The organism is Nocardiopsis sp. KDC1DS13DA1 (assembly GCF_055632325.1).
Genome location: NZ_JBVMUY010000033.1, coordinates 57,551 through 113,960, shown reverse-complemented (window position 1 = coordinate 113,960; position 56,410 = coordinate 57,551). Strand labels below are relative to the sequence as shown.

The window sequence follows — 56,410 nt, the reverse complement described above, 5'->3', positions numbered from 1 at the left end:
GCGGACAGGGCGGCGTTCTTGCCGGGCAGCCACTCCAGTGAACCGTGCTTGCCGAGGTGGACGACGGCGTGGGCGCCGAAGCCGTGCTCCAGCCAGCGGTAGGCGGCCAGGTAGTGGTGGCTCGGCGGCAGGTCGGGGTCGTGGTAGATGGCGATCGGGTTCTCGCCGAACCCGCGCGGCGGCTGGACCAGGACGACGACGTTTCCGGCCCGCAGCGCGGCGAGGACGAGTTCTCCCTCGTCGTTGACGTACAGGCGGCCGGGCGCGGGCCCCCAGGCCTCGGTCATCGCCTCCCGCAGGGCGGCGGGCAGGCCCTCGGTCCAGGCGGCGTACTCCTCGGGGGTGATCCGCACCTGGGCGTCGGTCAGCTGGACGGAGGTCAGCCAGTCCTCGTCCTGGCCGCCCGCCTCGATCAGGGCGTGGATCAGCGCGTCGCCCGCCTCGGTGTCGTCGGGCAGGTCCAGTCCGGGCAGGGCTCCGGGCTCGCCCAGGTCGTAGCCCTCCTCGCGCAGGCGGCGCAGGAGGCGGACCAGGGACCGGGGGGTGTCGAGCCCGACGGCGTTGCCGATGCGGGAGTGCTTGGTCGGGTAGGCGGACAGGACGACCGCGATCCGCTTCTCAGCGGGGGGTACGTGCCGCAGCCGGGCGTGGGCGGCGGCGATCCCGGCCAGACGGGCGCAGCGCTCGGGGTCGGCGACGTAGCGGGGCAGCCCGTCGCGGTCGATCTCCTTGAAGGAGAAGGGCACGGTGATGATCCGGCCGTCGAACTCCGGGATGGCGATCTGGCTCGCCGAGTCGAGCGGGGTGACGCCGTCGTCGGAGGCCTCCCAGTCGGCGCGGGAGCTGGTCAGGCACAGCCCCTGGAGGACGGGGACGTCCAGGGCGGCCATCCGTTCCACGTCCCACGCCTCGTCGTCCCCGCCGGCGCTCGCGGACGCGGGGACGCTGCCGCCGGCCGCGAGGACGGTGACGACCAGTGCGTCGAAGCCGCCGAGCGCCTCGTACAGCTCGTCGGGCGCCGAGCGCAGCGACCCCGCGAACACGGGGACGCCCACGGCCCTGCCGGTCGCGTCGACGGCGTCGGCCAGGGCGTGCGCGAACCCGGTGTTGCCCCCCGCCTCGTGGGCCCGGTAGTAGAGGATGCCCACGCGTGGGAGGGCGGGGTCCCGGGGCACGTCGCGCGCGGCCGGGCCCCACAGCGGGACGGGGGCGGGCGGGTCGAAGCCCTCACCGGTCAGCAGCACGGTGTCCGACAGGAAGGCGTGCAGGCGCCCGAGGTTGTCGGGGCCGCCCTCGGCGAGGTAGCGGTGGGCCTCCGCGGCCAGGCCGATCGGGACGGTGGAGTGCTCCATCAGCTCGGCGCTGGGCTGCTGTTCGCCGCTGAGGACGACCAGCGGCGTGCCCCGCTCACGGACGGCGGCGAGTCCGGGCCACAGGTCGTGCGGGGAGCCGAGCAGGCGCACCACCACCAGGTCGGCGCCCTCGACGGCCGCGGTGAGTTCGGTGTCCAGGGCGCGGGACGGGTTCGCCCACGCGTACGCGGCGCCGCTGGCCCGCGCGGAGAGCAGATCGGTGTCGGACGTGGACAGCAGAGCGATCCGTGCCGTCATGGTCGGATTCCTCCCTCGGGGTTCTCGCCCCATCGGCGGTCGGAGCGCCCGAGGCCAGTATCTGGCTGACCCCCGCGCGGCGGGGGTGTGACAGTGGCGGAACCGCCCCGGACTTGCACCGGGTTCCTGCGCCACGGGCGAAGGATTCACACCCTAACGGGCCGCGTACGGTCCCGTACCGGCGGGGAGCTCAGGAGCCGCCGGCAGGGGACCGCGGATCGGGACCGCGGCGCAGGAAGCGGATCACCGGACGGCCGCGGTCGGAGGTGACCTGGGCCCGGACACCGTAGACCTCCCCGATGAGGGCGGGGGTCAGCACCTGGCCGGGTGTACCCGCCGTGACGGCGTGTCCGTCCCGCAGCACGAGCAGGCGGTCGCAGTACATCGCGGCCAGGTTGAGGTCGTGCAGGGCGACCACGGTGGTGACCGGCAGATCCGTGACCAGTTCCAGCAGGTCGAGCTGGTACTGGATGTCGAGGTGGTTGGTCGGTTCGTCGAGCAGGAGCTCGCTCGGTTCCTGGGCGAGGGCGCGGGCGATCTGGGCACGCTGGCGCTCGCCCCCGGACAGCGTGTGCCAGAACCGGTCGGCCCGGTCGGTGAGGCCGGTGCGGTCCAGGGCCGCCGCCACCGCGCGGGCGTCGGTGGCGGACGGGGGCGACCAGGGGCGGCGGTGCGGGATCCGGCCCAGGGCCACGACGTCGCGGACGGTCAGCTCGGTCTGGGTGTGCGCGTTCTGCTGGACGGTGGCCACGCGCCGCGCCACGGCGCGGCGGCCGACCCGGGGCAGCGGCAGGCCGTCCAGGGTGACCACCCCGGCGGAGGGGGCCAGGACACCGGCGAGCAGTCTCAGCAGTGTGGACTTGCCGGAGCCGTTGGGGCCGAGCAGGCCGACGGTCTCGCCGGAGCGCGGCGTGAGGGTGACGCCGTCGAGGACGAACCCGCCGTCGGCCCGGCGGCTCACCCGGTCGGCGCGCAGACCGGGCGGTTCCAGGGCGCTCTCCTTCGCCGGTGCGTCGGCGCGGCCGGGGGCCGCGGCACGGTCGGCGTCGTTCATGTCCGCCTCCTGGCCCGGTACAGCACGGCGACGAAGGCGGGCACGCCGATGAGGGAGGTCACCACTCCCACGGGGATCTCCTGCGGGGCCAGCGCGGTGCGGGCGACCGTGTCCACCCACACCAGGAAGACGGCCCCGGCCAGCGCGGTGACGGGGAGGAGCCGGGCGTGGCCGGAGCCGGTGAGCGCGCGGGCCGCGTGCGGCAGGACCAGCCCCACGAACCCGATCGCCCCGGCGGCGCTGACGAGCGCCGCGGTGAGCAGGGCGGTGGCGCACAGGAGCACCAGGCGGGCGCGGGCCACCCGGACGCCCAGGTTCGCGGCGGCCTCCTCACCGAAGGCGAACGCGTCCAGGGTGGTGGTGTGGGCGAGGCAGACGGCGAGCACGCCGAGCAGCACCAGTGCGCACAGCGCCACGTCGGCCCAGCCCGCGCCGCTGAGGGACCCCAGCAGCCAGAACAGCACCCCCCGCGTGGTCTCCGCGTCCGCCGAGGTCAGCACGGTGAACGAGGTCAGCGCCGAGAACAGCTGCATGGCCGCCACCCCCGACAGCACGACGCGGTCCATGGTCGCGCCGAGGCTGTGGCTGAGCAGGATCACCATGGCGAAGGAGAGCAGGGCGCCGACGAAGGCACCGGCCGACAGGGACACGACCCCGGCGCCCCATCCGAGGACGATCACGGCGACCGCGCCGGTGGAGGCGCCGGAGGACACCCCGAGCACGAAGGGGTCCGCCAGCGGGTTGCGGAGCAGGGACTGCATGACCGCGCCGCACAGGGCCAGTCCCGCCCCGCACACCGCGGCGAGCAGGGTGCGGGGCATCCGGAGGTTCCACACGATGCCGTCCCGCAGCGGGTTCAGGGCGGTGTCGCCCACCCCCAGGTGGGAGGAGACCGAGCGCCAGACGTCGACCGTGGTGATGTCGGCGGGGCCGACGGTCACCGCGACCGCGACCGACGCGGCCAGCACCACCGTTCCACCGGAGACGAGCAGCGCGAGACGGGCGCCGCTCACCGGTCGAGCCCGAGGTCCCGCAGCCCCGCGGCGACCTGCTCGACCCCTTCGACCGTGCGGATCGTGGGGTTCATCGCCTGGCCGCTGAGCAGGATGTACCGCTCCTCGGCGACCGCGGTGAGGTTGCGGGTGGCGGGGTTGCCCTCCAGGAAGTCGATCTTGGCCTCGGCGCTCTCGGCCGTCTGGGCCTGGCGGGTCAGGTCGCCGAGCACGATGACGTCGGGGTCGCGGTCGGCGACGGTCTCCCAGTTGATCTGGGGCCACTCGTCGTGGGTGTCGGCGAAGGCGTTCCGCGCGCCGACGGCGCGGGTGATGGCGCCGGGGGCGCCGCAGCACCCGGCGAGGTAGGGCGCCTGGGAGTCGGAGAACCAGTACATGAGGGTCACGTCCGAGGCGTCCAGGTCGGCGGTGGCGGTGTCCACCCGGCCCCGCAGCTCCGCCACGAGCTGCTCCCCGCGCTCGGCCACGCCGAAGACCGCCGCCAGGTCGCGGACCTCGCCGTAGACGGTGTCCAGGGTGAGCGGCTCGCTGCGGGTGCCGTCGCCCCCGGTCGTGTTGTCCTTGCCCGCGGCGCAGTCGGACGGGGAGACGTACGTAGGCACCCCCAGCTCCTCGAACTGCTCCCGGGTGGCGACGAGGCCGCTGGGGCCGAGCGTGGAGACGAAGGAGGCGGCCACGAAGTCCGGTTCGGCGTCCAGGACCACCTCCAAGGACGGCCAGTCGTCGGCCAGCCGGGGCACGTCCGCGCTGGCCTCCTCCAGTCCCGCCATGACGGGGTCGGTCCAGGTGGCGGTGCCGACGATACGGTCCGCCAGACCGAGGGAGAGGAGGATCTCGGTGGTGCCCTGGTTGAGCGAGACGACCCGCTCGGGCGCGGCGTCGAGGGGGACCGCGTGTCCGCAGTTGTCGATGCTGTCGGCGGGGTCGGCGGCGGAACCCGCACCGTCGTTCCCCCCTCCCGGGGGCTGGCCGCAGGCGGTGAGCAGCAGGGAGGAGGCGGCCAGCAGGCCGAGGGGGCGGAGGGCGTGACTGAGCATGGGGATGCCTCGGGATGTCGGGGCTCGATCGCGGAGCCTGGCATGGTTCTCCCCCGCGCACTGGACGCGGAGGGGCCAGCAGGTCTTCGGACTCGGGTTCACCCGGACGGGGTGCCTTCCCGGGTCCGGGCCGCGCCGACGCTCCGGTCGGCACCGCCCCGCCCCAGTGGCGTGCGTACCCCGCCCGTCCCCCTCACCGCTGCGCGTCAGTTCCGGATTCGCACCGGATTCCCTGACCACGGACGTGGTACGACTGGCCCGGGCAGGATACCGCCGCCGGTGCGCCGCCCGACGGGCAGGTCCGGCCCGGGGGCCGACGCCGGGGCGCGCGGTCACCGGCTTCCGGGACACCCCGACGGCCGACGGGCCGGGGCCCGCTCCCCCCGGCCGAACGACCTCCTCCGGTCCCCGACCACCCGTGTCGCACACGCTCGGCGAGGATTCCACCACGGAGGATGGCAGCGTCGCCGACGCGCGTCGACCATCCCGGACGGCCGACCCGGCGGCGTCCCACCAGACCCGTCGCTGTACAACGGAGACACCCATGCCGGTCGTCAGGACCCTGCTCGCCGCCACGCTCCTGTCAGCGGTACTGTCGGCCGCCGTCGCGACCGCCCCCGCGGGCGCCGACACCGCCGCCCCGCCCACCCGCCTGTACAACACCTTCGAGCGCCCGGTCGCGGGCACCCCCTACCCGCTGGCGGAGTGGGCCAAGGACGGATGGCACGCGACCCGCGGCAGGGGGATGGACGAGCGCACCCTCATCGACGACACGGTCCCCGCCCACACCGGCGGGCAGTCCCTGCGCGTGTCCTACCCCGGGGGGAGGATCGGCCCGCGGGAGTCCGGTGCGCTGGCGCCGTTCGCGCTCACCCCGGCGCGTGAGTACTACCTGTCCTTCTGGACGCGCTTCGGCGAGGACTTCAGCTGGGGGACCAGCTCGTTCGGCGGGAAGCTGGGGCTGGGGCTGGCCGGGGGGCGGGGGTGCTCGGGCGGGCAGGTGTGCGACGGGGAGAACGGCTTCACCGCGCGGATGATCTGGCGCCGCGACGGCCGGGCGGCCGTGTACTACTACCACATGGACAAGAAGGGCACGTACGGCGACCAGGAGTTCCTGCGCGTCGACGGCACCGACGTCCACTACCCCAGGGGCGAGTGGGTGAGCATCGTCCAGCGGCTCAGGGTCAACACCGTGACCGGGGGCCGGGCCAACCCCGACGGGGAGATCGAGGTCTTCTACAACGGCGCGTCCGCCGCACGGGTCACCGGTCTGCGCCTGGTGGGCAACGGCGACCTGGTGGACAAGGCCTACTTCTCGTCGTTCTTCGGAGGCTCCACCGAGGGGTTCGCCCCGGTCCGCGACAGCCACGTCTGGTACGACGACCTGAAGGTGTCCCCCTTGCCCGCGGACATCTGCGAGATCGGCGGCTGCCTCTGACCGCCCGGAACCCTCAGCGCCTCCCACCGCCGTACAGGGACACCCGCTCGTCCGCCTCGGCGGCGGGGTGGGTCCGCGTCCACTCCGGGAGCCGGACGCGGTAACCGACCCACACGGTCCAGTCGGTGTACCACCACGGCGACTCGTGCGAGAGGCTGGTGAACCGGTGGTTCACGCGGTGCACACCGGTCTGCCCCGGCTCCAGGGTGAACAGCATCCGGGGCCGGCGTTGGGGGAAGGCGGCGAGAGGGGTCGGCGCGCGGTGCACGACCAGGCGGCCGTCGTGTTCGGTCCAACGCAGCCCCCAGCCGGGCGGCCGCCCGCCCCGGAACGGTCCGACCGGTTCGCGGACCGGCCGGTAGCCGTCCCGGGCGCGCATCGCCACGTCGTGCAGCCAGGGGTCGGCGTCTTGGTCGGAGGGGAGCGGAAAGGAGTCGGGGAGCCGGGAGCGCGCGTCGGCGTCCCGTGCGCCCCGGTCCGTCTGCGGCCACCAGACGCCGACCCGCTGGGCGACGATCGAGGTCATGCCCCAAGGATCCCACGGGGCGGCGCCTGCCCGGAGCGGAGGAGCCCCAAACGCCCGCACCGGCCAGACCCCGGGGCCGCCCCGCCTAGGCCCTCCCGAGCACCGCGCGCAGCCGCGGCTCGAAGGCCTCGGCCTCCTCGACGAACCCGGTGTGGTCGCCGGGGAACAGCACGGGCTCGGTACCGAGCGCGGTGGCCAGCGCCCTGGAGGTCCGGTCGCACAGCTGCCCGGCCGAGTCCTCGCCGATTGCGACCACCACGCGCGTCCGGGCGGTACGCAGCGCGTCGAGATCGGGGCGCCAGTGGGTGGTCGGGCGCAGGTCGTGCTCGAAGAAGCGGCGCTCGTCGGCGACCCGCCGCGGATCCCGGTCACCGCCGAACATCTGCTGGAGCGCCTCGTCCGGGATCGCGATGTCGGAGACGGACATGAACAGGCGCCAGGCCCCGATCACGTCGCCGGACCGGTAGAGGGCGATCATCTTCTCGGTCTGGGCGTGGAGCTCGTCGCGGTCCGCCAGGAGCGTCTCCAACGGCGGCTCGTGGGCGACCACGGTGTCCACCAGGTCCGGGCGGCTCTGCGCCAGGGCCAGCGCGGTGACGGCGCCGCCGCTGGAGCCCAGGACCGTGGCCGGACCGGCGTCCAGGTGGGCGATGAGCCGGGCGAGGTCGTCGGCGCGCAGGGCGGGTTCGGAGTCCTGCCCGGGGTCGTCGAGCGGGCTGCGGCCGATCCCGCGCGGGTCGGTGGTGAGCACGGTGTGGTCCGCGGCGAGCAGGGCGGCCAGCGGCTCGAAGGGCTCGGCGCTCATGGGGGAGCCGACGAGCACCATGAGCGGCCCCTGCCCGCGCACCTCGTGGTACAGGCGCGCGCCGGGGACGCGGAGGGTGTCGGACGTGTCGGGGGTGGTCGGAACGCGGTCCACCGGGAACCTCCTGGAACGGATGCCGAAGATTCACCGAGCCTAGGACGGGGGTCGGACACACGGGTGGTCACACCGCACCGGACCTCCTCCTGATCCGCTCCGCCAGTGCTCTCAGGGGGCGGCTCCGGGTCAGGGCGCGCCAGCGGTCGGCACTCCGCTCCCGCAGCGTGCGGGGCGGCGCGGGATCGGGCTCCCCCTCGTCCCCGATCCGGGCGGCGCGTTCCCGCAGGCGCTCCCTGACCTGGTCGGGCGTGTACGCGCGACGTCTGCGTTCGGCTCGGGCGATCACGGCTCCGGTGGCGGCCACACCGACGAAGGCCGCCACGCCGAGGGCTCTCCTCCATCGCATGCGCCTAGGCTAGGCGCTGTGGCGGAAGCGAGCATGTCCCTCGACCAGGCACTGGCGATCACCCGGACCGGAGACGCGTGGGTGTTCCGCGGCACGAGCGCGGCCGACCGGGCCATCCAGATCGGCACGAACAGCCCCGTCAACCACGTCGGCATGACCCTCACCATCGAGGATCTGCCACCGCTGATGTGGCACGCCGAGCTGGGGCGTTCGCTCGTCGACATGTGGACGGGCACCCACCAGCGCGGCGCCCAGCTGCACGACCTGCGCGACGCCGTCCTGGTGTGGGGCCGCCGCTACGGCCAGGAGTGCTGGCTGCGGCAGCTCGACCCGGTGGCCACACCCGCGATGGAGGACGCCGCCCTGCGCATGGTGGCCCGCCTGGACGGGACGCCCTTCCCGTCCTCGGCGGCGATGGTCACCCGCTGGCTGCGGGGACGGATCCCGCTGGGCCGCCGCGCCCGCGAACGCGACCTGGAGACCACGTACTGCGCGGAGGTCATGGGTCTGACCTACGAGGCGATGGGGCTGCTGCCGCGCGGGCACCGCCCCGGGTACTACGCCCCGGGGCGGTTCTGGAGCGGCGCCACCCTCCGGTTGACGGACGGCGCGACCCTGGGCGGCGAGATCCGTGTCGTGCTGCCCCGATCGTGACCCGGCCGGCGGAAGACGGACACCGCGCCAGCGCCCCGGCCCCACGGCTCTGAGCTGGACCGCGTCACGCTCCCCGCACGGATGCCGACAGGACACCGGCGCGCCCGCCCACGATCCCCACACACCGCGAGGTTTTCGACACGGACCGGCGGGGCACCGCCCGAGGTGACACCTGGTGTGTGAGGGGGAACATGCACGAGTGGACCATCGGCCCCGACGAGGTCGCCGAGTCGGAGCTGGCGACCCACCGGGGCGCGTTCCGCGCTCTGGCCTTCCGCGACCCCGCCGACGGGCAGGAGCACCTGGCACTGACCCACGGTTCCCTGGGCGGCGGCGAGGAGGTGCTGGTCAGGCTGCACTCGGAGTGCGTCACCGGCGACGCCCTCGGCGCGCTGCGGTGCGAGTGCGGCGACCAGTTGAACGCGGCCCTGGACGCGATCGCGGAACGGGGCCGGGGTGTGCTCGTCTACCTGCGCGGTCACGAGGGCCGGGGGATCGGCCTGCTGGAGAAGGTGCGCACGCTCGCCCTCCAGGACGAACGCGGGCTGGACACGGTCGACTCGGCCACCGCGCTCGGCCTTCCGGTCGACACCCGCTCCTACGGCCCGGCGGCGCGCGTCCTGCGCCACCTGGAGGTGCGGTCGGTGCGGCTGCTGTCGAACAACCCCGCCAAGGGCAGGGCCCTGGAGGACCACGGGATCAAGGTGGTCACGCGCGTGCCGCTGCTCGTTCCCGCGCGCCCGGAGAACATCGCCTACCTGACCGCCAAACGCGACCGTCTGGGACACGACCTTCCGCACCTGGACGGGGCCGGCCCGGAGACCGGCCGTGCGTGAACCCGTGCACCGCCAGGTGGCGGGAGCGGTCCTCGCCCAGCTGGTGCTGCTCGGCGGACTGTCGGTCACCGTGGGGCTGGGCCCGCGGGGCTGGTGTGCGGGAGGGGCGTACGCGGTGGCGGGGGCGGCCGTGCTGCTGTGGGCGGCACGGCGGGCCGGGCACCGCTCGCTGGGGGCGGCCGACCGCGTCACGCTGGTGCGGGCACTGCTGACCGGGGGCGTACTGGCGCTGGCGGTCGGCGGCGGGCCGGTGTGGACGCTGACCGGGCTGGCCTCGCTGGCTCTGGTGCTCGACCTGGTCGACGGCGCGGTCGCCCGCGGCAGCGGGACGGAGTCGGGTTTCGGCGCGTCCTTCGACATGGAGACGGACGCTCTGCTGATCATGGTGCTGAGCGTGTTCGTGTCCCTGTCCCTGGGTCCGTGGGTGCTGGCCATCGGACTGATGCGGTACGCGTTCGGCGCGGCGGCGCTGGCCGCCCCCTGGCTGCGCGCTCCGCTGCCGCCGAGCCGGGCCCGGAAGGTGGTGGCGGCGTTCCAGGGGGTGGCCCTGGTGGTCGCGGCGTCGGGGGTGCTCCCGTCCGCCGTCTCGACCGTGCTGGTGGCGGCGGCGCTGGTGACCCTGGTGTGGTCGTTCGGGCGCGACGTGCTGGGCCTGTGGGGTGTCAGGCCCCGCCGGGTGCGGGTGTCGGCCCCGGAGCGGACGTGACGAGGAGGGGCATGAGCGATCGGGCGCGTGCGTTCTGGGTGGCCGCCCCCGGCCGGGGTGAGGTGCGCGAGGTCCCCCTGGTGCCGCCGGGCGACGGGGAGGTCCTGGTGCGCACCCTGTTCTCGGGGGTGAGCCGCGGCACCGAGGCGCTGGTGTTCCGGGGCGGGGTGCCGCCCGGCCAGCGTGAGGTGATGCGCGCCCCCTTCCAGGAGGGGGACTTCCCCGGCCCGGTCAAGTACGGGTACCTGAACGTCGGCGTGGTCGAGGAGGGCCCGGCCGACCTGGTGCGGCGCACGGTCTTCAGCCTGTACCCGCACCAGACGCGGTTCGTGGTCCCGGCCTCGGCCGTCCGGCCGGTCCCCGACGGGGTGCCGCCCGGGCGCGCGGTCCTGGCCGGGACGGTGGAGACCGCGGTCAACGCCCTGTGGGACGCGCCCCCGCTGGTGGGCGACCGCGTGGCCGTGGTCGGCGCGGGGATGGTGGGGTGCTGCCTGGCCCGACTGCTGCACGGGATCCCCGGGACGCGTGTGCAGCTGGTGGACACCGACCCCGCGCGTGTGGCGACCGCCGACCGGCTCGGTGTCGGGTTCGCCGGGCCCGAATCGGCGTTCGACGGTTGTGACCTGGTCTTCCACACCAGCGCCAGCGCCGCCGGGCTGGCCCGGGCACTGGAGCTGGTCGCGACCGAGGGCGAGGTGATCGAGCTGAGCTGGTACGGCGACCAGGAGGTGCGCGTGCCCCTGGGCGGGGACTTCCACTCCCGGCGGCTGAGCGTGCGCGCCAGCCAGGTCGGGGCCGTCTCCCCCGCCCGACGCGGACGGCAGGGCCACGGCGACCGGCTCGACCTGGCCCTGCGACTGCTCGCCGACCCCGCCTTCGACGCCGTGGTCACCGGGGAGAGCGCGTTCGAGACGCTGCCGTCGATCCTGCCGCGGCTGGCCGACGGTTCGCTCCCCGCCCTGTGCCACCGCGTGGTCTACACCTGAGCCGGTTCCGCCGACCCGGTCTCGTCCCGCCCCCGGATCCGAGAGGACGCCCCTTGTTCAGTGTCACCGTCCGCGACCACCTGATGGTCGCGCACAGCTTCCGAGGCGGCGTGTTCGGCCCCGCCCAGCGCCTGCACGGAGCCACGTTCGTCGTGGACGCGACCCTGCGCCGCCCCGACCTCGACGACGACGGCATCGTCGTGGACATCGGCCTGGTGACACGGGAGCTGGGCGCCGTCGTCGCGGAGCTGAACTACCGCAACCTGGACGAGGAGCCCGCGTTCGCCGGGGTGAACACCTCCACCGAGTTCCTGGCGAAGGTCGTCGCCGACCGGCTGGTCGAGCGGATCGACGCGCGCGGGCGCGGTCTGACGGGGGTCGCGGTCACGCTGCACGAGTCCCACGTGGCCTGGGCGACCTACGAGCGCGACCTGTGACCGTCGCGTTCGTCGTCCCCCCGGCCGACGTGCCCAGCGGCGGGAACACCTACGACGCGCGGATCGCGGCGGAGCTCGGTGCGCTGGGACGACCGGTGCGCCTGATCGAGGTACCGGGGTCCTGGCCCCGGCCGGGACCCGCCGACCGGGAGCGGCTGGGCCGGGAGCTGGCGGGCCTTGCCGACGGCACGGGTGTGCTGGTGGACGGTCTGGTCGCCTGCGGGGTGCCCGAGGTCCTCGGCCCGCACGCCGCCCGGCTGCGGATCGTGACCCTGGTACACCTCCCCCTGGCCGACGAGACCGGTCTGTCCCCGGACGCGGCGGCCGACCTGGACGCCCGTGAGCGGGCGGTGCTGGGGATGACGGGGGTGGTCGCCACCAGCCGCTGGGCGGCCCGTCGGCTGGCCGCCCACCACGGTCTGGCCCGGGTCCACCACGTCGCCCCGGGCACCGACCCCGCGCCGCCGGCCACGGGTACCGACGGGGCCTCCCGCCTGCTGTGCGTGGCCTCGGTCACCCCGCGCAAGGGCCACGACCTCCTGTTGGACGCCCTCGCCCGGTTGGACGGGCCGGTGTGGGAGTGCGTGTGCGCGGGGCCGGTCGGCCGTTCCGCGTACGCGGAACGGGTACGGGTGCGGGCGGAGGGGGCGGGGGTGCGGCTGGCCGGCGCGCTGACCGGCCCGGACCTGGCGGCCGCCTACGCCGCCGCGGACCTGGTGGTGCTGCCCTCCCGCGCCGAGACGTTCGGCATGGCGGTGACCGAGGCGCTGGCGCGCGGCGTCCCGGTGGTGGCCGCGCGGGTGGGCGGGGTGCCCGAGGCACTGGGGCGCGGTCCCGGCGGTGACCGGCCCGGGATCCTCGTCGCACCGGAGGACGCCGACGCGCTCGGCGACGCCCTGCGCCGGTGGCTCACCGACCCGTCGTTGCGCGAACGGCTGCGAACCTCGGCGCGTCGGCGGCGGTCACAGTTGGCAGGATGGAGACAGGCGGCGCGCGCGATGGGCGCGGTCCTCGACAGGGAGGGGTGCCGGTGACGTCGACGGGTGTTCCGGCGTTCGCCCCGCAGTGGCTGGCGCTGCGCGAGGGCGCGGACGCCGAGGCCAGGTCCGCGCGGGCGGTCGGGATGGTGCGTGGCCACGGCCGGGTGGTGGCCGACCTGGGGTGCGGCACGGGTTCGCTCGGCCGCTGGCTCGCTCCCCGGCTGCCCGGGTCCCAGCGGTGGGTGCTCCTGGACCGCGATCCGGCCCTGCTGGCGTTGGCGCGGCCGAACGTCCCCGTGGGGCGGGTGGAGACGCGGGTGCGCGACCTGGGATCGCTCGGGGCGGCGGACCTGGCCGGGTGCACGCTGGTGGCGGCCTCGGCGCTGTTGGACCTGCTCACCCGGGCGGAGGTGGAAACGCTGGCCCGGGCGGTCGTGTCGGCGGGGTGTCCGGCGCTGCTCACACTGTCGGTCGTGGGGAGGGTGGACCTGTCCCCCGCCGACCCGCTCGACGCGAGGGTGGGACGGGCCTTCGACGACCACCAGCGACGCGGGGGCAGGCTCGGGCCCGACGCCGTCGACACCGCGGCCGACGTGTTCCGGGGGCTGGGGGCGGGTGTGCACGCGTTCGCCAGCCCGTGGCGGCTGGGTCCGGAACGGGCCGAACTGACGCGGGAGTGGCTGCGGGGCTGGGTCGGGGCGGCGGCCGAGCAGGAGCCGGGACTGCCGGTGACGGGGTATCTGGAGCGTCGGCTGGCGGAGTGCGACGGGGGGCGGCTGCGCGCGGTCGTCCACCACACGGACCTGGTGGTGCTGCCCGGGGCGGCCGGTCCGGGGCGTCCGCCGGGGACGGGGCCGTCGTGAGGACGGTGGACGCGTCGGGGGTCGCACGCGAGGCGGAGGGGTCACGGGGCGGACGCCCCGCCGGCGCGCTCGGGCGCACCGGGTGGCTGCGGGCGCTGGTGGGGGCGGTGGTCCTGGCGGCGGTGGTGTGGTGGTTCCCGGCCGGGGCGTTCACGTCCGCGTTCGGTGTGGTGGACGTCGGTGCTGTACTGGTGGCGCTCGCGGTGGGCGCGTACACGACCGTGCTGAGCGCCGCGCGGTGGTGGGTGGTGGCGCGCGGGGTCGGTCTGCGGCTGCCCTTCGCGCGGGCGGTCGGCGACTACTACCGCGCCGTGTTCCTGAACGCCGTCCTGCCCTCGGGGGTGCTCGGCGACGTCCACCGCGCGGTCAGCCACGGCCGGTACGCGGGCGACGTGGGTCGCGGGGTGCGCGCGGTCGTCCTGGAGCGGCTGGCGGGGCAGGTCGTCCTGGTGGCGGCGGGGGCGGGTCTGCTGTTCGCGCTTCCGGCCGCCCTGCTCGGCCCCGGAGTGCGGGCGGTCGGGGTGTCCGCCGGGGTGCTGGCGGGGATGGCCGCGGTGGTCGCGGCGGGGCTGGTGTGGGGCCGGAGGCGGCGGCCGCGCTGGTGGCGCGCCCTGCGGGAGACGGTGGCCGACGCCCGCGCGGGCGTGCTCGCGCGCGGGGCGGAGGTGGTGGGGCTGTCCGTGGCGGCGCTGGCCGGTCACGTGGCCCTGTTCGTCTTCGCCGCGTCCCTGGCGGGGGTGTCGGCCCCGGTGTTCCAGACGGTGCCGCTGGCGGTGCTGTCGCTGATCGCGATGAGCCTGCCGGTGAACGTGGGCGGGTGGGGTCCGCGCGAGGCGGTCACCGCGCTGGCGTTCGGCGCGGCGGGGCTGGGCGCTGACCTGGGGGTGACGGTGTCAGTCCTCTACGGGCTCCTCGCGCTGCTGGCGGGGCTGCCCGGGGCGGTGGTGGTCGTCGTCCGGTCGGCGGGCCGCCGCCGCGGTCAGGGCGTCCAGGTGTCCGCCGAGGGCGGCGACGAGAGCGGCGAGGAGCCGGCGGCCCTTGTCGGCCGTGGCCAGTGAGGGGCGGCCGACCACGCCGGTGGGGGTGTAGGGCGCCAGGCCCAGGGTCGGCATGTGGTCCCGGGGGCCGGTGACGTGGTCGGCGCGGCCGGGGCGGACCAGTTCGGGGTAGGTGTGCAGCAGGACCGAGGTCTCCAGCTCCCCGGCGTGCATGTCGGTGTCGTTGTCCGTGCTCATCCCGGCGGCCCTCCTGGCGGCCTCCCACTCGTGTGCCTGGGGGAAGAGCGCCATGGTGCCGCGGGACTCCTGGACGACGTTGGCCAGGACGTGGTTGCCGCCGTGGCCGTTGACCAGGACCAGCCGGGTGCCGCCGAGGGAGGCGGCGACGTCGGTGACGACGGCGTGCAGGGTGCGGGCGGAGATACTGACGGTCCCGGGCCAGGCGGCGTGCTCCTGGGAGCAGGAGACCGTCAGGGGCGGCAGGAGGCGCACGGGGTGGTGGCGGGCCAGTTCCCGGGCCAGGACGCAGGCGATGACGGTGTCGGTGACCAGGGGCAGGTGGGGGCCGTGCTGTTCGAGGCTGCCGACGGGCAGGAGCGCGACACGGGCGTCGCGTTCCCCCTCCTCGACGGTGGTGGTCAGCGGCAGGAGCGAGAGTGTGAGGTCGTCCATGTGCCCCAGTATCGCGGCGCCGCGGGGGCGCACCTCCCGGGTGCGGCGGTGCCGGGGAGGTACACGCCGTGCCGCCGGCATCGTCGACAGGGTCCCCACCGGCGGCGAGACTTCTGGAAGTCGCCGTCCACACACGGAGAGAAGGTGCTTCGCGGTGCCGTGGTCCACGACTCGACACGTCGCGTCGGCCGTACTGCTGTGGGTCCTGCCGATCTCCCTCACCGCCTGCTCGTCCCCCGGCCACCCGGCCGGCCCCGACGTTGCTCCGCCGACCGGGAGCGTCGGGTCCTCCCCACCGGCCGCCCCGCCCGACCCCCTCCGCAGGGACGCGGAGTTCGCACGTCTGGAGGAGGAGTTCGGCGCCCGGCTCGGAGTCCACGCGATCGACACCGGCACGGAACAGGCGGTCGAGTTCCAGGCCGACGAGCGGTTCGCCCACTGCTCCACCTACAAGGTGCTGGCCTTCGGTGCCCTGCTCGAGCGGACCCCGGTCGACGGACTCGACCGGGTCGTCACCTTCTCCGGTTCCGACCTGGTCTTCCACTCCCCCGTCACGCGGGAGCGCGTGTCCACGGGTATGACGCTGCGCGAACTCGGCGACGCCGCGCTGCGCCACAGCGACAACACCGCCGCCAACCTGCTCCTGGCGGAGCTCGGCGGACCGGAGGGGTTGAACGGGGCCCTGCGCGGGATCGGCGACGAGGTCACCCGGGTGGACCGGTTCGCGCCGGGGATGGCGGAGGCGCTTCCGGGTGACGCCCGCGACAGCAGCACCCCGCGCGCGCTCGGCACGAGCCTGCGCGCGTTCGCCCTGGGCGGTGTCCTGCCCGAGGACAGGCGCGGCGTCCTCGTCGCCATGATGCGCGCCAACACCACCGGGGACGACCTGATCCGCGCCGGGGTCCCGCAGGGCTGGGAGGTCGGGGACAAGACCGGAGCGTGCGGCTACGGCACCCGGCACGACATCGGCGTGCTGTGGCCGCCGGAGGGCGCGCCCCTCGTCCTGGCGGTGATGTCCAGCCGCGACGAGGCGGGGGCGGGGTACGACGACGCCCTCGTCGCGCAGGCCGCGGAGGTGGCGGTCGGCGCCCTCGTCCAGGGACCGTGAGTCCCGACGCCGCGTGGGACGGTCCCGTCGCGGAGGGGACTTTCGGCGCGTGTACGGGAGCGGGGCGCCGACGTAGGGTGGAGGTCGAACCCCCGTGTCCGGGCCGTACCGACACCCGGACCGGTCCTCGACCTGGAGGTGGGCACGATGTCCACACCCGCACGCAACTGGTCACGGGCGGTCGTGATGGCCGTCGCCCCCGTGGCCCTGGTGGCCACGGTCCTGTACCACCCGTACCTGCCGGGGATCGTCCTGACCCCGGAGTCCGTCGCGCTGGTCGCGGAGGCCGATCCCGGCCGTTGGGCCACGGCGCACCTGATGTCGGTGGGGGCGGTGGCCCTGCTCGTCCTGGCCTTCCAGTCGCTGCGCGGCCGTCTGCGGGACGCCGGTGAGGAGCGGTGGAGTTCCTTCGCCTTCCCGCTGGTCGTCGTGAGCGCCGTGCTTATCGGCGCGGTGGCGGCGATCGAGTTGACCGTCGGGACGGCGGCCCTGGCGGGCATCGACGCCGTGGCCCTGTCGGAGGCCGTGCGGCCGTGGGCCCTGACACTGTTGACCCCTGGCCTGACCGCCTTCCTGGTCGGGTCGCTGGCGTTCGCGGTGGGCATCGCCCGCGCCGACATCATGGACCGGCCGGCGAAGGGCGTGGTGGCGGTGGCCATGGTCGTGATGGCGCTCGCGGTGATCGTCCCGGCCTCCGTCGCCGGCTACGTTCTGGGCGTCGCCTCGATCGTGGTGTTCTGGCCGCTGGCCCGGGCGACCGCGCGGGCCGCGTCCGCGTCCGCGTCCGCGACGAAGGCTCCGCCCCTGGGCGAAGCCGGGTGGGAGCACAGGCGCACCGCCCCGCGTCCCCGTTCCGCCGAGGAGCACAGGGGCCTCCTCCGCGGCTTGGGCCGGCGGGGGTCGCGGGCGCACCACTGACGTCGGGCGGCGGGGCCCGGCGGCTAGGGTGGTCCGGACCCCACCCGACCGACCTGGAGGCCCACACGTGGACGCCGTGCTCTTCGACATGTTCGGGGTGATCGCCCGAGACCAGTCCCCGGAGGGGCGCGCCGCCCTGGAACGAACCGCCGGTGCGGCGGGGGCGGACTTCTGGGAGGCGTACTGGCGTCCGCGCCAGGCCTACGACCGCGGCGACCTGGACGGGCCCGCGTACTGGACGGCGGTGTCCGGGCACCTGGGCGTGTCGTTCGGCGACGAGAGGGTGCGGCGGCTGATCGCGCTCGACGTGGAGAGCTGGTCACGCGTGGACGAGGAGATGGTCTCGTTCGTCACCGGGCTCGGCGACCAGGGCAGACGGTTGGGACTGCTGTCCAACATCCCCGCGGAGATCGCGGACTACTTCGGCCGCCGCCACGCGCGGGTGCTGGAGCCCTTCTCCGTCCTCGGGCTGTCCAGCCGGATCCGCCGGGCCAAGCCCGAACCGGAGGCGTTCGGGTGGGTCCTGGAGCGCCTGGAGGTACCCGCGGAGCGGGTGCTGTTCGTCGACGACCGCGCCGCGAACGTCGACGCCGCGGTCGCCCTGGGACTGCGGGGGCACAGGTTCACGTCCCTGCGGGCCCTGCGGGAGCACCTGCGCGAGGGGTAGGGACCGTTCTGGCACGGACCCCGGCGGGCCGGTCTTCTCCTCCCCCAGTGGGACCCATCAGGACGATCCGCCCAGAGTGGGCCATCACCACCCGCCTTCCGGGGTGACCGGTGGTTCTTCGTCGTGATCAAGCTGTGATCGTGATAGGCCTCTATGTGTCTGCATAACTGTGTGTAGTCAAGCATTCACAGAAAGGGATGACTGTGGCCCGCTACTCCACTGTCGCCGCTACGAGTCTGGCCGCCTGCGCGCTGGCCCTGTCCGTCGCCACCCCGGCCCACGCCGCGGAGGGCACCCTGTCCTTCGAGGTCATCGACTGGAGCAAGCTCGAAACCACGGAGCACGTCATCGCCGACGCGGCACCGGGGTCCTGCCACGCCGTGCCGGAGGAGGTGCGCGCCGAGGAGCGGACGACGGAGTTCTACAGGTTCACGAACAACACCGAATCCCCGGTCATCCTCATCCGGAACGCCTGCGACCAGTTCGAGGCCAACGGCCGGGCCCAGGCCGTCGGCTACGTCGCGGCGGGCGACACCGTCCGCGAAATGCACGCGGAGGCCCAGTCGGTCATCGTTCTGGGAGGTGCCGCCGCGGAGGAGGCTCCGGCCCAGGAGGGTTCCGCCGAGGCGGCTCCGGAGGCGGCCGCGCCGGGTGAGGCGGCCCCTGCTGAGGCGGCCCCGAGCGAGGCGGGCCCCGCCGAGGCGGCACCTGCCGAGGCCGCTCCGGCCGAGGCCGCCGCGCCTGGGGAGGCCGCGCCCGCCGAGGACGTCTCCGCCGAGGAACGCCCGATGGTGGACATGTAAGCGTCCGACCAGCGAATGCCCCGTCGGCCTCCGGCGGGGCATTCACCTCTCTCCAACCCCTCCCACCTGGGTAAAGGCGGCGGATCGGTCCGTGACACGCCCCTGGGCGCGTGCCAGTCTGGTCGTATGAACGAGAAACAGAAGGCCGTCCTGGAAGGCGGACCGAAGGACCTTCCGCACCGGATCGTGCCCGCCCCGCGCGCGGGCGACGACGTCAAGGTCCCGTTCCGCGGGGGCTACGAACACTTCTCGGCGACGGCACGGCACCAGTACACGGACGAGGGCGACCTGCCCGTCTACGAGTGGACCTCACGCACGGAGATGGTCTCCTAGGGTGCGGGAAGGCCGGCGCCCGCGGAGCGGTGGAGGTGTCGGGGACCGGCCCCTCCCCCGGCGGTGCACGGCCTGGTGGTGCCCCGGGAGGAAGTGCGCGCACGGGTGTCCTAACCTGGAACCGGTCCCGGCCGTCGAACGCCGGGACCTGCCGTGTCCAGCGAAGACGACCCCGGGGAACGACTCCAGTGAGCATCGAACCGCGACTGACAGCGACGGCCTTCCGCGTGGTGGCGGTGGTCGAGGCCATGACCTGGGCCGGACTACTGGTCGGTATGGGCGTCAAGTACCTCGGCAACGGCGACGAGACCGGCGTGCACGTGTTCGGCCCGCTGCACGGCGCCGCGTTCATGCTCTACGTGGCGCTCACCGTCGCCGCCGCGCTGCACCTGCGGTGGGGCCTCTGGCCGACCCTGGTGGCGCTGGCCGCCTCCATTCCTCCCCTGGGCACCCTGCCCGCGGAGTGGTGGCTGCGCCGCACCGGCCGCCTCGACCGCCCGGCCAAGGACGAACGGACCCCCGAGCCGGTCGCCTGAGCGGCCCAACGCTCCCTTCGAGGGGCCCGCGACGGTGCAGTGGTCCCCTTGCCGTGCACCGGGAGGCCTCACCCGTCGTGGACGGTGATGGCGTATCCCTCCGGGTCCACGAAGGCGAAGTGCAGACCGAACGGGCTCGGCGCGAGGGGGCGGGCGATGCGCACCCCGGCCTCGACCAGCGAGTCGTGCAGGGCGGTCGCGTCGTCGCACTTCAGCCACAGCGCGACCCCGAGACCGGGGGTGGCGGCGGAGTCCAGGTCCACGCCGGGCAGGGGCGGGCGGATCGCGAAGGGGATCGGGCTGGTGCCGAAGACGACCGCACCGGGCGGGCCGCCGGGAGACCGGCGTAGGCCCAGGTGCTCCTCGTAGAAGGCGGCGGCACGTTCGACGTCGCGCGCCTGAAGACCGACGAAGTCGGGTCCGGTGACGGTCATGCATCCTCCTTGATGTCAAAACTCTGACATCAAGGATGCTAGGCGCGGCCCGAATGCATGTCAAAATGCTGACATGAATGGTTTCCCCGACCCGGACGAACGCGTGGGCTACGTGCTCAAGCGGACCGCCGCCGCACTGCGGTCGGCGATGGACACCGCGCTGCGCGGGTGCGACCTCACCGTTCCGCAGTACGCCTGCCTGGAAATGCTCGACCGGCGCCCCGGACTGTCCAACGCCGAACTGGCCCGCGGCGCGTTCGTGACCCGGCAGTCGATGAACGTCGTCCTGCGCAACGCGCAGCGCGCGGGCCTGGTCGAACGCCCGGAGGACGAGAGGGACGGCCGGGTCATGCCCGCACGACTGACCGGGGCGGGCCGCGAGGTCCTCGCCCGGGCCCGCGCCGACGTGGCCGTCATCGAACGGCGCATGGTGGGCGACCTGCCCCCTGAGCGGGTCGACGCGCTCCTGGCCGACCTGCGCGCGATGGCCGCGGCGTTGGAGGCGGGCTCCTGACGCGGAGGGACCCCGGACTCACCGCCCACCGGCGCGGTCGGCGGTCCCGGCGGGCACGTCCGCCCGAGCAGGTCCAGGTCGCCTGGACCGAACCGCCCGGAGGGGGTCCTCTCCCGCCGGGTGGAACCACCCGTCCCCTGGTGGCAGGGGGCCCGCGCCTCACATCCGCCGGAACGGGGCGTCCCCAGCGCGCGAGGACGCGGGTCAGCGCGTCGGCGACCGCGCACCGGTCGGCCTGCGACCGTGCCAGGCGTCGGCCAACAGCGACGCGACACCCGCCCGGTCGGGTACACGGGGGTTGGGGTAGGGCCGGTGCGTGGCGAGCTCCGCGGCCCGGGCCAGGTCGGCCTCGGCCATCCCCAGTTGCCGCAGCGAGGTGGGCCCGCCCGCGGCGGCGGCGAGGTCGTACACCCCGCCCGGCGCGTCGTCCGTCCCGAGCGCCTCGGCGACGCGGTCCATCACGCCGGGCACGGCGGGCGCGTTGTGGGCCATCACGTGCGGCAGGACCACGGTGTGGGTCTGGGCGTGCGGCGTCCCGAACGTCCCGCCCAGAACGTGGCAGAGCTTGTGGTGCAGCCCCATGCCGACGGAGCCGAGGCAGGTCCCGGCGAGCCACGCGGCCTGGAGCAGGCCCGTCCGGGCGTCCGCGTCCGAGGGGTCGGTGGTCAGCGCGGGCAGGGCCCGCGCGATCCGTCGGACGGCCTCCAACGCCATACCGTCGACCATCGGGTTGGCCTCGGGCGCGTACAGCGCCTCCACCGCGTGGGCCAGGGCGTTGACGCCGCTGGCCACCGAGACCGCCAGGGGGAGGCCCAGGGTGAGGTCGACGTCGTAGACCACCGTGTCGGGCAGGATCTCCGGTGCGGACCGGGTGACCTTGCGCCCCTCCTCCGTCTCTCCGAGCACCGGGGTGACCTCGGATCCCGCGTAGGTGGTGGGCAGGACGACCTGGGGAAGCCCGGTACGCACGGCCAGTGCCTTGGACAGGCCGGTGGTCGACCCCCCGCCGACGGAGACGAGGCAGTCGGCGTCGTACTCCTGTAGGACCCCCATGGCCCGATCGGTCACCCCGACCGGTGTGTGCGGGGCGGCACCGTCGAACTCCGCCACCACCAGAGGTCCCAGGATCCGGCGCACGCTGTCCGCGATCCGTGCCGGGACAGGTGTGGACAGCAGCAGCACGCGGTCGGCGCCGAGCCGCCGGACCTCCTCGCCCACCCTCGCCACGGTGCCCGCCCCGAACACCACGCGCGCGGGGTTGGCGGTATGGACGAACCCCTGCATCGAACTCCCCCGCGCATCGTGGGCCGCGTCGTGTCCGGGCATCCGGGTACGCGGGCCGAGGGAGCGGGGTCCCCCGCACGTTCGCCCTGTCCTGCCGCACGGAACGCGCACGGACCGGGACGCTGGCGTCCCCGGGTCGTCGGTCGGCACGACGTCCTACTCCACCAGCCAGTCGTGTGCCCGCCGCACCCCGTCGGCGGTGATCCGGTGCCCTCCGGGGTGCCAGTGCTCCCGCACGTCGGCCGAACGCTCCACCAGGCTCTCCACCAGCCGGTGGGCCGAGTCGGACGGCGCCATGGGGTCCTGCTTCCCGTTGGACAGGAGAACCCGGGTTCCGGACAGGTCGTGCCGGGGCGGTTCGGGGACCGGCAGCATGGCGGAGAACAGGACGGCCTCGGTGAGGGCGTCCGGGCGCAGCAGCGCGACGGCCGCGGCGATGTTGGCCCCGTTGGAGAACCCGACGGCCACGGTCCGTCGACCGCCGAACCCGTACCGTTCGCGGGCTGCCAGGACGAAGTCGGCGAGCTGGTCGGCCCGCCGCACGACGTCGTCGGTGTCGAAGACACCCTCGGCGAGCCGGCGGAACCATCGGGCCGCCCCGTGCTCACTGACCGGGCCGGCCGGAGCCAGCACCGCCGAGGCGGGGCTCAGCTCGCGGCCCAGGCCGAGCAGGTCACCGGGGCTGCCACCGGTGCCGTGCAGGAGCAGCAACACCGGGGCCGCGGGGTCGCCCTCGGTGAAACGGTGTTCCAGGGGCAGTGCGGCGTCCACCCGGACTACACCCCCTCGGCTTCCCGTCGCGCCAGGATCTGGGCGACCTCGGGGTTGTTCTCGTCGGGCAGGCCCAGTTCCGGCAGCGCCGCCCGGATCCGCTCCCGGTCGGGCTCCAGCCACGGCGGCAGCTTGAGGGCACGGCCGAGTTCGAGCAGGGGTTCGTCGACGTCGAAGCCGATGTCGTCGGTGGCGATCTCGAACAGGGTGCCGCCCGGTTCCCGGAAGTAGATCGAGTGGAAGTACCGCCGGTCCAGGATGTCGGTGACCCGCAGGCCCCTGCCCACGAGCTCCTCCCGCCACGCCTTCTGGGTGGCGTCGTCGGGGACCCGCCAGGCGACGTGGTGCACCGTGCCGCCGGCGACCTGCCCGCGGGGAGCCTCCGGCGTGACCAGTACGTCCACCAGGGCGCCGGGACCGCCGTCCCCGGCGGCGAACCGGATCCGGTTACCGGTCTCGGCGACGTGGCGCAGGCCGAGGCCGTCGGTCAGCATCTCGGCGGTCGCCTCCTCGCGGTCGACCTGGAGTGTCACCGAGTGCAGGCCGCGCACCGCGTGTTCGGCGGGGACCAGCGGGGTGTCCCACGGGTCGCGCGGATCACCCTGCGGGTGCGCGACCAGGGTGATCCGCAGTCCGTCGGGGTCGAGGAAGGCCAGGGCCTCCTCCTCGCCGTGGACCCGGGAACGGCTGGTCTGGACCCCGATGCCCGCCAGGTGCCGCTCCCACCAGCCAAGGGATGCCTCGGGGACGGAGAAGGCGGTGCTCGTGGCCTGTCCGCTGCCGTGTCGGCCGCCGGCCACGCCGTTCCAGGGGAAGAAGGTCATCAGTGTGCCCGGCCTGCCCTCCCCGTCCCCGTAGTACAGGTGGTACACGGCCGGGTTGTCGAAGTTCACGGTGGTCTTGACCAACCGCAGCCCGAGGGCACGCGCGTAGAACTCGACGTTGCGCCGGGGATCACCACCGATCGCGGTCACGTGGTGCAGCCCGCTCGTCCGGATCGGCATGACCTGCTCCTCTGGTCGTTCGTCCTGGTGTGTGCCGGGGAGGGGCCGGAGCGGCGTCGGCGCCGCTCCGGCCCCGGGGTCACGCGGCCTGTGTCCGGCCGTTGCCGAGCGCGGCCGCGATCGCGACCGTGCGGCGGGCCTGGACCCGGGCGGCGTCGCGGGTGACGTGGTCGACCTTGTTCTGGCCCTGGCCGTCGACGTGGCCGGTGCCGTAGGGGTTGCCGTCGACGAACTTGGCGCCGTCGGTGTAGCCGGGGCTGGCGATGATGCCGCCGAAGTGGTGGATCGTGTTGTACAGCGCGAGCAGCGTGGACTCCTGCCCTCCGTGCCGCGTGGCGGTGGAGACGAACCCGCTGTAGACCTTGTCGGCGAGCTGCCCCTGCTGCCACTGGCCGCCGAGGGTGTCGATGAACTGCTTGAGCTGGGAGGCGACGTTGCCGAACCGGGTCGGGGTGCCGAACAGGACCGCGTCGGCCCAGACGACGTCGTCCGGGGTCGCCTCGGGGATGTGGCCGGTCGCCTCGACGTTGGCGCGCCAGGCCGGGTTGGAGTCGATCGCGGCCCGGGGAGCCAGCTCGGCGACCCTGCGCAGTCGGACCTCGGCTCCGGCCTCCCTGGCCTCCGCGGCCAGGATCTGCGCGATCTCGGCGATCGTACCGGTCGACGAGTAGTAGACCACGCTCAGCTTCACGGGATGGGACACGGTGCTCCTCCTGACGGGGTGTCCTTGGTGGTACATCCAGAACAGTATCCAGGTAATATCTTCCTGGCAAGTAATATTTAGGCAAGATACTTGCTCAGGAGACATGACGTGGAACACAAGGAGCGGGGCACCGCGCGGATCCGCGCAGGAGCCCCGCGCACGCCGCCGGGGCCCCACCCGCACGCACATGCACCGCGACCAGGGAACGGCGCGCCAACGGAAACCGAAAGAGATTCGTTGAACACGAAGAGTTACTGTTACCGGAGTGCATCCATCCCAGGGAGGTTCTCATGGCCCTCGACGCGGCGGATCTGGCCACACCGGCCGGCAGCCTGCTCACCCCGGACGACTCGGTCCTGATCCTGATCGACCACCAGTCCCAGATGGGCTTCGGGGTAGGCGGCACCGATCTGGCCGGAGTGATCGACAACACCGCCCAGCTGGCCGCCACCGCACGGCTCTTCGACGTTCCCACGCTGCTCACCACCGTGGGCGAGGCGTTCAGCGGTCCCGTGTTCGAGAAGGTCGTCGCCGAGCTCGACGAGAGCGTGGTGGCCGAGCGGATCGAGCGGTCGACGGTCAACGCCTGGGAGGACGAACGCGTCGTCGCGTGGGTGCTGCGGACCGGTCGGAGGAAGCTGGTCATCGCCGGACTGTGGACGGAGGTCTGCGTCGCCTTCCCGGTGCTCTCCGCCATCGAGGTCGGCTTCGGGGCCTACTTCGTCGAGGACGCCAGCGGCGGAGTGTCCGAGGCCGCCCACCGGGCCGCGGTGCACCGGATGATCCGCGCCGGAGGCGTCCCGGTCACCTCGGCCCAGTACCTGTACGAACTGCACCGCGACTGGGCCCGCGCCGAGAGGTACCAGGGCGTCGTCGACATCGCCAAGAAGTACCAGGGCGTGTTCGGCGTCGGGATCCAGTACTACCAGGACCAGACGGCCAGGGCCGGGGGCGGCGGGCACTCCTGACCCCCGCCGGCGCGGGTGCGGCGTCAGGGGCGGGCGGGCGGTGTCCGGCGGTGGTCCACCCCGGTCCGCAGGTCGCCCCGCGCGGCCGGACTCTCCGCTCCCGGCACGATGTCGGTGTTGTGCGCCGAGACCACGACCCACGTCGGGTCGGCCCACCGCGCCACGAAGGAGAGGACCCCGCGGCGCGTGTCCCCCTCTCCTCCGTCCGGCAGTGTCTGCCCCGAGACCGTCCACCGGCAGTGCACGACCGCGACGTCGGGGCCGAGCCGCCGTACCCGGACCCGGGACACACCCATGACCGCGCCGGGAAAGATCACCCGCAGACCGTAGGCGTGCGCCCGCCGGATGCTCTCCCGGTCGCGCCACCACAGCCCGACCACGTTGACGAAGTCGGCGTCGGCCGCGAACAGGGCCGCGATCCCGTCCGCGTCACCGCGGTTCCAGGCGTCGGCGAACCGGTCCGGCACGTCCTGCGGACGGTGCACCGTCATCACGCCACCTCCCCGTCTCCGGTGACCAGGACCCGCTCCGGCCTCGCGGTTGACGTCGGTCCACAGCTTTGACCGGTCGTTGACCGCGGCCGTGACGTCCACGCAGGCTCCGGGCGCCTGGACCTCCCCCGGGCCCGCGTACTCGCGGCAGTCCCCCCGGGACCACCGCTCACCGCCGACGCCGTCGCCGCGGCGCAGCCCGAGGTCCATGTCGTCGGTCGCCCCGGGGTCGGTGTTGACCGTCACGGCGCAGTCGTACCCCGTGGCCGAGTCGTCGAACGCGCCGCCCACCAGCGGCCCGGGCAGGGTCAGCGTGGTACCGGTGGGTTGCGGCGTGGCCGGGCCGACCGCCCTGGCCTCGTCTCCGGTCCGGTCGACGACCCCGGCGCTCTGCCATCCGAGCGCGACGGCGAGGTCGCCGCGGCTCATCCCAGCCGCGCCTGGATCCGGTCCACGTCCACGTGTTCGGCCGCCGTCAGCGGCGCGCCCGACCGGTCGCGCAGACCGGTGGCCTCGGCGAGGAGCTTCCCGGCTCGTTCCACGTCCCCGACCAGTGCGTACGCGCCCGCCTGACCCTCCAGAGCGAGCGCGATCGCCCTGGGGTCCCCGCTCTCCTCGGCCGCTCCGTGCGCCTCCTCGTGCCAGGCCAGGGCGAGTTCGGCGTCTTCGCGCTGCTCGGCGACGTATCCCAGCTGGGTGAGGATGAACGCCAGACCGATCCGGCTGTCGGCCCCGCGGTTCCAGTCCAGCCACCGGTGCAGCAGCCGTTCGGCGCGCTCCAGGTCACCCGAGCGCCGTGCCACCAGGGCCAGTCCGGCGTCGGCGAACTGCTCGCCCAGAGCGTCCGCGTGTGCGGCCGCGATCTCCCTCGCCCTGGTGAGCAGCTCCCCCGCCCGTGCCAGGTCACCGCGGAGCAGCGCCACGCGTCCGAGGCCGGAGAGCGCGCGTGCGGCCACCGTCCACAGCTGCAGCTCCTCGGCGATGCGCCGCCCCTCCTCGTGGCGGACCGCCATCCCGTCGAGGTCGCCGAGCGCCTCGAGCACCGCCGCGGTCACGTGCGCGGCCTGGAGCAGTCCCCAGCGGTCGCCCAGGGCACGCATCTGGTGCTCGCTCTCCTCCGCCAACGCCAGCGCCATCTCCAGATCGCCCCGCTGGTGGGCGGCGTCCGCGAGCTGGATCCGGGTGACCGCGGCGCCCCACGGGTCGTGCGCCGCGACGGCCTCCTCGTGCGCGGCACGGACACACCGCACGGCCTGGTCGGTGTCGCCCAGGCCCCACCTGGTCATCTCCAGGAACCAGGCCAGCCGGCCGCGGGTGACGGTGTCCGGGACGATGGTCAGGGTCCGCCGCGCCTCGTCGCGGGGCCGCACGTCCTTCGGATCCGACAGGGCCGCCCGCCACACCCGGGCGCACGCCCGCGCGCCGGGCGACCCGCCCCGCAACGCCAGCGCGCGGTCCAGTGCCTGCCTGGACTCGCCGGTCCTGCCCCGCAGGTGGCGGTACCAGCACAGGGCACCCGCGAGCCGCAGGGCCAGGTCGGCATCGGCCTCGCGCACGGCCGTGTCCAGGGCGGCGCGCAGGTTGGCGGCCTCACAGTCCAGACGTTCCAACCAGGACCGCTGGGCGGGCCCGCGCACCTTCGCGTCGGCGTGTTCGGCCAGGTCCGCGAAGTGGCGGGCGTGCCGCAACCTGGAGCGGCGGGTGGCGCCCGCCTCCTCCAGCCGGTCGAGGGCGTAGGCGGCCACCGACTCCAGCAGGTGGTAGCGGGACCCGGTGGGGTGGTCCGCGACGACGACCAGGGAGCGGTCGGCGAGTGCGCCGACCGTGTCCAGGACGGTGCCCTCCCGGTCGTCGCACACCGCCTCGGCCGCGGCCAGGTCGCAGCCGTCGGCGAAGACCGCCAGGCGGGCGAGCACCCGGCGTTCGACGGCGGTGAGCGGCTCCCAGCTCCAGTCGATCATCGCGCGCAGGGTCCGCTGCCGCGCGGGGGCGTCGCGGCGGCCCACGCCCAGGAGGGCGAAGCGGTCGTCGAGTCGGGCGGCGAGTTCGTCCACGCCCATGTGCCGCAGGCGGGTGGCGGCCAGTTCCAGGGCCAGGGGGATGCCGTCCAGACGGTGGCAGACCACCGCGACGGCGGAGGCGGTGCGCGCGTCGAGCGTGAACGCGGGAGCCGCGTCGCGCGCCCGTGCGGTGAAGAGCCGCACCGCCCCGGACCGGGCGAGCGCCTCGGTGTCGTCCGTGTGCAGGGGCAGGTCCAGCGGGGGCACCACGAATCGCCGTTCTCCCGCCACGTCCAGGGGCACCTGGCTGGTGGCCAGGACGGTCAGGTCGGGCACCTCGCGCAGCAGCCGGGCGACGGTGTCCGCCGCGGACGCGACCACGTGTTCGCAGTTGTCGAGCACGACCAGGGCACGCCTTCCGCGGAGCAGGCCGACGACCCGCTCGAACGGGGAGGGACCCAGGTCGTCGCGTCCGCCGAGGACCGCCGCCAGGACCGCCACGGGGTCCCCCTCCGCGGGCAGGGGCGCGAGTTCGGCGAGCCACGCGCCGCCCGGGGCCGTGGTGTCGGCGAGCCGGGCGGCCGCGGCCAGGGCCAGGCGCGTCTTGCCGACGCCGCCCGGCCCGGTCAGGGTGACCAGTCGCCGCTCACGGGCGAGCGTGACGAGCCGGGGTACCAGCTCCTCGCGTCCTACCAGGTCACTGACGGACGCGGGCAGGTTGCCGGTCGGCGTGCGGACGGCGGGTGCCGGCGTGAGCGCGGGGTCCTGTTCCAGGAGGGACCGGTGCAGGGCGACGAGGTCGGCTCCCGGGTCGACCCCCAGGTCCTCGGCGAGCCGGGAGCGCAACCGGTCGTAGGCCGCCAGCGCCTCGCCCTGGCGGCCCGCTCCGTACAGCGCGCGGATGAAGGCGGCGTGCAGCCGTTCGCGGAAGGGGTGCCGGTCGACAACCCCGGTGAGGTCGGCGGCCAGCGCCGCGTACTCGCCCAGGTCGAGGCGGACCTCGGCCCAGTCCTCGACGGCCGTGACCCGCGACTCCTCCCACCGGGCCACCGCCGGGCGCACGGCGTCGGTGTCGGCGAACTCGACCAGGGCGGGGCCGCGCCACAGATCCAGTGCCTCGGTCAGCAGGTCCGCACGCAGGCAGGGGTCGGAGCCGTCCCGGGCCGCTCGGACGAGTGCGGCGAAGCGCGCGGCGTCGACGTCGTCGGCCCGCAGCGCGTAACCGGGGGCGCTGTACCGCACCAGGGTGCGGGCACCGGGTTCGGCGCGGTCGAGCACGCCGCGCAGCTGGGAGACCCGGGCCTGGAGCACGGCGGCGGGGCGCGCGGGCGGGGAGTCGCCCCACAGGACGTCGACCAGGTGGTCGGCGCTGACCGTCCGCCCCTCGGCCAGCAGGAGCGCGGCGAGCAGGGCGCGGACCTTGGTGTCGCGGACGCGGACGGGCACCCCGTCGTCGGTCCACACGGCCAGCGGTCCCAGCACCCCGAATCGCATGCGCCCAACGTAGCGGCCCGCGGGCGGGCCCGTAGCGGACCCGTGGGGGAACCGTGGCGGCGGCGGCCACCGTGGGGGCACCAGTCAGCGGCCGACCGGCCGCGGGAACGGCGAAGGAGAAGCAGATGGGTGCCTACGAGGGCAAGCGGGCCGTGGTGATCGGCGGAACGCACGGTATGGGCCTGGGCGTGGTCGAGGAACTCGTGGCCGGTGGAGCACGGGTGCTGCTGACCGGGCGCAACGAGAGGAACCTGGAGGAGGCGCGCGCCAAGCTCGGCCCCGAGGTGCGGGTGGTGCGCTCGGACGCCGCGGACCTGACCGACGTCGACGCGCTGTCCGACACCGTGCGCGAGGCCCTGGGCGGGGTCGACTTCCTCCACGTCAACGTCGGGGTGTCCGGCATCGCGCCGTTCGCCGAGGTCACCGAGGAGGACTACGACTGGATGTTCGGCGTCAACACCAAGGGCGCGTTCTTCACCGTCCAGCGCCTGCTCCCCCTCATCGCCGACCACGGATCGATCGTCTTCACCAACTCGGTGACCAACGTGCTGGGTGTGCCGGGGATGAGCGTCTACACCGGTACCAAGGCCGCGCTGCTCGGTTTCACCCGTGTCCTGGCCTCCGAACTGCTGCCGCGCGGGATCCGGGTGAACTCGGTGGCGCCGGGCTTCATCGACACCCCGAGCATGGGAGTCCCCGGCCTGACCGGGGAGCAGCGCGCCGAGTTCATGCGCGCCGGCGACGCCGCCACCCCCATGGGCCGCCACGGCACCATCGCCGAGGTCACCCGGGTCGTGCTCTTCCTCGGCTTCGAGGCGACCTTCACCTCGGGTCAGGAGATCCTGGTCGACGGCGGCCTGGGGCTGGGGCTCAGCGCCGAACTGTAGTCGGGCCCCGGGCGCGGTGCGCGGCCGGATCCGCCGCCGCCCCCCGCCCGCCGGGAGGGCGGCGGTGGTCAGGCCACCAGGAGCGTCAGCAGGACGACGCAGACGAGGAACAGGGCCAGCGCCGCGCCCGCCACGGCGAGGAACGCCCGGGTGGTGGTGAGGGAGAACCTGCGGTACCTGGTGTCCGACTCGACCACCATCTCGCCCATGAAGCCCGGGTTGAGCCGGTGCACGACCGCGTTCACGGCCTTCTCCAGCACCTCGTTCTCCCGGGCGTCCCGGATCATCCCCGTCAACAGCACCAGCTGCGGGTCCACGCCCGCGGCCTCCGTTCCCGCCGGGGGGAGTTCCGCTGTTCTCGGGGGGATCTCCTCGGTGGCCTCGTCGTCCGCGCTGTCGGGACGGGTCCGCTCGGCGGGGTCCTCCCCGGGCCGCTCGGTCCGCTCCCGGATCCGCGGGGCGGGCTCCTCCCGTCCCGGAGGCGGCGGGGGCTCCGGAGGTGCGGCGGCGCCCACGCGGCGCGTGGTCCTCGTCCCCTCCCGCGACGACGCGCCCGCGCCCTCCCGTTCGGCCCTGCCGTGGAGCAGGTGGACCAGCGCCGCGTAGGCGTCGGCGCCGTCCCCGTGGGACCTGACCCGCCTCCACTCGTCCTCACCGAGGACCTCGGCTCCGGTGCCGAGGCGGCCGATCAGCCACCGGGCGACGACACGGTGGCGCCGGTCGTGCCCGGTCGGGGCCGACAGGTCGACGACGCGGGCGTCCTCCTCCGCCCGCGCGCCGGCCGGGGGCGGCCGGAAGGCGATCCTGGGCCGCTCCGACCGGTTCGCGGACCACGTCGGCCAGGGCTCGTGTGTACTGAACGACCAGTCGACCCCCCGGAACAGGGGATCCCGGGCGCGCCCCAGGATCCCGTGGAGCGCCTGGTAGACCCCCCACAGCAGCGCCAGGCGTTCGCGCTGGCCGATCACCCTGCCCCCGTAGGTGGTGAGGACGTCCACGGGGGTGAAGGGGTCGGTCAGCACCGCCGTGACCAGGGTGAGCAGCCCGGCGCTCCCCAGGGCGTCGCCGTTGAGGGCGGCCTTGTCCGCGCCGACGTCGTCGCGGGTCAGGGCGGGGACCGGTCGCAGCGCTCCCCAGCTGCCGATCGGTGCGGAGGGTTCGCCCGACCAGCCGCGGGCGGCGAACACCAGTGCCGGGGAGGGCGTGACCGTGCGCCCCACCAGGGCTCTGGCGGTGTTGCCGCGGCCGTCGCGGTCCAGGGTCTCGGGCACGCGGTACAACAGCGCGCCCTGTCCGTCGTCGTACCACCGGTACCAGTAGCTGCTCTCCGCCTCTCCCGGGGCGAACTCCGGGTTGGCGACCTTGTTCAGCCGCGTGTACCAGTGGGCCAGCCTCTGGTAGCCGTCCTCGGCCTCGCGCAGCGACGTGGCGCTGGGGCCGAACCCCTGCCCCAGCAGGTTGCTCTGCCGGTAACTGAAGTGGATCTGGTGCAGGGCGGGGTCTCCCCCGCCGCTCGTCGTCGTCAACGTCCCGCTCCCCCCGCATCGTCGGTGTCGATCACGCCGGTCATCGCCAGGAGGGTCACGAAGGGGCTCAGGACGCGCTGGGGCCGCACGGGGCGGGCGAAGAGCTTGCGTCCCGGCACGTCGGGCCCGCCGGTGGCGGAGACCGCGTGGATGGCGCTCGTTCCGAACTCGGCCCAGGGGCGCAGCCACGCGTCGGCGTGGTCGAACCGCGTGACGAACGCGTACAGGTCGCGGGTCTCGGCCTCGATCCGGGCCGTGTCCGTGTCGGGGGGACCGTCGCGCAGCCACCGGTCCACCGGGGCCTCGAAGCGGAACCGGTCCGCCTTGGACAGCACGAGCACGGCGGCCTTGTCCCCACGGTCCGGCACCACGTCGAGGATGGCGCTGAACGCGGCGTCCGGCACCCCCCTGGCCAACTGTTCGGCGTCGATGACGAAGAGGAACGCGTCGGCCGCGTGCAGGAAGTCCTTGTTCTCCGCCTGGCTGAGGACGGACAGTTCGTCCCCGGACACGTCGAAGAAGGCGACGGCGGTGGAGCGGGCGCCCGGGTCCTCGGCGTCGCTCAGGACCAGTCCGACCTCGAACTCCCAGATGTTCTCCGCCGTGCGGTCGAGGATCTGGCCGCGCTCGAACAGCGGCCGGACCCGCGTGTTGAGGAAGCGCTCGTAGCGGCCGGTGTCCAGCGCACTCGCCGACAGTCCGAAGTCGTCGAGCCCGCGGTCCCGCACGGCGCCGATGACGGAGGCGAGCAGGTGCGTCTTGCCCGATCTGGGGGCGCCGACGATGGCGATGACCACGGGGGCGCTGTCCACGTACCGGTGGGGCAGGTGGTGGGCGGGCAGCCGCTCGCCGCGGTTGGGGCAGCGCAGGTGGGCGCCGCGCATCAGCCGTGCGCGCAGCTCCGGTGAGGCGTCCTCGGGGATCCGGAGTTCGTGGTAGGCGCCGTCGTACCAGACCCACAGCTCGTCGCGGTCCAGCCCGACCCTGCTCAGGCACACGGGGCAGGTGACCCTGGAGTCTTCGTCGTCGCTCACGCTCACCCTCCCAGGAGGAGTGTCAGGGCCACCGCGACGGCGGCCAGCAGTCCGGCCACGACCGCCCCGGCCCACCAGTACCGCCGGAGCAGGAGGGCCAGACGGCGCCCCGGGGTGGGTTGGACGAGCCACTCGTCGCCGGGGCGGGGGTCGGGTTCGGCCTGGTCGTCCCGGTGCTTGCGCCGTACCCGTTCGTCGTAGCGGCGGTACCCCGCGTCGAGGCCGTCGTCGAGGAGGCGCCGGTGCGGCACGCGGCCGGTGAACCGCTCCACGAGGTCGTCGGCGGTGGGGCGGAGGTCGGCCCGGTGCTCGAAGACTCCGCTGAGCCCGGCGGCGACCCCCTCGAACCGGCTCAGGGGCAGCCGCGCCCCCTGTTCGACGTCGTGCCCGGTGAGCACCTGGAAGAGGAGCATGCCCGCGGACCACACGTCATCGCGGGCGTCGCACCGGCCCGTCCCCTCGCGTTGCTCGTGCGACGCCCAGGGGCGGGCGCCCTCCGCGGTGCGCGGTGTGCCGACGACGGTGGCCGAGGTCAGATCGGCGACCTGGACCAGACGGCGGTCGGGGTCCCAGCGGACGGTCCCGGGGCGAATGTCGCGGTGGACGAGACCGGCGGCCGCCAGCCAGCCGAGCGCGGTGAACAGTCCGTCCGTGAAGGCGGCGCGCTCCTCGTCGAAGAGCTGCCGGTGACTGAGCAGTTCGCCGACCGGGCGGCCGACATACGGCTCGACCAGTGCGAACGGGGCCACGGGGTCATCGTGGAAGCCGACCAACCGGGGGATCTGCGCCGGGTGGTCCCCGCCCGCGCAGCGTGCGACCCGGATCCCGGCGAGGACGGCGTTGTCGAGCAGGGTGAAGGCGTGCCACCGGTCGCCGGTGCCGCCCGCGGCGCCGACGGCCAGGCGCACGAGGGTCTCCTCGCCCCCGTCGGTCTCGACCCGGACGAGGTGGCGGGTGAGGGGGATGCGCGGAGCGGGCGGGGGGAGGTCGCGCACGTGGGTGACACGGCACGGGACCTCGTTCCCGTCCGCGTCCTCGTCCGGGGTCCGGTAGGTGGCGTCGAGGTCAGCCATGGCCGCCTCCCCCGTGTCCGGAGTGCCAGTCGGTGCGCACCGCGCCGGGCCGGAGCGGAACCAGGCGGAGCACGCCGACCAGGTGCCCGCCCGCCGTCCAGACGGTGTCCCCCCGCCCGTCGCCCCGGGTACCGGGGAGGAGCGCGCGGGGGGCGAACCGGACACCCGGCGGAGCCCCGGAACCGGTGTCGAGCAATGCCAGGTGGGCGGGGTCGCAGAGTTGGAGCATCCGACCGGACAGGTCGTGGTCGAGCACCCGCGCGACCCGGTCGGAGGCCACCCCGCCGGGGGTGGCGCGTTCCCGCCCCGGGTCGGCGAAGGCCGGGGGTTCGTACGGTCCGGCCCGGCCCAGGTGGTCGAGGAGGCCGTCGGCCAGGTCCGCGGCGGTCCGGCGGACCCGCTCGTGGGGGTCGACGGCGCGCCCGGTGGCGGCGCGCGCCTCGTCCCAGACGGGGCCCAGCGCGGTGGTGGTCAGGTCCACCAGGTCGGCGCGCAGTAACGACTCCAGATGGGCGGCGTTCTCCTGGTCGGGTCCCCGACCGGAGGAGGGGGTGCCGCGTTCGGCCAGCTCGGCGAGGGCTCCATCGACGGCGCGTACGGCGCTGGCGGCCGCGATCGCCGTGTCGGACAGGCGGGTGCGGGCCCCGGACAGCCGTTCCTCGTCCCGGACCGTCCGGTCGACCAGCCGGGTCAGCTCCGACACGGCCGGTCCGACGCGTTCGGTGCCGAGCCGCGCGCGCCACCGGCGCACCCGCCACGACCAGGACACGGCCGTCGACGCCAGCCCCAGGCCGACTCCGAGCAGCCCGCCGACCACAGCCGTGACCGGGCCGGCGAGCGGTGAGGCGGGTCCGAGGAGGGCGGCCGCCCCCGTCCCCGCGAGCACCCCGGCCAGAGCGGCGACGGCGTGCGCGCCCAGGGTGGCCCCGTCCGGTTCGCGGAGGCGGCGCAGGGTCAGGGCGAGCAGGGCGACCCAGCCCGCGGCGACCACCAGCGCGACGGTCGCACCGGTCCCTCCCCCGGCCAGGGCGGGCAGCAGCGGCGCGGCGAGGGCGACCGGCAGCAGTTCCGGGAGGGGGGCGGGAACGGGTACCGGCGGAGGGCGGCGGAAGGCGTCCAGGAGATCGTCGGGCACGGCCCGGCGGACCCCGGGCAGGGCCGCGCGACCGCCGGAGGGACGCAACCGCGCGGCGGCCCGGTCCAGGTCCGCCGCCGCGTCGGCCAGGGTGCCGCCGTGGTCGAGGACACGGCGGGGCCGGTCGGCGAGGGCCCGAAGGGCCTTCCCATGGTCGTCTCCCCCCGTGTCCGCACCGCCGCCTCCGGGACGGGCGGCCCCGGTGGCGGACCGGTCGGCGGACGGTGTGCCCAGGCCCGCCAGGACGGTCTCGGCTCGGTCGCGGCAGGAGGCGAGGGCCCCGGCGAGTCCGGGCAGGTCCTCGGCCACCAGCCGCCGGGGCGTCGTGGCGGCCACCGGCCCGGTCCAGCCGGTGAGCGCGTCCAGGGCGGTTTCGGTGTGCGTGAGCCACGCGTGCAGGTCCCCCTCCTGGGCGCGCAGCCCGCCGTCTCCGGAGGCGGCGACCTCGGACGCACCCCGGTGGGCGCCCTCGACGAGGTCGACCAGGGGCGCCCCGGTCGGCGGAGGCGGGTTCGGCGGGTCGGCGGGGCGTTCGCGCGAGGTGAGCTCGCGTGCCGCGCGGGTCAGGGCGGTGACGACCGTGTCCGTGCCGGTCTCCGAGCCCGCCCAGAGCACTCCGGGCGAGGCGGTCGACTCGGGCAGGGACTCGCCCAGGGAGACGACCCGGTCGAAGACCTCGGGCAGGTGGAGGAGGTCGACGAGCGTGTACAGGCCGATCCCCGAACCGGGCGCGGCGCCGGGGTGTGGCTGGGGTGCCTGGAACCGGCGTGCCACCCAGTCCACACCGGTCTCGTCGTCGACCCACAGGGTGGTGACGCCGCGCCCGCCACCGATGTGCCCGGGCCGGTCCAGGCGGGCGCCGCCGGGACCGTCGGACAGTCCGCCCACGGCGACGCACACCACGGTCGACACGCGACCGCTCACGAGGGCGTCCTCGTAGGCGTCGGCGTGCTCGACCAGGCGGTCGGTGTCGTCCAGGAGCAGGAGCCGGGTGGAGCCGGTCAGCGGGCTTCCCGGTCCGAACCGCTCACGGACCCTGGCACGGGCCTCGGCGAGGATGGTGCCGCGCAGGTCGAGGTGGTGGACGCTCATCGCCAGGGATTCACCGCCCCTCGTTCCGGCGGGCCACGGCCTGCTCCAGGGCGGCGAGGTTGGCGCGCAGCGGCGCGGCCGCACCCTGGAACTCCGTGTCCAGGGCGTCGGGCAGGAGGGAGGTCCAGAACTCCCGGTACTGCCGGACGCGGCCCCGGTGGGAGCTGTGCAGTTCCTGGGCGAGGGCGTCGAGCCGTTTGACCTCGGCGTCGGCCGTCTCCCGCAGGCCCCGGTAGACCTCGTGCGGTTCCCCGGGTCTGCCCTCCACACCGCCGGGCAGCTCGTTCATGAGCTGGGCGCAGAACTGGCGGGTGATGGCGTCCTCGCCGTTGAAGGCCCACAGCTCGTAGGCGCGCAGCAGGCTGCCCCAGGACGACGCCTCCTCCAGCGGGGTCAGGCGCAGCGGCATGGTGACTCCGCCGCCGAGGGTGAAGTGGACCTCGTCCGGGGAGCGCGGGTCGCCGACGACGCTGGCGCGGCCGTTCCACATGGCGTTGAGCAGCCGGTGCAGGATGTACACGCGGTGCTCCCCGGTGGTGGCCAGGTAGCCGAAGTCGTAGCCCAGCCGCTGCCGCCACCGCAGGTGGTCGCCGGGCTGGGGGTGGTACAGGGCGTCCGACCAGTGCCGCAGGACGTCGCGGACCTCCTGGACCTCGGTGACGCTCATACTGGTGCGGAACAGTACGACGCTGAGCGTCTCGGCGCTGACCGCCCGGAGCTCGTAGGTGATCCCGGGGCCGCGGGGCAGGGCGAGCGACTCCATGAGGTGGTGCTCGATCAGCTCGTTGCGCCCGGGGGCGTGGTAGGTGATGAGGACCCGCAGCGGTCCGCCGCCCTGGGGGACGAACCCGGCGGGCAGGAGTCCGGCCAGCTGTGCGCGGAACTGCGCCAGGTCCTCGTCCGCGATGGGGGCGTCGCCCTGCTGGGTGGCCCGGGCGAGCAGGTCGGCCAGGCGCGGCAGCAGCGGCTGCTGGGTGGGTCCGGGGTCGCGCAGGAACCGTTTGACGGCGGCCTTGAGGATCTCGCGCAGGTGGCTGACGGCCGTCTGGGGGGACTGGTCGAGGCTGATGTCGTAGGCCGTGCGCCAGGCCTCGGTCCCCACGAGGACGCGGACGAGGTCGGCGTCACCGGCGTTGGCGGGCAGTCGGCCCTCCTCCTGGAGGGCGGCGGCGAGGCGGTCGCGGACCCGGCGGTAGAAGGGTTCGAGGTCCCCGCCGACCGGGGGCAGGAGGTAGGACACCCCGGTGCGCGGCCGGTAGAGCTGTTGGGACTTGCGCTCGAAGTACTCGGGGTCGCGCTGTGCGTGGTCCTCCAGTGCCTCGGTGAGGGTGGTCAGGTCACCGCTCAGGCGGGTGGCCGCGCGGGACCAGCGCGGCGCGGTGCCGGCCCAGGCCTCGTGCCAGAGCACCCGGTTCCGCCACTCGAACCAGCGGTCCTGGTCGGCGCGGGCCTGGGCAGGCAGGGGGTCGCTGTACTTGGTCTTGACCAGCCCGCCCACCCGGTCGGTCAGCGGTGGGACGGACGGGGGCGCCTGGGTGACCCCGTCCGGCGGCGGAGGACTGTTGCGCCGGTGGTTGAGCAGGCCGAGGACACCGAGGCGGACCACCTCGGTGGCGGCGCCGGGCTGCCCGACCACGACGCGGCGGGCGTGGAAGGGGTCGACGGCCGTCAGGAGGGCGCGGGTCCCGGCGCGGTGGTCGAGGTTCTGGGCGAGGTCGGCGACCTCCCTGGCGAGCCGGGACCGTCGTGCGGCCAGGGCGCGCTGCATGGCGTCGAGGCGGTCGAAGAGGGTGTGCCCGATGTCCTTGGCCCCGGTGGCGGGGCTGGGCTCGGCGAAGTCGCAGAGGGGCCGGGCCAGGAGGGGGTGCAGGTTGGCGGCGCTGAAGAAGCCCGTGATCAGGTCGCGGTCGCCCTCGGCGTCGTTGAGCGGGGCTCGCATGTCCTGTACGGCCGCGCGGAGCAGGCGGGAGCCGATGATGTCGGAGAGCTCGTCGACCGGGACGGTCATGGAGGCGACCAGCGCGGTCGACACGCCCCGGTTCCCGATCCCGGACTCCGCGCGTTCGTGGCGGTAGGCGGCGCCGTTGATGAAGCTGTCGGCGAAGGACTGGTGGGACTCGGTGCTCCCGGCGGTGTCCCCGCGCCGCTCCATGTCGGTCCCGGCCAGGGAGAGCACGAGCGAGACCACCGACCGGTGGAGGTCGTCGCGGCGGGCGCCGACGGGCCTGCTGAACAGGAAGGCGGTCTCCACCGTGGAGGGGCGGATCCGGACGCGGCCCTCCACCGGGTAGTGGACGTGGACCTCGTCGCGGCCGTGGGGTGGGGGGCGGGTGTCGTTGGCGATGGGGCCCTCGACGGTACCGCCGTTCTGGTGGTCGACCAGACGGAACATGTCCAGCAGCGCGCGTCCGGCGTTGAGGCGGGCGTGGCGTCCCCCGCCCATGCCCTCGTCGAAGGCCGACGGCATGAGGACCAGCGGGTAGATCTTGACGTGCAGGTCGGAGCGGGCGAAGGTGTCGGCGATCAGGTGCAGGTAGTCGTAGTAGATGCCCGCGCCGGTGCCGCCCGCCACGGAGAAGGCCACGAACACGTCGCACGAGCTGGGCAGGCCGCCGCCCAGGGCGTTGAGGTCGCCCGCTGAGGTGGCCAGGCGGTTGATTGCCTCGCCGATCCCGGCCACCGCGTGGCGGGTACCGCCGCGGAAGGTCTCGAAGAGCGCCGCCCGGCCCACGGTGGGGAACTGTCCCGCGCCCTTGCTGAGGGGGGCCACCCGGGGTTCGCCGTCCGCGGGCGGCAGCCAGGAGGACACGGTGTCCCCGGCGCTCAGCCGTAGGGAGCGGGCGACCTCGGGGTAGGTGGGAGCCGTGGGGACGAGGTCGTGGACGTAGTGGGCGGTGGCCTCGACGGCCTGGAGGTGCTGGCTGCCGGGCACCACCTTCTCCGGGATCCGGTCCAGTTCGGAGTGGTTGACGTCGGCGTAGACGAACTGGACGCAGGAGGGCAGTTGGTAGGGCAGCAGGTTCCCGCCCGGGCGCCGCTGCTGGAACTCGGTGCCGTCGGGTCCGCACAGTTCGTCGCGCAGGCGCCGTTCCAGCTCGGCGCCGATGAGGCAGCCGGTCCCGCCGAGGCCGACGTAGAGCATCGGCTGGTAGAGCTTCATCGCCATGGTGTGGGCCCTTCGGACGTGCCGTGTCGGGGGATGGGGGTGGGGTGCGGTGTCACAGGACCGGGTCGTTCTCGGACGAGTACCGACCGGGACCGCCGCCGTCGGAGGTCGGCCGGGGCTCGGACGGCCCGGGAGTGGGTCGGTGTCCGTCCTGTCCCGGCCCCGGCCCGGCTCCGGGCCGCAGACGGTCGTCGCTCACGACGATCCCCAGCTCGCCGTGGACGGTGGTGCTCAGGGCGCCGACCCTCAGGGGCTGTTCACCGCCGCCGGGTGAGCGCAGGCGCACCTGCTCCGTCCCCTCCCGGGTGAGGGTGAAGTGCGGGGCGCGCGGGTCGGAGGGGTGCTCCGGTCGGGGTTCGCCGCTGTCATCCCCGATCACGAAGGCGAACTCGGTGGAGCGACCGCCGCTGGGGGCGCGCAGGCTCCCCCCGAGGGGGCGTTCCTCGTCCAGGTGGAGTTGGACGACGAGCCCGCGGACATCGGCGGCGCTGAGCTTCAGCTCACGCCGGACGAGCAGGGACACGGCGCAGACCGCGGCGAGCACCAGCAGCGCCGTCCACGCCCACCAGTACCGCTCCAGGAGGGTGGGCGGTTCACGGACCTGCACGTGGTGGGGCTGGGTGGCGCCGATCCAGGTTCCGGCCTGGTCCGAGGCCACGAGTTCCAGGGTTCCCTCGCCGGGCGCCTCGACCTCGACGACCTCGTAGGTGAAGGCGACGGGGTCGCCCGCTCCGCCGGGTTCGGCCGTGACGGTGGCGGGGGTGATCCGGGCGGTGACTCCGCTCGGGGCGTTGAGGGTGAGCGCGACCTCCCGGGGCTCGGTCCCGTGGTTGGTGACGGTCACCTCCCCGGTCCCGCCCATGCCCGTCCACAGCTCACCGGGGACGTCGCCGAAGCTGACCGCGGCGCTGAGCGGGGGGCCGCCCTCGGCGATGCTGAGGGACAGGGTGCGCTGGTCGGCGGCCACGCCCGGGCCCCGGACGGTACCGGTGAGGTGGAGCGTGCCCTCCTCGTCGGGCAGGGTGAGCACACCGCTGAACTCACCGTCGCCGGAGACGGGGTCGGCGCCCGTGCCGTCGTCGCGGACCTCGACGGTCCGCCCGTCCAGGCCCAACCCCCCGGCGCTCAGGTCGAAGTCGAGCGACGCGAAGGCCTCCGGGTCGGTGATGACGTCGTCGTCGCGGGTGCGCAGGGTCAGGTGGACGTCCATTTCCCCGCCCGGTTCCTGCTCCCCGCCGTGGGTGAGGGTGGCGCGGATGCGGCCCTGCCACTGGGCGGTGGCGGTGACCAGTTCGTCCGCGCCGCCGGGCGGCGAGGTGAGCCGGACGGTCCAGGTTCCCGGGCGCGGGTAGCCGATGTGGAGGACCTCGACGGCTCCGTTGCCGCCGCTGTGGGCGATGGAGGAGCCGTCGTAGGCGTCCTCACCGAGCGGGACGGTGGTCCCCGTGGGGTCGAGGTACTCCACGGTGATGGCGGGGTCGTTCTTGTTGACGACGAGGGTGCCCTCGGTGGCGATGACGGGGATGTCGACGGTCAGGTCGAGGGTGTCGCCCGGGGTGAGGAGGTCGCTGTCGGGTTCGCCCAGGCCCGCGCAGGAGGCGGCGGCCAGGGCCTCCTGGAGCGAGCGCACGACGTCCTCGGAGCTGTCGGCCACGCGGGCGGTGGGGCGGGCGACCTCCTGGGTCTCGCAGGACCGGTCGTATCCGGAGGCGGCCATGTCGTCGAGGCGGTCCCGGTCGATCCGGTCGCCGAAGCCCAGCGGCCAGATCTGCACCCGGTCGTCGCGGGCCTGGGCGAGGCGGTCGTCGAGCGCGTCCTCGGCCCCCTCCCGGCGCTCGGCGGGGGTGTCGCCGTACTGGTCGTTGCGGGGAACGTCCAGGGCACCGTCGGTGAGCAGGAAGACGATCCGCATGGCCCCGTCGGGCCCGTCGTCCAGGTGTTCCAGGGCCACGCGCAGCGCCTCGGCGTGGTCGGTGTCGTTGCCCTCCCCGGCCTCGCGCCTGCGCAGGTCGGTGACGCAGTCGGCCAGGTACTGGCGGCCGGTGCCCTCGTCGACGACGGTGGGCTCGCACACGTCGCGGGCCGCGCGCAGTGTGCTGCCGCCCTCGATGTCGCTGCCGAAGCCGACCACCGTGACGCGGGATCCGGGGTTGTTGACGCTCTGCGCGATGGTGGAGGCGGCCTGGGTCTCCTCCTCGACGTCGGCGTCGGTGAGGCTGCCGGACTCGTCGACCAGGACGACCACGTCCAGGGGGCGGTCGGCGTCGGATCCGGAGTCCTCGGAGCCGTCCGGGGGCTCCGGTTCGCTCCGGGCACCGGTGTCCTCGTCCTCCGGATCGGAGGCGGACCCCGTCGGGTCGCCTCCGGGGTCCGTGGTGTCGGTGGACCGGACGGTGCCCGCGGAGTGCGGGGGGTCGGCGGCCGACGCGGGCGGGGGACCCGTGGTCGTGAGGATGAGGACGGCCGCGGTGAGTGGGGCGGCGTGTCGGGCGATCGTGGCGATCCCGTGGGAGCACGCCTGGCGCACCTGCCGAACCGAAACCAATCAGCCCCTCCTGCCCACCGGAACGGAAATTCCGTTCTCCGCGCGGTGTGTCGCGCACGAGGATTTTACGTTTTCCACCACCCCCTATCAATGATGAAAGTTTCCAGAGATACGAGTGTGAAAGAAGTCCCCTACTGCGCCATTGAACAGCGCATTTCGCTTTTCTGTTTCCGAGTGCCTCCGAGGAACCGGATGACGCCAGCACACCTGCCACCGCACCCCCTCCGCGCCCCCGCGACACAGAACCGACCATGGCGTTTCTCCGCGGGCGACCGAGCGGAAATGTGCGACCAGCACACGAACAGCGGCACATATCGCGAGAAGTATTCAGGAAGACTCACACAGCGGTCCCCCTGTTCTCGGGGGCGGCGCCCCCGCCGGACGGTTCCAGGCGCCCCAGGAGAGGGAGGAAACGGCCGGTGCGCGCCGCGTAGGAGCGGTAGGCGACGCCGTGCGTCCGCAGCAGGTGGGGCTCCTCGACCAGCCGTACCTGCACCTGCGCGGCGACGGCCAGGGTCACCAGGGCCGCGACGGAGAGCGGTCCGGGCAGGGCCACGGCCATCCCCGCGAGCAGGACGGCCATGCCGGTGAAGACGGGGTTGCGCACGAGGGCGAAGAGCCCCGCGGTGACCAGTGCGGTGTCCTCGCCCTCCTGGACGCCGACCCGCCAGGAGTCGCCCATGCCCCTCTGGGCGGCCAGGACCAGCAGCAGCCCGGCGGCCATGACCGCGACGCCGAGCCACCCCGCGAGCGGGAGGCGCGCGGAGGCCCCGGTGGCGATCGCCGTGACGGGCGCCGCCGTCCCCAGCAGGCACGCGAGGGCGAACAGGACCGTGCCCCACCACGGGGCGCCGAAGGCGGAGGCGTCGGGGCGGCGGAACCCGGTGTCCCCGGTGGCGCGCCAGGACCGGAGGGTGCGCACGCCGAACACCAGCGCCAGGCCGGTCAGGTAGAGCACGAGTGCGATGACGTTCATACCGGCTCCCGGGTGGGTCGGGCCGCGTTGCGCGCCCTGGTCGAGGGGGGTTCGGCCGCGGCGGTCCGCCCGGCGCGGACGCCGTTGGCGATGACCAGGACCTCGGCCAGTTCGTGGGTGAGGATCACCGCCGCCAGGCCCAGCACCCCGAACGCGGAGAGCGGGACGAGGACGAGCAGGATGCCCGCCGACAGCACCAGGCTCTGGAGCATGATCCGCCTGGCGCGGCGCGCGTGGGCCAGTGCTCGGGGCAGGACGCGCAGGTCCTCGCCCATGAGGGCGATGTCGGCGGCCTCCACCGCCGCGTCGGTGCCCATCGCGCCCATGGCCACGCCGGCGTCGGCGGCGGCCAGGGCGGGGGCGTCGTTGACGCCGTCGCCGACCATCGCCACCGGTCCGTGTCGGCGCAGGTCGGCGACCAGCGCCGCCTTGTCCTCGGGGCGCAGGTCGGCGTGGACCTCCCCGACCCCGGCGCGCGCGGCCAGGGCCCGGGCGGTACGTTCGTTGTCACCGGTGAGCATCACGGTGCGCACGCCCATGCGGTGGAGGGCGGTGACCGCCTCGGCGGCCTCGGGACGCGGGTCGTCGCGGATCGCGACCGCGCCGACGAGGCGCCCGTCGGCCTGGACCAGTACGGTCGTGGCTCCCTGTTCCTGGAGGTCGGTCACCGACCGGGCCAGCGGGCCGGGGTCGATGTAGCCGGGTCGGCCCAGCCGCAGGGCGACCCCGTCCAGGGTGCCGGTGAGGCCGCTGCCGGGCACCGCCGCCACGTCGTGGGCGGGTTCGGCGTCGGGGTGGGCGGCCAGGATCGCCGCGGCCAGGGGGTGCTCGCTGCGCGCCTCCAGGGCGGCGGCGGCACTAAGGACCTCCTGCCGTGTGCGCCCGGGGGCGGGCTCGACGGCCACCACGGCCGGTGCGTTGCGGGTGAGCGTTCCGGTCTTGTCCAGGGCGACCACACGCACCGCTCCGAACGCCTCCAGGGCGGCCCCGCCCTTGACCAGCACCCCGGAACGGCTGGCCGCGCCGATCGCGGCCACCACGGTGACGGGGACGGAGATGGCGAAGGCGCACGGGGAGGCGGCCACCAGCACCACCAGGGCGCGCTCGATCCACACCCCCGGTTCCCCCAGCAGGGAGCCGACGAGGGCGATGAGCGCCGCGACGAGCAGGATCCCCGGGACCAGGGGGCGGGCGATCCGCGCGGCCAGGCGCTGGGCGGCGCCCTTGCGGGCCTGTTCGCGTTCGACGATGTGCACCACGCGGGACAGGGAGTTGTCGGCCACCCGGGCGGTGACCTCGACCTCCAGGGCACCGCCGCCGTTGACCGTCCCGGCGAACACCTCGGTTCCCGGGGTCGCCTCGACCGGCACGGACTCTCCGGTGACGGTGGAGGCGTCCAGGGTGGAGCGGCCGGAGCGCACGACGCCGTCGGTGGCCGCGCGCTCGCCCGGCCGTACCAGGAGGAGGTCGCCGACGGCGAGATCGGCCGGGTCGACGGTGCTCTCCCGTCCCCGGCGCAGCACGGCGGCCCGGGCGGGCACGAGGTCGAGCAGGGCCCGCAGCCCGTGGCGCGTGCGGGCCACGGCGTGCTCCTCCAGCGCCTCGGCCAGGGAGAACAGGAAGGCGAGCATCGCCGCCTCGCCCATCTCGCCCAGTGCGATCGCACCGACCATGGCCACGGTCATCAGCGTGCCCACGCCCAACCGGCCCCTCAGCAGCGCGCGCAGGGTGCCGGGGACGAACGTCCGTCCGCCCGCCGCGACCGCGGCGGCCAGCAGCACGGTCGCGACGACGGGGACGTCGGCCAGCCACCCGGTGAGCGCACCGGCCAGCCAGAGGGCGCCGGCCAGGCCCGCCCAGCGCGCGCCGGTCGAGCTCCACCAGGTCCTCGGGGTCCGCCCGTCCCCGAGTCCGGGCGGGGAGCAGGTGGGGTCACCGCAGCCGTCGGTGTCGGCGGCCCGCTCGGCGGTCTCGCGGGACCGTCCACCCGTCCGCGCGGTGTCCGCGCAGCAGGAGCAGGCCGCGGAGAGCGGCGCGGCGGAGGGCGGGCCGGACTCCGGGGTCGGGAGCGGGCGGTCGCGGGGCGGCCGGGGGGTGTCGCCGCCGCAGCACGGATCGGACACGGCTCAGCCCTCTCTCGCGGCGGGTTCGAGGTCGGGGTCGGGCAGGAGGAGGGAGAGCAGGGCGTGCCCGGCCCCGGTGAGGCGGTACATGACGAGCTTGCCGTCGCGGCGGGAGGCGGCCAGGCCGGCGGTGCGCAACTGCCGGGCGTGGTGGGAGACGAGGTTCTGCGACGAGGAGCAGACCCAGGCCAGGTCGCACACGCACAACTCGTCGGCGACCTGGAGGGCGCGGGCGATCCGCAGCCGGGTGGGGTCGGCCAGGGCCCGGGCCCGGTCGGCGGCGGGACGCGCGTCGTCGTCGGCGGGCACACGGGCGCGGACCCGCTCCGCCTGGGGCAGGTCGATACAGAGGAGTTCGCAGGAGTCCGATGACATACCAACAAACTAACGCTCGTTGATTTGTTTGGTCAACCGCGCGCCGCCGCACCCCCGGGCCCGACCACGGGGATGAGCAGCGCGGTGACGTTGTCGTGCCCGCCGGCGGCGAGCGCGTGCTCGACCAGTACGCGCGCGTCGGCCGCAAGGCCGTCGCCGCACCCCGGACCCGACCGGTGGCGCCGGACGGCGGCGCGCAACTCCCCGGCCGAGGGCAGGTACCGCCACAACCCGTCCGTGCACAGCAGCAGACGCCCGGAGACCGACGGCCGGAGGCTGCGGACCCGCCGCACCGGCTCCTCGGCGTCCGCGCCCAGCCAGGCGGCGATCGCGTCGTGGGCGCCCGTGTCGTCCTCGGTCAGCGCGAACCCCGGCCCCTCGTCCGGCAGCCAGTAGGCGCGGCTGTCGCCGACCCAGGAGACCCACATCCCTCCCGCGCCGACCACGGCCGCGACGTACGTGCAGGCGGGCGCGGCCACCAGCGCGGCCCGGTCCGACCGGGGCGACATGGAGACGCCGTCGCACACGACCCCGACCGTCCACTCCCCCGCCGCGACCACCCTCATGGCGTCCGCGTTGACTCCGCGCCGCAGCCCCCGGTCGCTGACCCCCGCCGCACCGCCGGCGGCCCCACCCTCCACCCGGGAGCGGAACGACGGCTGGGCGGCCCCGCAGTCCCAGCAGCGACCGTCCGGGGCGACCGTCCCACGACACAGGACACAGTTCTCGTTCTCGTCCATACACACCCCACCCTCCCAGAGACCCCCGATCCGGCCCCAGGCCCCCGGCCCCCGGCCCCGAAGGCAGGTTGCGCTCCTTGGCTCCGTCGGCAGGGGATGGTTCACTGGCATCAGTGCGATCACTCTGAGTACTTGCACGAACACGACCCTGCGGGCGTGGGAAGGGACGGGCGGGCATGGCGCGTGACGCGTTCGCCGAGTGGCAGGTGCGCTTCGGCCGCCCGGGCGCCCTCGTTCTCCGGCGGCTGGCCCAGGCGAGGGCCGACCACGGCTCCGTCGGCCCCGACGACCTCGACCGCATCGCCCGGGAGGCGGGCTGGCCGGTCGCCGCGGTGACCGGCACAGCCTCCTTCTACGCCGACTTCGCCGGTGGAAGGCGCGGTCGGCGGCACGTGCGCGTCTGCGAGGGGACCTCGTGCTTCGTCACCGCGGGGAACCGCCACGCCGAACGGTTCGAGGCCGCGCTCGGCGTCCGCCGCGGCGAGTGCGCCGCGGACGGCTCGGTGTCCCTCCAGGGCGTGTACTGCCTCGGGTTCTGCTACGCCTCCCCCGCCGCCATGGACGGGACCACCCCGCTGGTCGGTCCGGCGCCGGGCGGACCGGCGCCCCCGATCCCCTACCGGAACGCGGCCCGCCGCGCGGTGGTCGGCGCCGGGCTGACCGGCGAGGAGGAGGCGTGGGGGGTGTGGCCCCGGGTGCTGGCCGACGGATCACCGCAACGGGTGCTCGCCGAGGTGGCCGCGTCCGGCCTGCGGGGACGCGGCGGCGCGGCCTTCCCCGTGGCGGACAAGTGGTCGGCCGGCGCGCGCGGCCCGGCGCCCCGCTACGTGGTGGCCAACGGCGACGAGGGCGACCCCGGTTCGTTCGCCGACCGCCTGCTGATGGAACGCGATCCGCACCGTGTCCTGGAGGGGCTCGCGCTCACCGCCCTCGCGGTCGGGGCCCGGCGGGGCGTCGTGCTGGTGCGCTCGGAGTACCCGGCGGCGGTGGAACGGATGCGGGCGGCCGTGGCCCAGGCCCGCGAGGCCGGACACCTGGGGGCCGACGTGCACGGTCACGGGTTCGACCTCGACGTGGAGGTCGTCGAGGGCGCGGGCTCCTACGTGGCCGGGGAGGAGACGGCGCTCCTGCGCGCCCTCCAGGGACTGCGGGGAGGTGTCCGCGCCCGGCCGCCCTACCCGACCGACCGGGGGCTGGCGGGGCGGCCCACCGTGGTGAACAACGTGGAGACGCTCGCCGCGGTGCCGTGGATCGTCCGGCACGGCGGCGCGGCCCACACGGCCCTGGGCGTCCCCGGGGAGGGCGGCACCAAGCTGGTGTGCCTGAGTGAGCGGTTCCAGCGGCCCGGGGTGTACGAGGTCGAGTTCGGGGTGTCGCTCAGGTTCGTCGTCGAGGAGCTGGGCGGAGGGCTCAGGGACGGGCGGGCGCTTGGCGCGCTGCAGGTCGGCGGGCCGCTCGGCGGGTTCCTCGGTCCCGGGGAGCTCGACCTCCCCCTGCGGGCCGGGGCACTCGCGGACGCGGGCGTCGCGCTGGGGCACGGCAGCCTGGTGGCCGTGGACACCGGGGTGCCGCCCGACGCGCTGCTGCGGCACACCTGGACGTTCGCCGCCTCGGAGAGCTGCGGTGCCTGCGTGCCGTGCCGGGTGGGGACGCGGCGGGGGCTGGAACTCGCCGAAGGGATCGGCGGGGCGGCCGGGCACGCCGACGAGGTGCTGGCGGTCCAGGACCGGCTGGCGGAGGTGATGGCGGTGGGCAGTCTGTGCGCGTTCGGCCGGGGCGTGCCCGGCGCGGTGCGCAGCCTGGTCCGCGTCTACCGCGACGAGCTGACGGGCGGGGGCGCGTGATGCGGGTACGGGTGGGCGACCGCGTGGTGGAGGTGGCCGAGGGGGCCACCGTGCTGGACGCGGTGCGTGCCGCCGGCGCCGGGGTCGCCGCCCTGTGCCACGACGACCGGCTCTCCGCGCGGGGTTCGTGCCGGGTGTGCCTGGTCGGCGTGGACGGCCAGGGGGTCGTGGCCGCGTGCACCGCCCCGGCGGACGAGGGGATGACCGTGCGCCCCGACGACCCGCGGGCGGCGGAGGCGGCGCGCGGAGCACTCGAACTGATCGTCTCCGAGCTGCCGCCCCGTGCGCTGGACATGCCCGCCGACCGCAGTGAACTGGTGCGCGCCTGCCGGGACCTGGGCGTGCCCGGGACAGCGTTCACCGGAGCGACCCACCACCGGGGCCGGGACCACTCGCACCCGTACGTGAAGCTGGACCGGGACCTGTGCATCGCGTGCGGGCGCTGCGTGCGCATGTGCTCGGAGGTGCAGGGCACCTTCGCCCTGGAGCTCACCGGCCGGGGCTTCGACACCGTCGTGACGGCCGGGGACGGCGGACCGTGGATCTCCTCGCCGTGCGTGGGCTGCGGCGGCTGCGTGGACACCTGCCCGACCGGCGCGCTGGCCGAACCGGGCCTCCTCGACCCGCGTCCCGTCCAGCACACCACCGCCACCACCTGCGGATACTGCGGGGTGGGCTGCACGCTGCGGGTCCACGTGCGGGACGGGGCGGTGGCCGCCGTGACACCGGGTCGGGACGGGCCGGTCAACCGGGGCCACGCCTGCGTCAAGGGCCGCTTCGCACACGCCTTCACCAGCGCCCGGGACCGGCTGACCGAGCCGCTGCTCCGCCGCGGCGGCCGGGGGTCCGCGCTGGAGCCGGTGTCGTGGGAGGAGGCGCTCGCCTTCACCGCCGAGCGGCTGGCCGCCGTCCGCGACCGGCGCGGCGGCGGGGCGATCGGCGTCATCTCCTCGGCCCGCGCCACCAACGAGGAGAACTACCTGGCCCAGAAGTTCGCGCGCGTCGTGCTGGACACCAACAGCGTCGACAACTGCTCGCGGCTGTGCCACGCCCCCACCGCGGCCGGGTTGGACGCCGCGTTCGGGTGGGCGGGCGGCACCGCCCCGTTCGAGGAGGTCGACGAGACCGACTGCGTCCTGCTGGTGGGGGCCAACCCGACCGAGGCGCACCCGGTCGTGGGCGCGCGGATCAAGCAGAGGGTGCTGGCGGGGGCCCGCCTGGTGGTGGTCGACCCGCGCCGCTCGGAGCTGGCCGCCCTGGCCGACGTCCATCTGCGCTGCCGGGCGGGGTCCAACGTGGCGGTCCTCAACGGACTGGCGCGGGCGCTCCTGGACGGGGGCCACGCGGACGAGGAGTTCCTGGCCGCCAGGGCGAGCGGTCTGGACGCGCTGCGCGCGCTGCTCGACGGCCTCCCGGTCGGCGCGTCGGCGCGGACCGCGGGTGTGGCGGAGGCGGACCTGGTCGAGGCCGCCCGCCTGTACGGGAGCGCCGAGCGGCCGGTCATCGTCTACGGTCTGGGCGTCACCGAGCACGCCCACGGCACCGACGGGGTGCGCGCTCTGGCCAACCTGGCGATCCTCACCGGCAACGTGGGGGTGCCCGGCGGCGGGATCATGCCGCTGCGCGGACAGAACAACGTCCAGGGCTCCTCCGACATGGGCGCGCTGCCCGACCTGCTGCCGGGTTACCAGCCGGTGGCCGACCCGCGGGTGCGGGAGCGGTTCGGCCGGGTGTGGGGGCACCCGGTGCCCGAGCGCCCCGGGCTGCGGATTCCGCAGATGTTCGACGCCGCCCTCGACGGCCGGTTGGGCGCGCTGTACGTCATCGGCGAGGACATCGCCCGGACCGACCCCGACAGCGACCGGGTGCGGGCCGCGATGGACGCGTGCGCACTGGTGGTCTGCCACGACCTGTTCCCGTCACGGACGGCGGAACTGGCCGACGTGGTCCTGCCCGCCGCGTCCTTCCTGGAGAAGGACGGGACCTTCGTCAACTTCGACCGCCGCTTCCAACGGGTGCGTCCGGCGCTCGACCCGCCCGGTCGGGCCCGTACCGACTTCGAGATCCTGCTCGCGCTGTCCCGGGCCATGGGCGCCGACCTGGGCTGTGCCACCCCGGCGCGGGCCATGGCCGAGTGCGCCGCGCTGGCTCCCCCCTTCGCCGGGATCTCGCACGAGCGCCTGGACCGCGACGGCCCGCTGCACTGGCCCTGCCGCGGCCCCGGGGATCCGGGTGAGGCCGTGCTGCACCTGGACGGGTTCGCCACCCCCGACGGCCGGGCGGCGCTGGCCGCGCGCCCCTACCTGCCTCCGGGTGAACAGCCCGACGCCCGGTTCCCCCACGTGCTGATCACCGGCCGCCGGCTGGACCACCACAACACCGGGTCGATGACGCGCCGCACGCCCAACACCGAGCTGACCGGCGCGGAGACCCTGGACGTCAGCCCGGCCGACGCCGAGCGGCTGGGAGTCGCCCCGGGTGACGCGGTCGAGGTCGCCAGCGGGCGCGGGTCGGTGGTGCTGCCCGCCCGGGTCACCGACGAGGTCTCCCCCGGCGAGGTGTTCGCCGCCTTCCACTTCCCCGACGCGCCCGTCAACCGGCTCACCTCGTCGCACACCGACGAGGTGACCGGCTGTCCCGAGTACAAGGTGACGGCGGTGGCGCTGCGCCGCGTCGGGACCTTCGGGCCGCGGATCGGGGCCAAGGCACCCCACACCGGCCCCGGAGAGCGGAAAGGAAGCGGACAGTGGCGCGAGACCCCTCCGACCGGCGAGGACGGTGCGGTGTGAGGCGACAGGACGACAGCAGGCGAACGGGCAGCGACCTCGGCCGCAGGGCCGCGGCGCGCCGGGAGGAACTCGGTCTGACCCGGGAGGAGGTCGCGGACCGGGCCGACATGGATCCCGGATACGTGGCCTACCTGGAGGAGTACGCGCCCAGGATGACGCGGCCCGCGCTGTACCGGCTCGCCTCCGCGCTGGAGACCACACAGGACCACCTGTTGGGCGCCGACACCGACGTACCGCCGGGCGCCGCGACCACGGCGGCCCTCCTGCCCGAGACGCTCACCCTGTCACCGGTCAGGTGCATGGAACTCATCGGCCCCGGCGGTGTGGGGCGGATCGGTTTCGTGGCCGGGGAGGAGACGGCCCCGACCATCCTGCCGGTGAACTACGTCGTCCTGGACGGCGCCGTCGTGTTCCGCGTCGCGTCCCACGGGGTGATCGCCGGGCACGCGCCCGGTGACGCCGCCTTCGAGGTCGACCGCGTCGACGGCGCGATGAGCGAGGGGTGGAGCGTCCTGCTCACCGGCCGGGCCGAACCGGTCACCGAGGAGGCCGAGGCGAACGCCCTCGCCGCCTGCGCCCCCGTCCGCCCGTGGGCGGAGGGCACCCACGACCTCTTCGTCCGCCTGGTGCCGGACCGGATCAGCGGGCGCCTCGTCCGCGGCCGCTGGTGCACGTCCGCGGGAAGGGTGTGAGCCGATGCCGGAGGAGAAACGGACCGTCCGCGTCTTCCTGGTCGACGACCACGACGTCGTGCGGCGCGGCATCACGGCCCTGCTCGAGGACGAGGAGGGCATCGAGGTGGTCGGCGAGGCGGGCACGGCCGCCGAGGCCCTCGGGCGTGTCCCGGCCACGCGTCCCGACGTCGCGGTCCTGGACGTGCGCCTGCCCGACGGCAGCGGTGTGGAGGTCTGCCGGGACCTGCGGTCGCGGTTCCCGGACCTGGCGTGCCTGATGCTGACGTCCTACGACGACGAGGAGGCCCTCTACCAGGCCGTCCTGGCCGGCGCCTCGGGGTACGTGCTCAAGCAGATCCACGGCTCGGACCTGGTCGGCGCCATCCGCACGGTCGCCTCCGGCGAGTCCATGCTGGACCCGCACAGCACGGCCCTGGTCATGCGGCGGATCCGCGAGGGGGCGGATGCCGAGGACCCGCTGAGCGAGCTCTCCGCCCAGGAGCGCCGCGTCTTCGAGCTGATCGGGGAGGGCCTGACCAACCGGCAGATCGGGGAGAGGGTCTTCCTGGCGGAGAAGACGGTGAAGAACTACGTCTCCAGCGTGCTGTCCAAGCTGGACATGCAGCGCCGCTCCCAGGCCGCGGCGTACGCGGCGCGGCTCAGGGCGCAGGCCGCCCGCCGCGACACCGGGTAGCCGCACACGTCCCCGGCCTCCGGCCACCAGGGCCGGTCGGCCACGACCCGCGTCCGTGTAACACGCCCCCGCCCGCCCGCAGCGCGGCGGTCGAGGGCCCGCATCCGATGGGAGACCATGATGGCCCAGAACGCGAACGCCCCCGTGGTGGTGGCGGTCAACGGTTCACCGGCGAGCGAACGCGCCGTGGACTGGGCCGCGGACGACGCACGGCTGCGGGGACGCGTGCTGCGCGTCGTGCACGCCTTCGAGTGGCCGCTCTACCACGCGCTGCCGCGCGGCCTTCCGGGGTTCGACGTGTACGAGTTCGCGCGCCGCGTGGTGGACGAGGCGCGCCGACGGGCGCTGGAACGGGCTCCGGACCTGGTCGTGGACGCGCTGCACATCACCGGAGACCCCGAACCGGTGCTGCTGACCGAGAGCAGGAAGGCGCACACCCTGGTCCTCGGTGCCCACCGGACGACGGCCATGGACGTCTTCCTGCCCGACTCCACGGCCCTGGACATGCTGATGTTCGCCTCCTGCCCCGTCGTCGTCGTTCCCGACCGGGACCCCGGCCCGCCCACCGGCCGCGTCATGGTCGGCGTCGACGGGTCGGCGACCGCGCGGACCGCGGCGGCGTGGGCGTTCGACGCGGCCGACGTCCGCGGAGCGGCGCTGCGCGCGGTGACGGTGCGCCGGGGGTCCTCGCGAAAGCGTTTCGGCGCTCCGGAGGTGCCCGCGCAGGACGGGGCGGACGACACCGGTGAGGCCGCCGCGGCGGAGGAGGCGCGGCGGATGCTGTCGGAGTCGATCGCGGGCGAGCGGGCGCGGTACCCCCGGGTGGGGGTCGAGGAGGTCGTGGAGACGGGCCATCCGGTCGAGGCGCTGCGCACCGCGGCCGGGGACTGCGACCTGATGGTGGTGGGCTCCCGCGGCCGGGGCGGTTTCGCCGGGATGCTGCTCGGTTCGGTGAGCCGGAACGCGGTCTCGCACAGCCCGTGCCCGGTCGCGGTGGTGCGCGCGTCCGGCTGACGAGGAGGTGGCGGGCGCCTCCCCGCGCACGGCTGCGCGCCGGTCGGGGAGACGGGCGCCCTACTCCTCGGACCTGCGCGAGATCGGTACCTTGCGGCTGGCCTTCTCCGGCTTGGCCAGCCCGATGCTCACCTCGAGGATGCCCTTGTCGTAGGAGGCGACCACGTCCTCCTCCGAGGCGTCCGAGGGCAGTGTGAGCGTGCGGCTGAAGGAGCCGTAGCGAAACTCCGAGTGCTGCGGGGACGTCTCGCTCTCACTGCGCTCACCCTGGATGTTCAGGGCCCCGTGCTCGACGGTCACCGTCAGGTCCTCGTCGGGGTCCATCCCGGGCGCCTCCACCCGGACCACGTACCGGTCGTCCTCCACCGCGGTCTCCACGCGCAGGGTCGCGGCCCCGTGCGACGAGAGGAACGGTGCGTCGAACAGCTCGGCCAGGTCGGGGAAGCGCGGCAACCCCGAACGGCGGGCGATGGCGTTCATGACCTACCTCCTCGGTTCACCGGTCCGCGGCACGCCCGCACGGGCGGACCACGGGCCTCGTCACCACTCAACCCGGTGCACGGCGGCCGTGTCAGGCGGCCAAGGATGCGCTTCACCGGGTCTTTGGTCACCCGGGCCCGGGGACCTCCTCCGCGTCGGCGAGGACGTGGAAGTGCTCCTCCTCCTGGGCGAAGTGCAGGCGCAGGACCGCGTACAGCTCGACGGCCAGCCTGGCCGCGTGCCGACGGGCCGTCGTCCCTCCTCCGGCGCCCGCGGTCCCCTCCACCTCGTCCAGGGTCGCGCGCAGGCGCCGGACCAGCTCCGCGATCTCCGTGTGCTCCCTGCTCATCGTCGCGGTCGTGTCCGACTGCCCGAGGGCGTGGGCGACCCGCGGGTAGAGCAGGCGCTCGTCACGCTCCTCGTGGTCGACCAGCCGGTCGAGGAAGGACCGCAGGGCGGGGACCGCCGCGTCCGTTTCCCGACCGCCGCCCGCGAGCGCGTCGGCCGCACGCAGCAGCGCCTCGACGCCCGGCCACAGCCGTGCGTGCTCCTCCTGGAGGTCGCGTACCAGTTCGGCGTCGTCTCCGCGCAGCTCGGGGGCCCGGCCGCCGCGCCCGCCGCCCAGGGCCCGCAGGGCGTTGAGGATCACCGCGACGTCGATCGCCTCCTGGGCCAGGGCGCCCGCGGCCGGCGGGAGGTACCCGGCCGCGGCGACGACCATCGCGACCATGGACAGCACCATGCCCGCGACCACGCTCTGGCGGGCGATCGCCCGGCTGCGGCGGGCGATCGCCAGGCTCTCGGCCACCCTGGAGAGGCGGTCCACCGTGATCACGACGTCCGCGGCCTCCGAGGAGGCGGTGGACCCCCGGGCCCCGAGAGCCACGCCCACGCCCGCCGCGGCCAGGGCCGGGGCGTCGTTGACACCGTCGCCGACCATGACCGTGGGGGCGCCCGCGCTCTCCGCGCGCACGACCTCGGTCTTGTCGGCCGGGGACTGCTCCGCGTACACGGCGTCCGCTCCCACGTGCGCCGCGATCCGCTCGGCCACGTCCCGGCGGTCGCCCGTGACCATCACCGCCCGCTCGACGCCCGCCAGGCGCAGCAGCCGCAGGGTGCGCGGCGCGTCAGCGCGCAGCCGGTCGCGCAGCAGGAGGACCCCGCGCAGGCGGTCGCCGACGCCCACGAAGACGGTGACCTCGCCGTCGCGCGCCGCGTCGGCGCGCACCCGCTCCACCCAGTCGGGCAGCCGGGCTCCCGCACCGGCCCAGGCGGCCTTGCCCACACGTACCCGGGTGCCGCCGACGACGCCGCCGACACCCTGCCCCAGCACCTCCGCCGTGTCCTCGGGCCGGCTCAGGGCCAGCCCGCGTTCCCGCGCGGCGCGCACGATCGCGGCCGCCAGCACGTGGGGGGACGCCTGGTCGAGCGAGGCGGCCAGGCGCAGGACCTCGTCGGCGGACGTCCCCTCCTCGGTGACCGTGCCGCCCAGCACCGGGCGCCCCTCGGTGACGGTTCCGGTCTTGTCGAAGAGCAGTACCCGGGCGCGGGCCAGCCGCTCCAGGGCCGCGCCGCCGCGCACGATGATCCCGCGGCGGGCGCTGCGCGACATGCCCGAGGTGAAGGCGATGGGAGCGGCGAGGATGAGGGGGCACGGTGTGGCCACCACCAGGACCGCCACGGCTCTGACGGGGTCGCCCGACAGCCACCACGCCGTCCCGGTGAGGAGCAGGGTGACCGGCAGGAAGACGGTCGCGTAGCGGTCGGCCATGCGCACGAACGGAGCGGTGCGCGCCTCGGCCTCGCGGGCCAGCCGGACGATCGCGGCGAACGTGCTCTGCTCGGCCCCGGTCGTGGCGCGCATGCGGAACGGACCGCCGGCGTTGACGGTTCCGCCGCGTACGTCCTGGTCCACCGCCCGCTCCACGGGCAGCGGCTCCCCGGTCACGACCGACTCGTCCACGACGGCGGAGCCCTCCGTGACGCGCCCGTCCACCGGCAGCGTCTCGCCCGTGCGGACCAACAGGAGGTCCCCGGGGCGTACCCGGTCCGCGGGGACGGTGGTCACCTCGTCGCCGTCGACCCGGTGCGCGACGCGGGGAGCCCGGGCGAGCAGCGCGCTCAGGTCGGATCGGGCGCGGCGCCCGGCCTGGTCCTCCAGCATCCGGCCGCCGGTCAACATGACGGAGACGATCGCGCCCGCGAGCAGTTCGCCGACCAGGACCGCCCCGACCAGCGCCAGGAGGGCGATCACGTCGCTTCCCAGACTCCGGCGGCGCAGCGCCCGGGCGACCCAGACCGCGGACGCGGCGGCGCCGACGACCGTGGACACCAGCCACGCCGTGTCGGAGGGCCCGGTGAGCCCGAACGCGCGCAGGACGAGACCGGCGGCCAGTCCGGTCAGGCAGACGGCCAACAACGCGGCGGAGGCGGTCGGGAACGGGCCCGATCCGCGTTCCTGTGCACCCATACCTGCCACTGTGTGCCCTTCCGCAGGTCCGGGGCAGGGCAGGAGGTCGCGTGCGGGCGGGCCGATGGTCGCTCAGCGCGTCCGTGCCCCGGGCAGGAGCATCGCCAGGTCGGACACCACGACGTGCGCCCCCCGTGCCAGCATCTCCTCGCGGGCACCGGTTCGGTCCACCCCGACCACCAGACCCAGACCCCCGCGCCGCGCGGTCTCCACACCGGCCGGGGTGTCCACGGCGGCCACGGTCCGGCGGGGTTGGGTCCCCATCCGCCGGACCGCCTCCAGGAGCAGTGCCGGGCCGGGATCGCCGGGCAGGCCCAGGCGGATCGCGTCGGCCCCGTCCACGCGGACGTCGAAGAGGTCCGCCACTCCGGCGGCCCGCAGCACCCCGGCGCGCTCTCGGCCCGACCCGACCGCCGCGACGGGGACACCGGCCGACCGCAGCTCGCCGACGAACTCCACGGTGCCGGGGAAGGCCGTGACCCCGTAGCGGTCCACGAAGTCCAGGAAGCGGCGGTCCTCGCGGTCGACCAGCCAGCCCGCCGTCACCGTCTCGGGAGGGCCCGACGGAGCCGCCTCCTCGGGCAGGTGGACGCCCCGCGAGGCGAGGAAGGCCCGTACGCCGTCCGCGCGCGACCGGCCGTCCAGGTAGCGCAGGTAGTCGTCGCGC

50 protein-coding genes, 1 pseudogene and 2 riboswitches (2 of these 53 cut by a window edge) are annotated in these 56,410 nt (G+C 74.9%); of the genes and pseudogenes, 23 read left to right on the top strand and 28 right to left on the bottom strand.

Annotated elements, in window-relative coordinates; translation table 11 throughout:
• From cobN to ACTVAJ_RS22050, 4 genes are all read right to left on the bottom strand, one after another.
• Positions 1-1,610, bottom strand: partial view of a cobaltochelatase subunit CobN gene (gene cobN / locus ACTVAJ_RS22065; protein ID WP_470390127.1) — the beginning only. Its footprint begins 1,981 nt before the window's first position; only the first 1,610 of its 3,591 coding nucleotides appear in the window; the start codon lies at positions 1,608-1,610; the stop codon falls past the left edge of the window.
• A gap of 35 nt (positions 1,611-1,645) precedes the next feature.
• Positions 1,646-1,761: riboswitch (cobalamin riboswitch) on the bottom strand.
• Between the two features lie 39 nt (positions 1,762-1,800).
• Positions 1,801-2,664, bottom strand: a complete 864-nt coding sequence (locus ACTVAJ_RS22060) for an ABC transporter ATP-binding protein (protein WP_470390126.1) — start codon at positions 2,662-2,664, stop codon at positions 1,801-1,803.
• A complete protein-coding gene (locus ACTVAJ_RS22055; RefSeq protein ID WP_470390125.1) occupies positions 2,661-3,677 on the bottom strand; it encodes a FecCD family ABC transporter permease in 1,017 nt (338 codons plus the stop codon). Before ACTVAJ_RS22055 ends, ACTVAJ_RS22060 begins: the two co-directional genes overlap by 4 nt.
• Positions 3,674-4,714: an ABC transporter substrate-binding protein gene (locus tag ACTVAJ_RS22050; protein ID WP_470390124.1), complete on the bottom strand. Its 1,041-nt coding sequence runs from the start codon at positions 4,712-4,714 to the stop codon at positions 3,674-3,676. The genes ACTVAJ_RS22055 and ACTVAJ_RS22050 overlap by 4 nt, the downstream gene beginning before the upstream one ends.
• Positions 4,715-4,774: 60 nt before the next feature.
• A riboswitch (cobalamin riboswitch) is annotated at positions 4,775-4,987 on the bottom strand.
• 271 nt (positions 4,988-5,258) lie between these two features.
• Between ACTVAJ_RS22050 and ACTVAJ_RS22045 the strand changes: the two genes are divergently transcribed.
• Positions 5,259-6,152, top strand: a complete 894-nt coding sequence (locus tag ACTVAJ_RS22045) for a polysaccharide lyase (protein ID WP_470390123.1) — start codon at positions 5,259-5,261, stop codon at positions 6,150-6,152.
• A gap of 13 nt (positions 6,153-6,165) precedes the next feature.
• Here the strand turns inward: ACTVAJ_RS22045 and ACTVAJ_RS22040 are convergent, their stop codons facing one another.
• The 3 genes from ACTVAJ_RS22040 to ACTVAJ_RS22030 all read right to left on the bottom strand — a co-directional run bounded on the left by ACTVAJ_RS22040 (position 6,166) and on the right by ACTVAJ_RS22030 (position 7,922).
• A complete protein-coding gene (locus tag ACTVAJ_RS22040) occupies positions 6,166-6,678 on the bottom strand; it encodes a hypothetical protein (RefSeq protein ID WP_470390122.1) in 513 nt (170 codons plus the stop codon).
• Between the two features lie 85 nt (positions 6,679-6,763).
• Complete coding sequence (locus tag ACTVAJ_RS22035) at positions 6,764-7,597, bottom strand: alpha/beta fold hydrolase (RefSeq protein WP_470390121.1); 834 nt, start codon at positions 7,595-7,597, stop codon at positions 6,764-6,766.
• Between the two features lie 67 nt (positions 7,598-7,664).
• A complete protein-coding gene (locus tag ACTVAJ_RS22030; RefSeq protein WP_470390154.1) occupies positions 7,665-7,922 on the bottom strand; it encodes a hypothetical protein in 258 nt (85 codons plus the stop codon).
• A gap of 57 nt (positions 7,923-7,979) precedes the next feature.
• Between ACTVAJ_RS22030 and ACTVAJ_RS22025 the strand changes: the two genes are divergently transcribed.
• The 8 genes and pseudogenes from ACTVAJ_RS22025 to ACTVAJ_RS21990 form a co-directional block, all read left to right on the top strand.
• On the top strand, positions 7,980-8,600 hold the full coding sequence (locus ACTVAJ_RS22025) for a hypothetical protein (protein WP_470390153.1): 621 nt from the start codon (positions 7,980-7,982) through the stop codon (positions 8,598-8,600).
• A gap of 191 nt (positions 8,601-8,791) precedes the next feature.
• Complete coding sequence (ribA, locus tag ACTVAJ_RS22020; protein WP_470390120.1) at positions 8,792-9,436, top strand: GTP cyclohydrolase II; 645 nt, start codon at positions 8,792-8,794, stop codon at positions 9,434-9,436.
• A complete protein-coding gene (locus ACTVAJ_RS22015) occupies positions 9,429-10,142 on the top strand; it encodes a CDP-alcohol phosphatidyltransferase family protein (RefSeq protein WP_470390119.1) in 714 nt (237 codons plus the stop codon). Before ribA ends, ACTVAJ_RS22015 begins: the two co-directional genes overlap by 8 nt.
• 11 nt (positions 10,143-10,153) lie before the next feature.
• Complete coding sequence (locus tag ACTVAJ_RS22010; RefSeq protein ID WP_470390118.1) at positions 10,154-11,128, top strand: zinc-dependent alcohol dehydrogenase; 975 nt, start codon at positions 10,154-10,156, stop codon at positions 11,126-11,128.
• Positions 11,129-11,181: 53 nt separating this feature from the next.
• Positions 11,182-11,565, top strand: a complete 384-nt coding sequence (locus ACTVAJ_RS22005) for a 6-pyruvoyl trahydropterin synthase family protein (protein WP_470390117.1) — start codon at positions 11,182-11,184, stop codon at positions 11,563-11,565.
• Positions 11,562-12,599: a glycosyltransferase family 4 protein gene (locus ACTVAJ_RS22000; RefSeq protein WP_470390116.1), complete on the top strand. Its 1,038-nt coding sequence runs from the start codon at positions 11,562-11,564 to the stop codon at positions 12,597-12,599. Before ACTVAJ_RS22005 ends, ACTVAJ_RS22000 begins: the two co-directional genes overlap by 4 nt.
• The gene (locus tag ACTVAJ_RS21995) at positions 12,596-13,408 is read left to right on the top strand and encodes a class I SAM-dependent methyltransferase (protein WP_470390115.1); all 813 of its coding nucleotides are present in this window, start codon (positions 12,596-12,598) and stop codon (positions 13,406-13,408) included. Before ACTVAJ_RS22000 ends, ACTVAJ_RS21995 begins: the two co-directional genes overlap by 4 nt.
• Positions 13,306-14,271, top strand: a pseudogene (locus ACTVAJ_RS21990) (lysylphosphatidylglycerol synthase transmembrane domain-containing protein); the annotation flags it as partial. The gene ACTVAJ_RS21995 and the pseudogene ACTVAJ_RS21990, both read left to right, overlap by 103 nt.
• Positions 14,272-14,301: 30 nt before the next feature.
• Here ACTVAJ_RS21990 and ACTVAJ_RS21985 read toward each other — a convergent pair.
• Entirely contained in the window at positions 14,302-15,078 is a 777-nt protein-coding gene (locus ACTVAJ_RS21985) for a creatininase family protein (protein ID WP_470390114.1), read from the bottom strand.
• Positions 15,079-15,232: 154 nt separating this feature from the next.
• On the opposite strand from ACTVAJ_RS21985, the gene bla reads away from it, so the two are divergent.
• The 6 genes from bla to ACTVAJ_RS21955 all read left to right on the top strand — a co-directional run bounded on the left by bla (position 15,233) and on the right by ACTVAJ_RS21955 (position 19,443).
• A complete protein-coding gene (gene bla, locus ACTVAJ_RS21980) occupies positions 15,233-16,186 on the top strand; it encodes a class A beta-lactamase (protein ID WP_470390113.1) in 954 nt (317 codons plus the stop codon).
• Between the two features lie 147 nt (positions 16,187-16,333).
• Positions 16,334-17,104 carry a hypothetical protein gene (locus tag ACTVAJ_RS21975; RefSeq protein ID WP_470390112.1) on the top strand — a complete coding sequence of 257 codons (771 nt, stop codon included), beginning with the start codon at positions 16,334-16,336 and terminating at the stop codon, positions 17,102-17,104.
• Between the two features lie 67 nt (positions 17,105-17,171).
• Positions 17,172-17,771, top strand: a complete 600-nt coding sequence (locus tag ACTVAJ_RS21970; RefSeq protein ID WP_470390111.1) for an HAD family hydrolase — start codon at positions 17,172-17,174, stop codon at positions 17,769-17,771.
• Between the two features lie 203 nt (positions 17,772-17,974).
• Positions 17,975-18,574, top strand: a complete 600-nt coding sequence (locus ACTVAJ_RS21965; RefSeq protein ID WP_470390110.1) for a hypothetical protein — start codon at positions 17,975-17,977, stop codon at positions 18,572-18,574.
• A gap of 126 nt (positions 18,575-18,700) precedes the next feature.
• Complete coding sequence (locus ACTVAJ_RS21960; RefSeq protein WP_470390109.1) at positions 18,701-18,907, top strand: DUF5988 family protein; 207 nt, start codon at positions 18,701-18,703, stop codon at positions 18,905-18,907.
• A gap of 188 nt (positions 18,908-19,095) precedes the next feature.
• Positions 19,096-19,443, top strand: coding sequence for a DUF3817 domain-containing protein (locus tag ACTVAJ_RS21955; protein ID WP_470390108.1), 348 nt, complete (start codon positions 19,096-19,098; stop codon positions 19,441-19,443).
• A gap of 68 nt (positions 19,444-19,511) precedes the next feature.
• Here the strand turns inward: ACTVAJ_RS21955 and ACTVAJ_RS21950 are convergent, their stop codons facing one another.
• On the bottom strand, positions 19,512-19,877 hold the full coding sequence (locus tag ACTVAJ_RS21950) for a VOC family protein (protein WP_470390107.1): 366 nt from the start codon (positions 19,875-19,877) through the stop codon (positions 19,512-19,514).
• 73 nt (positions 19,878-19,950) lie between these two features.
• On the opposite strand from ACTVAJ_RS21950, the gene ACTVAJ_RS21945 reads away from it, so the two are divergent.
• Positions 19,951-20,391: a MarR family winged helix-turn-helix transcriptional regulator gene (locus ACTVAJ_RS21945; RefSeq protein ID WP_470390106.1), complete on the top strand. Its 441-nt coding sequence runs from the start codon at positions 19,951-19,953 to the stop codon at positions 20,389-20,391.
• A gap of 204 nt (positions 20,392-20,595) precedes the next feature.
• On the opposite strand, the gene ACTVAJ_RS21940 is transcribed toward ACTVAJ_RS21945, so the two are convergent.
• The 4 genes from ACTVAJ_RS21940 to wrbA all read right to left on the bottom strand — a co-directional run bounded on the left by ACTVAJ_RS21940 (position 20,596) and on the right by wrbA (position 24,153).
• Positions 20,596-21,717: a maleylacetate reductase gene (locus ACTVAJ_RS21940; protein ID WP_470390105.1), complete on the bottom strand. Its 1,122-nt coding sequence runs from the start codon at positions 21,715-21,717 to the stop codon at positions 20,596-20,598.
• A gap of 114 nt (positions 21,718-21,831) precedes the next feature.
• Positions 21,832-22,446 carry an alpha/beta hydrolase gene (locus ACTVAJ_RS21935; protein ID WP_470390104.1) on the bottom strand — a complete coding sequence of 205 codons (615 nt, stop codon included), beginning with the start codon at positions 22,444-22,446 and terminating at the stop codon, positions 21,832-21,834.
• A gap of 5 nt (positions 22,447-22,451) precedes the next feature.
• Complete coding sequence (locus tag ACTVAJ_RS21930; protein WP_470390103.1) at positions 22,452-23,450, bottom strand: ring-cleaving dioxygenase; 999 nt, start codon at positions 23,448-23,450, stop codon at positions 22,452-22,454.
• Positions 23,451-23,529: 79 nt separating this feature from the next.
• On the bottom strand, positions 23,530-24,153 hold the full coding sequence (gene wrbA, locus ACTVAJ_RS21925) for an NAD(P)H:quinone oxidoreductase (protein WP_470390102.1): 624 nt from the start codon (positions 24,151-24,153) through the stop codon (positions 23,530-23,532).
• Positions 24,154-24,443: 290 nt separating this feature from the next.
• Between wrbA and ACTVAJ_RS21920 the strand changes: the two genes are divergently transcribed.
• Positions 24,444-25,121 carry an isochorismatase family protein gene (locus ACTVAJ_RS21920; RefSeq protein WP_470390101.1) on the top strand — a complete coding sequence of 226 codons (678 nt, stop codon included), beginning with the start codon at positions 24,444-24,446 and terminating at the stop codon, positions 25,119-25,121.
• A 23-nt stretch (positions 25,122-25,144) separates the two neighbouring features.
• Here ACTVAJ_RS21920 and ACTVAJ_RS21915 read toward each other — a convergent pair whose 3' ends face one another.
• Entirely contained in the window at positions 25,145-26,041 is an 897-nt protein-coding gene (locus ACTVAJ_RS21915; RefSeq protein ID WP_470390100.1) for an SgcJ/EcaC family oxidoreductase, read from the bottom strand.
• Positions 26,038-29,106, bottom strand: coding sequence for an ATP-binding protein (locus tag ACTVAJ_RS21910; RefSeq protein ID WP_470390099.1), 3,069 nt, complete (start codon positions 29,104-29,106; stop codon positions 26,038-26,040). The genes ACTVAJ_RS21915 and ACTVAJ_RS21910 overlap by 4 nt, the downstream gene beginning before the upstream one ends.
• 125 nt (positions 29,107-29,231) lie before the next feature.
• Between ACTVAJ_RS21910 and ACTVAJ_RS21905 the strand changes: the two genes are divergently transcribed.
• A complete protein-coding gene (locus ACTVAJ_RS21905) occupies positions 29,232-29,993 on the top strand; it encodes an SDR family oxidoreductase (RefSeq protein WP_470390098.1) in 762 nt (253 codons plus the stop codon).
• A 68-nt stretch (positions 29,994-30,061) separates the two neighbouring features.
• On the opposite strand, the gene ACTVAJ_RS21900 is transcribed toward ACTVAJ_RS21905, so the two are convergent.
• The 10 genes from ACTVAJ_RS21900 to ACTVAJ_RS21855 form a co-directional block, all read right to left on the bottom strand.
• A complete protein-coding gene (locus ACTVAJ_RS21900; protein ID WP_470390097.1) occupies positions 30,062-31,519 on the bottom strand; it encodes a hypothetical protein in 1,458 nt (485 codons plus the stop codon).
• Entirely contained in the window at positions 31,516-32,553 is a 1,038-nt protein-coding gene (locus ACTVAJ_RS21895) for a TRAFAC clade GTPase domain-containing protein (protein ID WP_470390096.1), read from the bottom strand. The genes ACTVAJ_RS21900 and ACTVAJ_RS21895 overlap by 4 nt, the downstream gene beginning before the upstream one ends.
• A gap of 2 nt (positions 32,554-32,555) precedes the next feature.
• Positions 32,556-33,626, bottom strand: coding sequence for a protein kinase domain-containing protein (locus tag ACTVAJ_RS21890; RefSeq protein ID WP_470390095.1), 1,071 nt, complete (start codon positions 33,624-33,626; stop codon positions 32,556-32,558).
• Complete coding sequence (locus ACTVAJ_RS21885; RefSeq protein WP_470390094.1) at positions 33,619-35,853, bottom strand: hypothetical protein; 2,235 nt, start codon at positions 35,851-35,853, stop codon at positions 33,619-33,621. Before ACTVAJ_RS21885 ends, ACTVAJ_RS21890 begins: the two co-directional genes overlap by 8 nt.
• Before the next feature lie 10 nt (positions 35,854-35,863).
• Positions 35,864-39,019, bottom strand: a complete 3,156-nt coding sequence (locus ACTVAJ_RS21880; RefSeq protein ID WP_470390093.1) for a tubulin-like doman-containing protein — start codon at positions 39,017-39,019, stop codon at positions 35,864-35,866.
• Positions 39,020-39,071: 52 nt separating this feature from the next.
• Positions 39,072-41,564, bottom strand: a complete 2,493-nt coding sequence (locus ACTVAJ_RS21875; RefSeq protein WP_470390092.1) for a vWA domain-containing protein — start codon at positions 41,562-41,564, stop codon at positions 39,072-39,074.
• A gap of 337 nt (positions 41,565-41,901) precedes the next feature.
• Positions 41,902-42,540: a methyltransferase family protein gene (locus tag ACTVAJ_RS21870; RefSeq protein WP_470390091.1), complete on the bottom strand. Its 639-nt coding sequence runs from the start codon at positions 42,538-42,540 to the stop codon at positions 41,902-41,904.
• Positions 42,537-44,663, bottom strand: a complete 2,127-nt coding sequence (locus ACTVAJ_RS21865) for a heavy metal translocating P-type ATPase (RefSeq protein ID WP_470390090.1) — start codon at positions 44,661-44,663, stop codon at positions 42,537-42,539. The genes ACTVAJ_RS21870 and ACTVAJ_RS21865 overlap by 4 nt, the downstream gene beginning before the upstream one ends.
• A gap of 3 nt (positions 44,664-44,666) precedes the next feature.
• Positions 44,667-45,038 (bottom strand): ArsR/SmtB family transcription factor, encoded by a 372-nt coding sequence (locus tag ACTVAJ_RS21860; protein WP_470390089.1) that lies wholly within the window; start codon positions 45,036-45,038, stop codon positions 44,667-44,669.
• Positions 45,039-45,070: 32 nt separating this feature from the next.
• Complete coding sequence (locus ACTVAJ_RS21855) at positions 45,071-45,778, bottom strand: PP2C family protein-serine/threonine phosphatase (RefSeq protein WP_470390088.1); 708 nt, start codon at positions 45,776-45,778, stop codon at positions 45,071-45,073.
• Positions 45,779-45,954: 176 nt separating this feature from the next.
• Between ACTVAJ_RS21855 and ACTVAJ_RS21850 the strand changes: the two genes are divergently transcribed.
• The 5 genes from ACTVAJ_RS21850 (at position 45,955) to ACTVAJ_RS21830 (ending at position 52,793) form a co-directional block, all read left to right on the top strand.
• Positions 45,955-47,622 carry an NAD(P)H-dependent oxidoreductase subunit E gene (locus tag ACTVAJ_RS21850; RefSeq protein ID WP_470390087.1) on the top strand — a complete coding sequence of 556 codons (1,668 nt, stop codon included), beginning with the start codon at positions 45,955-45,957 and terminating at the stop codon, positions 47,620-47,622.
• Positions 47,622-50,411 carry a formate dehydrogenase subunit alpha gene (gene fdhF / locus ACTVAJ_RS21845; RefSeq protein WP_470390086.1) on the top strand — a complete coding sequence of 930 codons (2,790 nt, stop codon included), beginning with the start codon at positions 47,622-47,624 and terminating at the stop codon, positions 50,409-50,411. The genes ACTVAJ_RS21850 and fdhF overlap by 1 nt, the downstream gene beginning before the upstream one ends.
• A complete protein-coding gene (locus ACTVAJ_RS21840) occupies positions 50,408-51,103 on the top strand; it encodes a helix-turn-helix domain-containing protein (RefSeq protein ID WP_470390085.1) in 696 nt (231 codons plus the stop codon). The genes fdhF and ACTVAJ_RS21840 overlap by 4 nt, the downstream gene beginning before the upstream one ends.
• Positions 51,104-51,107: 4 nt before the next feature.
• Positions 51,108-51,779: a response regulator transcription factor gene (locus ACTVAJ_RS21835; RefSeq protein ID WP_470390084.1), complete on the top strand. Its 672-nt coding sequence runs from the start codon at positions 51,108-51,110 to the stop codon at positions 51,777-51,779.
• Positions 51,780-51,899: 120 nt separating this feature from the next.
• The gene (locus tag ACTVAJ_RS21830) at positions 51,900-52,793 is read left to right on the top strand and encodes a universal stress protein (protein ID WP_470390152.1); all 894 of its coding nucleotides are present in this window, start codon (positions 51,900-51,902) and stop codon (positions 52,791-52,793) included.
• A gap of 60 nt (positions 52,794-52,853) precedes the next feature.
• Here the strand turns inward: ACTVAJ_RS21830 and ACTVAJ_RS21825 are convergent, their stop codons facing one another.
• From ACTVAJ_RS21825 to ACTVAJ_RS21815, 3 genes are all read right to left on the bottom strand, one after another.
• Positions 52,854-53,273: an Hsp20/alpha crystallin family protein gene (locus ACTVAJ_RS21825; protein ID WP_470390083.1), complete on the bottom strand. Its 420-nt coding sequence runs from the start codon at positions 53,271-53,273 to the stop codon at positions 52,854-52,856.
• A gap of 127 nt (positions 53,274-53,400) precedes the next feature.
• On the bottom strand, positions 53,401-55,743 hold the full coding sequence (locus tag ACTVAJ_RS21820; protein WP_470390082.1) for a heavy metal translocating P-type ATPase: 2,343 nt from the start codon (positions 55,741-55,743) through the stop codon (positions 53,401-53,403).
• A 72-nt stretch (positions 55,744-55,815) separates the two neighbouring features.
• Positions 55,816-56,410, bottom strand: the 3' portion of a protein-coding gene (locus ACTVAJ_RS21815; RefSeq protein WP_470390081.1) for an HAD family hydrolase. 179 nt of this gene lie beyond the right edge of the window; only the last 595 of its 774 coding nucleotides appear in the window; its start codon lies off the right edge, out of view; the stop codon is at positions 55,816-55,818.

Excerpts from the sequence above, each read along its gene's own strand:
- ACTVAJ_RS21985 (WP_470390114.1), bottom strand. The coding sequence starts at position 15,078 with ATGGACGACCTCACACTCTCGCTCCTGCCGCTGACCACCACCGTCGAG.
- ACTVAJ_RS21905 (WP_470390098.1), top strand. The coding sequence starts at position 29,232 with ATGGGTGCCTACGAGGGCAAGCGGGCCGTGGTGATCGGCGGAACGCAC.
- ACTVAJ_RS21820 (WP_470390082.1), bottom strand. The coding sequence starts at position 55,743 with ATGGGTGCACAGGAACGCGGATCGGGCCCGTTCCCGACCGCCTCCGCC.
- ACTVAJ_RS21945 (WP_470390106.1), top strand. The coding sequence starts at position 19,951 with ATGAATGGTTTCCCCGACCCGGACGAACGCGTGGGCTACGTGCTCAAG.
- ACTVAJ_RS21880 (WP_470390093.1), bottom strand. The coding sequence starts at position 39,019 with ATGGCGATGAAGCTCTACCAGCCGATGCTCTACGTCGGCCTCGGCGGG.
- ACTVAJ_RS22060 (WP_470390126.1), bottom strand. The coding sequence starts at position 2,664 with ATGAACGACGCCGACCGTGCCGCGGCCCCCGGCCGCGCCGACGCACCG.
- ACTVAJ_RS21850 (WP_470390087.1), top strand. The coding sequence starts at position 45,955 with ATGGCGCGTGACGCGTTCGCCGAGTGGCAGGTGCGCTTCGGCCGCCCG.
- ACTVAJ_RS21860 (WP_470390089.1), bottom strand. The coding sequence starts at position 45,038 with ATGTCATCGGACTCCTGCGAACTCCTCTGTATCGACCTGCCCCAGGCG.
- ACTVAJ_RS21870 (WP_470390091.1), bottom strand. The coding sequence starts at position 42,540 with ATGAACGTCATCGCACTCGTGCTCTACCTGACCGGCCTGGCGCTGGTG.
- ACTVAJ_RS21835 (WP_470390084.1), top strand. The coding sequence starts at position 51,108 with ATGCCGGAGGAGAAACGGACCGTCCGCGTCTTCCTGGTCGACGACCAC.
- ACTVAJ_RS21975 (WP_470390112.1), top strand. The coding sequence starts at position 16,334 with ATGTCCACACCCGCACGCAACTGGTCACGGGCGGTCGTGATGGCCGTC.
- ACTVAJ_RS21910 (WP_470390099.1), bottom strand. The coding sequence starts at position 29,106 with ATGCGATTCGGGGTGCTGGGACCGCTGGCCGTGTGGACCGACGACGGG.
- ACTVAJ_RS22010 (WP_470390118.1), top strand. The coding sequence starts at position 10,154 with ATGAGCGATCGGGCGCGTGCGTTCTGGGTGGCCGCCCCCGGCCGGGGT.
- ACTVAJ_RS21950 (WP_470390107.1), bottom strand. The coding sequence starts at position 19,877 with ATGACCGTCACCGGACCCGACTTCGTCGGTCTTCAGGCGCGCGACGTC.
- ACTVAJ_RS21825 (WP_470390083.1), bottom strand. The coding sequence starts at position 53,273 with ATGAACGCCATCGCCCGCCGTTCGGGGTTGCCGCGCTTCCCCGACCTG.
- ACTVAJ_RS21960 (WP_470390109.1), top strand. The coding sequence starts at position 18,701 with ATGAACGAGAAACAGAAGGCCGTCCTGGAAGGCGGACCGAAGGACCTT.
- ACTVAJ_RS22050 (WP_470390124.1), bottom strand. The coding sequence starts at position 4,714 with ATGCTCAGTCACGCCCTCCGCCCCCTCGGCCTGCTGGCCGCCTCCTCC.
- fdhF (WP_470390086.1), top strand. The coding sequence starts at position 47,622 with ATGCGGGTACGGGTGGGCGACCGCGTGGTGGAGGTGGCCGAGGGGGCC.
- ACTVAJ_RS21940 (WP_470390105.1), bottom strand. The coding sequence starts at position 21,717 with ATGCCCGGACACGACGCGGCCCACGATGCGCGGGGGAGTTCGATGCAG.
- ACTVAJ_RS21920 (WP_470390101.1), top strand. The coding sequence starts at position 24,444 with ATGGCCCTCGACGCGGCGGATCTGGCCACACCGGCCGGCAGCCTGCTC.
- ACTVAJ_RS22040 (WP_470390122.1), bottom strand. The coding sequence starts at position 6,678 with ATGACCTCGATCGTCGCCCAGCGGGTCGGCGTCTGGTGGCCGCAGACG.
- ACTVAJ_RS22045 (WP_470390123.1), top strand. The coding sequence starts at position 5,259 with ATGCCGGTCGTCAGGACCCTGCTCGCCGCCACGCTCCTGTCAGCGGTA.
- ribA (WP_470390120.1), top strand. The coding sequence starts at position 8,792 with ATGCACGAGTGGACCATCGGCCCCGACGAGGTCGCCGAGTCGGAGCTG.
- ACTVAJ_RS21855 (WP_470390088.1), bottom strand. The coding sequence starts at position 45,778 with ATGGACGAGAACGAGAACTGTGTCCTGTGTCGTGGGACGGTCGCCCCG.
- ACTVAJ_RS21885 (WP_470390094.1), bottom strand. The coding sequence starts at position 35,853 with ATGAGCGTCCACCACCTCGACCTGCGCGGCACCATCCTCGCCGAGGCC.
- ACTVAJ_RS21830 (WP_470390152.1), top strand. The coding sequence starts at position 51,900 with ATGGCCCAGAACGCGAACGCCCCCGTGGTGGTGGCGGTCAACGGTTCA.
- ACTVAJ_RS22025 (WP_470390153.1), top strand. The coding sequence starts at position 7,980 with ATGTCCCTCGACCAGGCACTGGCGATCACCCGGACCGGAGACGCGTGG.
- ACTVAJ_RS21890 (WP_470390095.1), bottom strand. The coding sequence starts at position 33,626 with ATGGCTGACCTCGACGCCACCTACCGGACCCCGGACGAGGACGCGGAC.
- ACTVAJ_RS21915 (WP_470390100.1), bottom strand. The coding sequence starts at position 26,041 with ATGAGCCGCGGCGACCTCGCCGTCGCGCTCGGATGGCAGAGCGCCGGG.
- ACTVAJ_RS21930 (WP_470390103.1), bottom strand. The coding sequence starts at position 23,450 with ATGCCGATCCGGACGAGCGGGCTGCACCACGTGACCGCGATCGGTGGT.